Below are 57,671 nucleotides of genomic sequence, written 5' to 3' on the forward strand. Positions count from 1 at the left end.
CGCCTAAAAAGTTATATAGAACAACTGCTGCCTCTTCTTCCCATTAAGCATATCTCCCAGTTAACGAGCGTACATTGGCACACCATTAAAGAGATAGATAAACGCCGACTTCGACAAGTGGTACCGTCAGTGAAATGGGAGGGGCTAAGGCAACTCGTCATGGACGAGTTCGCTATCTTTAAAGGACATCGGTATGCCACGGTCATTGCTGACGCTAAGACTCACCAAGTCATTTGGATAGGGTTAGGCCGTAGCCGCAAGGACATACGACCGTTCTTCGAGCTGTTAGGCAAGCATGGCAATAATATCGAAGCGGTCGCGATGGACATGAATACGGCTTTTGACCTTGAAGTTCAAGCGCACTGCCCGAACGCAAAAATCGTTTACGACTTATTCCATGTTGTCGCTAAGTTCGGTCGTGAGGTCATGGATAGAGTCAGAGTCGACCAAGCCAACAAGCTCAAGCAAGATAAAAAAGCGAGGCAATGGGTCAAGCGCTCACGCTGGGTGTTGTTGAAAAATAGAGGCAACTTAAATCCACGGCAAGACAGCTATCTTACAGAAATATTGAATATCAATAAGGACTTAATGACCACTTATATACTCGGGGCACAACTCAAAGAGCTTTGGTATTGTGAATCAGAAGCACATGCTAAAGGGCTCTGGGAGGCGTGGTGGGCACAAGTACAAGAGAGTGGAATTAAGCCATTGAAAGAGTTCGCACGAAAACTGAGTCCTTATCTTCACGGTATTATCGCATCGGCAAGTTATCCGCTAAACACCTGCACCCTAGAAGGGATAAACAACAAGATAAAGCTAATCAAGCGAATGGGGTATGGGTATCGAGATACCGACTACTTCTTGGAAAGCCGCGATGAACCACAAATAAGCGGCTCTTTTTTAGCCCAACTTTCTGCTCTTAAACCTTATCGACTGTATCCGCCCCATGAACCCACGGGACGATATTGTTAATACGTGAGCGCCGCAATCACACTGTTAGCGCTAAGGAACCTTTGAAACCGTCATCAAAGCTCACTCATAATAAGCTATTATTTACAGTAGATTTCGGTTAATTTTCCAAAGGCCATTATGAAAAACAAACTGAGTTTAGCAATTCAAGCATACTGCAACTGGATTGATTCAAACATTATTGAAATTGCTTATGTCGGTTCCATTCTAGTTGTGATTCTAACGCTCATCATCAATCTTATTTAGGCTTCCATTTCCTAAATATTAGTTTCCTTTACTCATTAACGAGCTTTTCTAAAAGCCTCAGAGTTAAATCAATCACCTCATGGATTTGGAGTTTTACGCCTTCAAATAGCTGCGTGAGCGGATCTATTTTTGAGGTTGCAGCTTCAACAATGACTGATTTACCTCAACGATAAACTGATAACCTCTCATTCAATGAATCCTATCTTTTTAACCATTGCCTTGTTCGTTTGTAGGGGCCCGTCCTCTATACACGACTATTGGTTACGCTTGAATGAGGATACTATTGAATTAGAATGCCCCTCAAACATATATCGCCTTGGTGATTGAGAAACAAACAGAATGAAACAAACAAATCATATCGAACAATGCCAGCAAGAAATTTTGAGCTTTTCGGACCGATTACATCAATCTGGTTGTGCGCCTTACTCGGTAGCTCAATACACTCAAGCTTATGCAAAACGCCAGAACATTGATGTCTCTATTGATGTGACCCCGACAAAAGTCATCACTATTTTTGAGCAACCCACGCAAAAAGTCGTGATGGAAAACAAAAAACCACCCTCGGTTAACTTACGTGATTTAGTCGCAACGCTTAAAGGGTTTTCGACTCATTCCCATTACGAAGGTTCAGAAACCTACTCGAATCGTACCTTGTGCTTTGCCAATTTATTGCTTCCGCCATGTTATTTAATGTTAGTTGGCAGTACTTATCTGGCGGTCGGTTTATCCATTATTCTGGGCGCTATAGCCTGGCTAGCACAAATTTTCCTGACTGGGCCAAGAAGCATTCTTGTCGAGTTCTTTGTCGCCTTAGTAGCCAGTTTTTTAACCGGTATGATAGCGGCACAGGTTCCCGGCTTACCAACATTGGCACTGTGCATTTCTTCCATTGTCCTTTTTATTCCTGGGTTAACCGTCACCAACGGCTTAGCCAGTCTTGCTCTCAATGACTTTCGGTCAGGTATCGAACTGCTTGCACAAAGCGCACTCATAGTAATGAAAATATTCATCGGCATTGTTATGGGGTTAGGCTTAGCCAACATAATCAATCAACCATTATCGGTACCGGTATTTATTGATGAAATCCCATTCGTTCTTCATGTCACCGCACTGATCGGGATTTCTGTCGCTATTGGCCTTATTTTCAACGCAAGTATGACAGAAATTCTCTTAGGCCTTCCTGTCGCGGCAATTGGCATGTGGGGGCCACATTGGTTTACTTCCGATTGGGTTGTAGGTACATGGGTAAGCACAATACTCATTACGCTTTACGGGTTGGGGATGGGAAAATTGCGTCACGTTCCACCACTCATATACATTATTCAAGGGATCATCATTCTTGTCCCCGGTAGTCGAATCATTGTCGGAGCAAGTGAGTCCTTCTTTGCGACCTCCATTTTACCCATTCCGAATATTGGTCTGTCCGCCTTGCTGATGTTTGGCGCGATTATGGCGGGACAAATCATGGTTTATTCTATATTTAGTCGTCATTTTGATTCCATCATTGAGGACTAACCATCGAGCTAACAATCGCTGATCAACACGCCCCAATAACCCACGATTGAGTCTTTATCTGCTTTTTGACGTTAACCGATTCTGAGAAGGTACTGATGAACAGAGTCTCGAAAATCGATAAGACTATTTTGTTTCAGATGGCGAGGGGAATGAGCAATATGGATTTGGAAAAACCGAATAGAATCGAAAGTAGCCAATAATTCAATAAGATAAGGATGCTTAGGATGAGTCAATGCAAAGTAGGCAGAGGTAAGCTAGGTATAGGCAAGCGCTAGGTTGATAGGCTTGCCATCTACTCCATTTCCGTTCTAACTACGCCACCAGTGCGTTCAGTTTTTTACGCATACTCTCTTTATCAAGGCCACCTTTAGGTCCAATGAAGACTAACCGTGACGAACGAGATTCATCATCTTCCCATGCATCTCCAACCGTCACATTGGCTCGCTGGCCCGTGCACTGAAATACACAGCGATGATCAGGACGATCGGTTAAATTTAAAATACCTTTCATGCGATAAGCATCAATTGAAAACTGTTGCAGTAGAGGATACAAACTTTGTAGATTAAGTGGTTGATCAGTTTCAAAGCTGAATGTTTCGAAATCATGGTTCACGTGATGACAGTGCTCATCATGACAATCATGGTGCTGGCATTCCTTTTGATCAGCCGCTATTTTGTTAGTGACAAAGCGCGTACTTTCAGGGGCATCAAATAAGATAGGTAAATCCACTTCACCGAATGAAATATCAATCAATTTAGCAAACGGAGCTTGTACTCGGCACCATGCTTTGACTTGCTCTAGTTTATCAGCATCGACTAGGTCAACTTTATTAACCAGAACAATGTCAGCCACTTGAATTTGCTGCTTCGACAACGTCTCCATTGGGCCTTCTAGCCCTAAAATGTTTTCCGCATCGATCGTCGTCACGATTGCATTTAAAGGTGCGTGTGCTTGCAGTTCCGGATCTTCAAATTGAAGTGCCACTTCTTTAGGTTCTGCGATACCTGAAGTTTCAACAATAATATGGTCTGGGCGTTCCTCTAATGCGAGTAAACGCATTACCGAAACGACTAGTCCTTCTGCAAGGTTACAACAGATACAGCCATTCTCTAGGCTGATCATATTTTCACTTTCAGATTTAACTAACTCCGCATCAACATTGATTGATCCAAAATCATTGACGATCACAGCCATGCGCATTCCATTTGCATTGGTTAATATATGGTTTAGTAGGGTCGTTTTCCCTGCTCCTAAAAATCCGGCTAAAATTGTTACTGGAATAGGCTTCTTGCTCATAGCATGCTCTCTTTCGATTTTCGTTGTCTATATTTACTCGGTAAGCAATAAAAAAGGTTGAGCTAATGCCCAACCTTTTAAGTCAGGATAACTTAGCCCGTAACTTTGTTGCGAACCGCTTCACCTGGGTTTGAATCTAACAACATTTCACCAGCTTCAATGATAGGTGTCCCGTTTACAAGTACGTATTTCATGCCTGTAGAAAGGGCATTTGGTTTATCAAATGTTGCAACGGCTTTTACTTCATCAAGTTTGAAAATAGCTAAATCAGCATCTTTACCTACTTGAATACGACCTTTATTTGCCATTTGTGGAACAGCATCCTCAAGAATACGACATGCGTTTAAGCTAGTTCTTTCCATCGCTTCTACTAGTGTTACCGCTTTGTATTCCTCGACATATTTTTCAATAAAACGAGAGAAACAAGCAAGTGAGCGAGGGTGAGCTATTGCGTTGCTTGGAAGTGGCCATACATCACCTTCAATTAATACGCCTTTATCATCCATCCAAGGCATTGCATCTGAAGCGATAGCTGCACCTGGGAACAATACTGAACGGTCCATTTTAGCGCGATCTTCTTTGTTCTCATCGGGTTTTAAGAAGTGCATGACAACCACGGTACCGGGCGCTGATGCTTGTAGTTCAGTGACTTTTTCTTGGTTTAGTGCTTTACCATTCGCTTCCATGTAGCTAGCGCTTGGTACACCCCAACGTTGTAACCAATCGTCACCACGGAAAACTTCTGCGCCAATAACGGAAGAGCCAGCACCATAAGGATAAGCTTCAGTAGTAACGGCTAAACCTTGATCAATGGCGGATTGAACTAAATCGGCACAATCTTCGATATCTTGTACTGACGTGCTGTTGAGGTGACAAATGTGCATGTGTGCACCCGTTGTCGCCGACAGGCTAATGAGTTCTTGGTATGCTTCAAAGCTTGATTGTGGCTCTGCGCTGTTTAGGTAACGAACGTGAGTGTAAGTTGGTACTTCATAGCGTTTTGCTAGTTTAGCAAGATCATAGTACTCTTTGTGGCCATAACCTGGTGCGTAACCCGCGTTAATACCAATGCCTAAGCCCCCCTCTTTAAGACCTTGCTCAACCGAGCCCAGAATTTGTTTTAATTCATCTGGGGTTGCTAGGGTATTTTGCCAATTGTTTTTAGAAAAAGCTTTCTGGAACCAAACAATCGTACCATCAGGAGCAGGCATCGTAGGTTCTTTTGCTTGAATACGAGCGTAAGTCCATGCTACAGAAGCGCCGTAATTAATCGGGCGACCTTCAGCAGCAGTAATATCGTAGTACGTTCCGATTGGGAATAGACCAGATTCCATCTCAAGAGCGGTGGTTACGCCATCGAATGCTTGAGCACGGGCAGCAGGAAGTTGTTGTCCGTGAGCGTGCATATCGATAAAGCCAGGTGCAACCACGAGACCTTCAGCATCGATGATTGTTTTGCCTTGCAGCTTTTTGTCTGAGATTGCAGCAATACGCTTACCTTTAATACCGACGTGACGAATTGCGTCGAGTCCAGTTTCAGGATCAACAACACGGCCATTTTCGATAACGATATCAAATGGCCCTTTCTCGTTAGGCATCAGTTTGATGTTTTGGCCAACCAGTTTTTCAGGGGCTGCATGTAAAACAGAGGCAAAAGGCAGTGCCGCAGCCCCAACCGCTAACTTAGTCAAAGTCGAACGTTTATCTGTATCGACACCATCAAGTAATACTTGCGTAGCGTCCAATTCATTTGGGTCGTAATTTTTCATATTGATACCTGTTATGTTTGTTGTAAAAAAATACTAGTTCATGATTGCTATGAAAACTATGCTGCATGTAGAAAAATCAATCGATTGACTAACACCCACCTTTCCATCATTAGAATCCACTGCCAACCGTTATATAAAACGCGCTGTCAACGTCACTAAAAGCGAGGTCTACCCCCATGTGTAACCCATATCGGCAAGCTATCTGATAGCGAAATCCAGCACCATACGCATCGACACTTTCATCGTCTGACAAACTGCCCTCTACTGTCGCTTTACCCAGGCCATAAAACGCAGAAACGGTCCAACGATTATCAATCGCATTATCGTATTCCGCGACAACACCCAGCCCAGAGGTCACCGAGCTTTCGCCCATAAAATATTGAATAACGCCATTGATAGCGTTATTCACATCTTCATTACTGGTCTCAAACTCTACCGAGCTCTGGCCAATAATCTGTTTCACACCCAGCATCAATGGTGTGTTTGCCACTCGAAACTGGAGCTGCTGAAGCGCAGCGACTCCCGAGTTTTTTGTGCCGAATTGAATCGTTTTGTTGTACGACGCACCTATACTGAACTCTTTGAAAATATCGAGGTTCGCCTTTCCAGCGCCAACGCCACCCGTATATCGAATGGTATCTTTTAGCCACGACGGTATCACCGTTAATGTCGGTATCAGAACCTGCGCCATATTCAAAGTCCCCACCATGAATAAAGACATACACGGGTAATGACTCTGAACCATTGATCTCCGAAGGACGCCAAATATTAAGATTCAAGCAATCTTCAGATTGCTCTTGCTGGGTTATTTTAAGCTGTGGGCACACGGCGCTAAATTGTGTCGCATCTATAGCGCTATCAGAATTGTCTTCTAATTGACGGAGTGACTGTGCTGAAAACGTTGTTGATCGGCGTAAGTGATTCCTTTAAACGCTTCAATGGATACGCGTTGCTCGTCACCTGCTAAGGTATTGATCACAACAGACTCTCTATTTGCGAAAAGAGTCGCGTCCCCGATGGATACTGAAACCTGCTCTGTTGGTAATGTCTGAAGCGGTTCTGGCTTAATAGGACGTGAGCTGGTTTCATCACTACCCCACGCAGAAAGAGCAACAGTGATAGCGATAACCATGAGTGAGCGATGCGTTAAATTCATGGTTGTACCCATAAATGTGTTCGGCCATCTGACCTGATATTGGTATCATCAAACCTGAGAATCCCTATGCTCAGCCATGCTCATTTCTGGAGTATTTGAAGTATTTTTTCTTTATGGTGCGATATTAATTCACTCTTTAAATTTGAATAAATCGCTTATGCAGGACGTGACCCTACATATATTCACTACCGTGAGTGGATGTCGCTTTTTATTTATCACAAAGACTTCTTGTTGTACCTTATTTGGCTGACTATCTAGGGTTGATAAAATTTCAACGGGTTCTTGAAACAGCTCTATAGGGGGTTGCTGTGACTCTCCTTCTGAAGCTTCAAACTCATCAAAGAACCCAAATATGTTATTAGAGTCTGATGGCATAGCTAGCACCAAACGTAAGTTTCGAGGCCAAAGCCAATATTGTTGAGGTCTGTTTTGACTTGACCCGAAGAGGTCCAAGGTAGAAGTGCGTCGATATCAGGCTCTGCTTTCGCCAGCTCTTTCATGCACTTGACCATGTAGTCTTAGAGGATAAGACCGTTGGCTTTCGCGGTCTCGATGATGCTGTAAAGCATCGCGCTCGCCTCAGCACCGTTTGGTGTGTTGGAGAATAGCCAATTTTTCCTGCCAATAACCAGCGGTTTAATTGCGCGTTCAGCGCGATTATTATCGATAGATAAGTGACCATCGTCGATATAACGAATGAGTTTAGGCCATTGCCCGAGCTAGTACTTTATTGCTTTGCCTAGTGGGCTAGAGCCTATCACCTTCTGGGTTGTCATCCATTGGTAAAGCTCATCCAGTATCGGCTTGGCATACGCTTAACGCTCTGCTTTGCGTTCTTCGGCAGGCGCACCTTTTAAGCGTGATTCTATCCCGTAGAGCTTTTGGGGTTTAGCCAGCACTTTATCAGCCTTGCCCGATTTACCTTCCCCTTGAAGCTTCTTCGCGTCCATGAACTTGCGTTAAGCACCCCACATTAGTGACGTGATGCAGACCATGATAAGCCGTGTAGCCATCGGTTTGTAGATAACCGTTGTAGTCACCTAAAAAGTCCACGGGGCACACCCTCGCGCGACTGTTTTGATAGTCGTACAAGGCGATTTTTTCACATTCGGCAGTGCCGCTTCGGGCGAGTCAGCGCCTGAGCAGTAAAGCCACATATAACACTGCTTCTCTTCTTTGAGCACATTGAGCGGCGTTTCATCCGCCTGAACCACCACTTGTTGAAGTAGGTTCTCCTTCAAGGCCACATACAGCGGGGCGAACTTCTCACTGACTTGGATAACCCACCTTGCCATGGTGGCGCGTGATAGCTCGATACCCGACTGGGTAAACAGCGATCATCAATCAATGCATTGGGTGCTAACTCTTGTCCTCCACCCGCTAAGCGACCATTACAAAAAGCACCAACAAGGATCTCGCCGGTAAAGCTGCCTTTGTCTATGGGCAACGTGCCACTGTAGGGCTTAAAGCCAAGTGCTTTCACCACACCTGTTAGTGTATACGCACCGCCACCGAGAAAATCTTTAAGCTCGACTGGCGTTTCAGCTGTGACTTCAGCACCAAAACCCGCCGCAGCGACATTCATAAAATAGCGGTCATTCGCACGCGCGCTATCCACCGCAAACGCCTTGCCTTCCAGCGCTAGTTCAAAAGCACCCGAAATATCGTTAGGTATTCCCGTTGCGGTAGCAAAATCATTCGCAGTGCCCATTGGGACAAGCGCCAGTTGTGGTCTTTCACTGGCACGGAACAGGTTGAGCGCGTTAACGGCTTCATTCACCGTTCCATCGCCACCGACAACAATCAGACGCTTAACACCATCGCATATTGCCTCGCTTACCAAACGAAACATGTCCGACGATTCCCAAGTCCCTCTAACTTGCAGGTCAATATCATTGTCCCTCGCCGCAAAGGTGGCTTGCCTTAATTCCGGGATATTGGCTTTCTTTCCGTTTAAAATCACGCGAATGCTGTCCATGGCTATGTCCTTGTATAGGCTAACTTGATAACTCTTTTGCTGCCGCTTTGATCTTAGCTCGTAACCACTTATGGCTTGGTTCATTAGTACGGCTTGGATGCCAAATCATACACATATCGAGGTCTTCCAACTCGAAGGGTAATGGTAGTGTTTTTACCGCGTACTTTTCAGCAAAACAACGCACTGATGAAATAGGCATCACTCCGATGTACTCAGAGCCTTCGATAACAGGAAGCATCTCTACAACGCCCGCTGCGCGATACACGATTCTACGTTTCTCAAGGTCACTATAGTGCTCAGAGCTTAATAAGCTTTTGCGCGCATGCCACCTAGAGACCACCACATGCTCGAGTGCTAAGAACTGTTCCATATCGATGGTATCGCCAACCGTAGGATGATCACTACTACACACCACCACCAGCTCTTCTGTAGAAATCACCTCGTGCTTAAGCATGGTTCTTCCTTTAGGCGTCATATCAACAATCACGTCGTGTCTTTGCAGCCTTAAATCAGACTCATAGTCTTCGGTAAACAGAGGATGAACCTCTAACGCGATACCTGGTGCGACTTGGCTGATTAACCGCATGACTTTTGGCATCATTTCGTAGCTCGCCGCCGAGACGCAGGCAATGGAAAACACGCGGCCTGAGGTTTTAGGATCGAAGTCTCTTGATGCGGATAAGGTAGAAGTAAAGTTTTTAAGTGCAGCGGCCATTGCAGGATAGATATCAATAGCGAATGTGGTTGGCTCTACGCCTGATGTGGTGCGATGAAACAGTGGCTCATCATAGATATCTCTCAACCTTGCAAGTGCTTTACTCACTGCTGGTTGGCTTATATCCATGCGATTAGCAGCTCTAGATAAGTTCTGCTCTTCATAAATAGCGACAAATATAGGAATTAGATTTAGTTCGGTACTTTTCATACAGTTCCATATTAAAGAAGCAGGTTCTCCATAGTAGAGAACCTGTCGATTATGTTCGATGCGAATGACTAAAGTTTACTACTTAGTTCTATCTTTTAAGTCTGGCAAGGCTTTAGGGATTTTCAAGCGAGCAGCAATTGAACGAGAATTGCTTGAGTTTGATGTGTCACTGGGCAAGTTACGTAACCCTTTCCATAAACGAGTGAATACGTTTTTATCTTCACATCCTTGTTGAAGGGCTTCGCTATCTTCTAGCCAACGCTTTTGTCCATTTGATTTACCATGTTGCGCTTTATCCAGTTGCACTTTATTCAGTTCTAACTGAGAGGTTTGGTTTCGCAATTGACGGTAGATAAAGGTTCTTAATGCAGCCCAATTACCTTGCTTAACTAAACGACGTAGTACCAGCCAACTCGGTGTTGGGCGGTTTGCGTAGTAACGCTTAACCGAAACAATCAACGCAATGCAGACTAACAACACCAAACCAACACTAATAAACACCGACATGTAGGCTTTGATGAAAGATTGGACTGTGTGTTTGGCTTCAAACACTTCGCCTTTTATCACCACGTTTTCAAGGCGTTGATTTTTGCTGTCCCACCACTGAAATGAAAACTCTGGCAGCGTAAACTCACCACCCTGCTGAATCACATATACAGTCTGTTCAACTCGGCTTGAGCGATAATCACCACGTTCTTGAGTGTCATCCAAACGGTTGGGCTGTGGGTAAGCTTGGAACTGCTTAGTGGACTTATTGGTTAGCACATCTGGCAGCAACACAGAAAAGCTGTCTTTTGCCTTAATCGTGATAGTTCGAGTAATAGCATCGCCAACTTTTAGCTCTTCACTTGAGCGTTGCCATTGCTGCTCTATATCTACTTCTGTCGCAGAAAACCAAGGCGTTTCATTATCGAGTAAACCTGAAGGCAACGAAGCTTCAAACTTAATCGGCTGCGTGTAAAGCGTACCGCCCACGTTTGAACCATCAGGAGCAGAAACTTGGATACGAACCGGCACGGTTGGAATGACAAACTCGCCAGAAGTCATCGGATAAAGTGTCACTTCCCATCGTTGACGCGACCATGTAGTGCCATTGACCCGTTCCGTGTAATTAGTCGCGAGTTGGTTACGTTGCTTAGCGATCACGTTAGGGATTTCGATACTGCCGATTCGAGTCCCTCCCGTTAACCAACGCGGCGTCGCCACCTCAATGTTCAGAATTACCTGCTCATTAACGCTCACTTTAGTCTGCGTTATCTTATCGCCTGACTTTGGCTTTTCCCCTACCCAAGCGATAAGCTCAACGTCACCACTTTTTTGGAGGTCGAAGATATCTGTAGCAGAAGCAACAAAAGGAAAAAACCAACTCAATATAAGAATCATCGACAGTAGCCACTTATGGGATCTGAATCGCACTCTCTTTGATTGAATCGCTTCAAGAGCTAAATCATATCGACTCATTGCGTTTGCTCCTGTTTTGACGCTTGTTCGATGGAAGGCGCAGGATCTCTTAACTGAATTTGGAATTTGGATTTCAAGAAGAACTTAGGATCGGCTTCTACTCGCTTTAACCACTTGTCGGCAAGCTCTTGGCTGCCCAAAATCTCATTCGCGTTAAGTGTTTCCTTAAGCATCAATTCCGCTACCGTTTCTTCTTCAGCGCCATCACCCGTTCGCGGCTGATCGTCTTCGAGTTCTAAAGATTCTTCAGGGCCATCTGTGGTTCCAGACTGGCTTTCACTGGTTCGGTTTACCTCTTCGACAATTCCACTAAGCACAGCAAGATTGTTCTCCACATCCGTTCTTAGTTCTGGTGACAGATCCTCTTTCTCACTTAATGATTTCAAGAGGTCTCGTGCGGCAAGGTATTCACGCTGCCTAGCTAACGCACTCGCTGCATTGTACAAACCAAGGTCAGTTTTGGTTTGCAAAAACGCACTGTGAGCGAGCTTAAAATCACGAGCATAGTAATAAGCCGCGCCCTTTCGCATTGGGTCAGTAAAATGTTTGGCAGCTTGAAGATATTCTTTCTGATTCAACAGGCGTTGACCTTGCTGATCGGGCGTTAACCATAAGTCCCACCACCATTGAGCTGTTTTGTCCCAAGCCGTAACCGACTCCACCACAACCGGTTTATCAGCGGTTAAGTTGACCGTTTTCGCCAAAGTGCTTGGTGAATAGATGCTGCCCGAAATCACTAGACCAACGACACACCACTGCACCAACCATCCTTTTCTGAACCACAACAACATGATAATCGCCATTGGGATAAGCAAGCCATAGCCCATGTCTTTCCAAGGCATTGAAGATTCGCCGTTGAGCTGCATGTTTCTTTCAACCGCTCTGTTCAGTTGTTGGATATCCGAATCATCAACGGTCACCTCAACCACTCGTCCACCCGTCTTACTCGCTAAGTTACGCAATGAATCTAGGTCGACAGGGTTATCGCTCACCACATCGCTATTTCCGGCAGCCAAAATCAGCAGCTGATATGGGTTTTCGTTAAAGAAAGTTTCAAAAGCTCGTGTGGTACTTGGATTCACACCATCTGATACCAACAACACTGACGAACCTAACTCACCAGACAATTGCTGATTGATGAGCGGCAACGCTTCCTCTGCTGACTTACCTGAAACAGGCATGATATCGGGTGTGATAGCCGCTAGAAACGGTTCAAACACCTTGCTGTCTTGCGTGACGGGCATCGCCACGTGTGCGCTGCCTGCATAAACCACTAAGCCCGTATTACCGCCTTTGCGAGCTGCCAATAAGTCTCTAATTTTCTGCTTAGATCGTTCCAAGCGACTTGGAGGCAAATCTTTAGCAAGCATAGATTCACTATTATCAAGCACAACCAACATCGACGCTTTGTCTTCACCAAAAGGCGAAGCCTCACGCTGCCATGTTGGGCCAGAACAGATAATGATGGCGATAGTCACAATCACCACCAATAGCTTCAACGGCAGTTGCTTGCGCCAGCCTGTTTCGCCAATCGTCAATGCATCACGTAAATGTGTAGGTAAAATGTCTTTCCACGTTGGTTTGGTCTCTTCTCTCCAACGAACCCATAACAGGAAGAACATCGGAATAAAGGCCAACAACCACAAAGGTCGGATAAAATGAAACTGGGTAAAAAACTGTTGTATCGTGAGAGAATCAGGCATCACTCTCTCCTTTCAAATTCTTAACAGAAGAAGCGAGCAGCGATCTTCGGCGTATCGTTGCTAAGCTGAATGCGGTCAAATACATCACTACAACAATCGCCATCAAATAGTGGTGCAGCCCCTGTTTAGGGCGATAAGTGGTACTTTCATATAACTGAGGTTCAAGCTCACCAATCTGAGCATAGGCTTTGGTCAGTTCGTCGCGGTTAAGTGCTTCAAAGGCTTCGCCACCTGACTCTTGAGCGACACGCTTGATGGTTTCCATATCCAGAGCAACCTCTCCAACGGTTTGCGGATCGCCCATCGCAATAACGTGAATTCGAACGCCTTTAGCCTTGGCGACTTTTGCGGCATCGATAGGCTCAACAAAACTTCCTGTATCATTACCGTCTGTTAATACGATCACGACTTTCTCTTTTTCGTTGGTGTCGACGTTTGAATCTTGAACGGCAGCACTTTGCTTTTCACTTTGTTCAAACACCTTGATCGCCAAGCCAATTGCATTGCCCAAGTGCGTACTTTGCCCTGCCATCGCGACATCGGTTTGATTAAGCAGTTCAAGCCATACATCTTGGTCCGCGGTAAATGGCGTTTGTACAAACGCTGCATCACCAAACAAGATCAAACCGAGTCGGTCACCTTTTCTGGTTTTCGCAAAATCAGCCAGCACCTCTTTGGTCGCATCTAAACGAGAGATTTTATCGCCTTGTTTAGAAGTGAAATCTTGCTCCGCCATTGAGCCAGACAAATCGACCACCACCATCACATCACGACCCAATTGTTCGCGAACCTGTGGCTCACCAAGAATGGTTGGTTTCGCTAACGCACACACGACCAATACCCAAGTAATAATGAGCGTGGTTCGTTGCCACCAGCTTGGAGTTAACTGGCTTGCACCTTCTGACGGTGCTTCCCCAATCGCTTCTACCAATTCTCGAAAAAATGGCACCTTAATCGCCATTTGCTTAGTTCGATAAGCTGGCACCGCAAAGTAGACCAACAACGGTAAAGGCAGCGCAATAAACCACAGCGGATGTGCAAATTCAAAACTGGCAGATAAAACATCAAACATTGTCTTGCCCCTCAACCGTTACCTGTACATTCGGCTTGTGAAGTTTTAGCCACATCATCGCGGTTTGAATTACCTCTAAACGCTGTTCAAAGCTCAAACGCACATTAGAGTCAATTAGGCTTTGCATCCATAATTCCGAAACTTCATCGGCAAAGAACGCATTGCTGTTTTCACTCGTGTTGGCGCTAACAGGCAGATAAGCGTTCAAACGGTTCACATAAGCTTGGCCAAACAACTTGGCATTACTGCTGTCTAGGTAACGAAGCACCACTTTGAGGACTTTAAAGGTTCGTTCGGTTGAGTTCTTATCTCTTGCATCCAGTACCATGAGTTCTTGAAGCGCTTCTTTGCGATAACGGTTATTCCACCACCTTAACGCCAAGCGATAAGCCAGATAGATAGCGACTAATAACAGAATAACGCCAAGGATCTTCCAGCCGATCGTTTGAGGAGCCCAGCTCACACTGTCAGGAATCGCTACATCGTGCAGTTCGCGGAGGATATAGGTACTTGGGGGAGTATGTTCAACAGCCATTTAGCGCCCTCCCACTAGTTTCTGCAGCTGTGATATGTGATTGCCCGACGTGTCTAATTCTATATAAGGGAGGTTTTTCATCGCCATCAATTTAGCAAGGGACAGTTTCTGAAGTGCCGCTTTTTGGGCAAGGCTTTCACTTGCGAGGTTAACCTTAGATTGGCTATCCAGATTAAGTTGAAAGCGACCATCACCCACCACCCAGTTTGCGCTTGCAAGATCTTGAGGCAATGACTGTTCTAATGAATCGGTGACCATAATGGCTAAGATGTCGTTGTGTTGTTGCAGTTGCTTTAGTCGGTCAAGATGTTGCTCTTGGCAATCTCGCCAATCACTAATAAAGATTAAGGTCGATTGCTTTAATCTCATTCGTTTTATCAGTTCAATCCACTGGCTAAATCCAACACCTTCGCTATCGCTCACACTGACACCTAAGCTTTGATTAGCCTTGGTAAGATGTTTTAACTGAGCCAATAAGTCCGATTGAGAACGCTGCGCTTTGGTATGAAAGAGCTTTTGGTGCGACGCCAAAACGAAACCAACTCGATCACCATCTTTCAGCACTCGCCATCCACACAATGCCGCCACTTCGGCAGCCACAACAGATTTCATGGTGTTTTGAGACGCAAAGAACATCGAACTGCGCTGATCGACACAGATCATCACATTACGGTCTTTCTCTTCGGTATAGCTACGAACATGAGGCTTACCCGTTCGCATCGTAACTTTCCAATCGAGATTACGGATATCATCACCCAATTGGTAATGACGTAATTCTTCGAAGTTCAAACCACGACCACGGAACAAAGAGTTATGTCTGCCTGAAAGTACGCTGCCCGCTTTTAAATGAGGTAACAGTGAAAACGACTCACCTTGAGCCTGAATTCGCACTAACCTTGAATAATCACAATACAGTCGTGGATCAAGGCCTTGCGATTTGGGAGCTTGTGTTGGCTTCGCCATGACGCCCCCCTAGTTATCCAATCTCAACATTATCGAGCAGTTCTTCAACCACTCTTTGATGGTCAACACCATCGGCCAATGCGTCGTAAGACAACGAGAATCGGTGACCTAATACGGTTGGTAACATGGCACGCACATCGTCCAACGTGACATGGTCACGTCCTTGCAACCATGCATAAGCGCGAGCACATTTATCCAACGCGATGGAAGCACGCGGACTTGAACCAATCTCAATCCATTTAGACAAGTTTGATTCTGGGTAACGCTCTGGCTTACGAGTTGCCATCACCAAGGCCACAATGTAGTTCTCAACTAAATCAGAAACGGCAATGTCTGGAAGTTGGCGCCGAGCTTCAAGTACCAACTCAGGTTCAATATGTTGTGGCGTGACTAATTCTGAACTGGTCTCACTACCGAGTTCCTCACTGCGCACAAGTCGAATGATGTCGCGTTCAGCTTCATCTTCTGGATAGTCGACTGTCACTTTCATAATGAAACGGTCCATTTGTGCTTCAGGCAGTGGATACGTACCTTCTTGCTCAACTGGGTTTTGTGTGGCTAGCACCATGAACAAATCTGGCAGGATGTGAGTTTGACCACCCACCGTAATCGTCCCTTCCGCCATCGCTTCAAGCAGAGCAGCCTGTACTTTTGCAGGCGCACGGTTCACTTCATCGGCTAATACAATGCTGTTGAAAATAGGACCCGGTTGGAAATGCAACTGAGGCTTTCCATCAAGCTCTTGATACACCTCCGTGCCCGTCACATCAGATGGCAGCAGGTCTGGCGTAAATTGAATTCGACCAAAACTGGTGTTCAGTAGATTCGCCAGCGATTTTACTGAGCGAGTTTTCGCTGTACCGGGAAGTCCCTCTAAAAGCACATGGCCATTAGTCAATAACCCTATCACCAGAGCCCGAACGACGTGGCTCTGACCGATAACACTTTTCTCTGTTTGTTCAATCAGTTGGTTTATTGCTTGTTGCGCATGGTTCATAGGTCTTCCCTTAATTCAATCTGGCTGCGTACATCCTACTCACAAGCTCCATAACTATTAGTTATAAACGCGATAATTGGTTACAAGCGGAATAAGCAGCAAGCTCGATAGCCAAGCTCACCTCATCGCTTTATTTAAACCTAGCTTTCAATTGGTTAATGGCTTCCGGCGGTGCCACTTTGCTCAATGATGAAATACATTGCTCAAACGCCTTTGGTACGCCCGGTATATGACTGTTTCGCGCCAACACTTCACACTGGGCATACAGGTGCTGTGGGTTGCGGCTAAATTGGTAAGCCTTATGCAGTGATTGACTTGCCGCAAGCACATCCGATTTTTCCAAAGCCAATCCGTACACATACCAATATTGAGGGTCGGTTTGCGCAGTTTCAGCGGCTTGTTTAAGGTAGTCCGTTGCTTGTTCGTAATCTTTCACACGAAGCAGAGACAATCCTGTGCTGTATGGCAAAACACTCGATTTAGGCTGAGCTTCAATACCTTGCTTCAAGGTCGACAACGCTTTTGCCTCGTTACCTTGCGCTCGATACAAATCCGCTAAATTGGCGTAGCTGTTTTCGAAATAAGGCTCAATCTCGATAGCGCCTAGATAAAACTCAATCGCTTTGTCGTGCTGGCCTAAATCTCGGTAAACGTTGCCTAGGTTAGTACGTCCAAATCCTCTGTCGGCATTAAATTGCTGTATTTCTATGTACTCTTCTAATGCAGGCTTGATTTGGTCTTTCTGCAGAGGGTTCATTTCTCCCCAATAACGCACTAATGCGCCTGCGGTTTCTGAACGAATCGACAATACAGGGTCTTTCAGTAGCGGCTCTAGAATTTGCCAACGGTCAGTGAATGGGAAACCAGACGAGCCTTGTACCACACCCAAACGGATCATTTCATCATCATGTTTCACCGCTCTTGCCAGCGAAATAAGCGTATTCTTACCCGTATTACCGCCCAAACGTTCTAAGCTCGATGCACGAATGATATTGCTTAAGCTAGAGTCCTGAGCCGAGTATGCCAACGCATCCTCTGCACCTCTGTGCCCTATCGAGTCAGCATAAAAGGCAACGGCAAAGTGCTGCTGATTACGATACTTAGAATCTGGGAACCACTCACCGATTTGCTTATCTGCCCACTGGTCGGTTTGATCTGCATGACAGCTAGTGCACACGTTCGGCGTTTTAATGTGTTGGCTAATATCAGGACGTGGGATATGCCAACTGTGGTCACGCCTTGGGTCGACCTCCATGTAAGTCGTCTCTGGCATGTGACAAGTCGTGCATTGTGAAGCTTCAGTATTCGCTTCGTGGAATGTGTGCTTTTCAGGCGTGTATTCTGATGCAATATGACATTGGCTACACACGGCTTCTTCCGCAATTTTTAGTTCAGCGGTATGAGGATCGTGGCAGTTAGTACATGTGACGCCTTTTTCAGCCATCACGGATTGAAGGAAAGATCCGTAAACGTAATCTTCATCGTAGATTTGACCATCGTTGTGGTAAAGCTCTGGGGTAATCAAGCTCAAGCGATACTTATCAAAGAAAGACCCGTTAACGTGATCACCCGTTTCATTTAACTGAGTACGACGGCTGTGGCATTGAGCACAGGTTTGAACTTGATTGGTATGGATGATGTCTTTTGGTTGCAGGGTTGAATTACCCTCTTGATAGATCCACTCTTTGACCGACTTCGACAAGTCGCGGTCAAAACCATAATGCGCCGAGACTGGAGCATCCTTTCCACCGTTAGCTTTTGCTAGCTGAGCCTTTTCAACGTGCTCACTCGCAGGGCCATGACACGCTTCACAACCGACATTAATCTCAGACCAAGTAGTGTTGTAGGTATTACTCGCGCTGTCGTAGTTTTTCTCTAGGTTCGTTGAATGGCAATCAGCACACATGAAGTTCCAGTTTTGACCGCTATTGGTCCAGTAGAATTCATCGGTGTTGGTGGTATCAGGATAGAGGTGAAACCAGCGTTGACCGCCTTCGCCCTCAGTGCGAGAATCCCAAGCGAAAGGAATCAACTGTACACGGCCGTCTTCAAATTCAACCATGTATTGTTGTAGTGGTTCAAAGGCAAAGGTATAGCTGATTTTGTAATCTTTAAAGTGGCCGTCTTGCCCTTCAATATTGACCCAGAACTCTTCGCCCTTGCGGAAAAATCGGTTGGGTTTACCGTCATGAGTGAATGTTTGATCGTTGAAATCGCCTAATACAGATTCGTCTGTAGCGTGCTTCATCGCCATATCATGATGAGAGCCCTCCCACGCTGCGACTTCTTCACTATGACAATCAACACATGCTTCCGAACCGGCATAGCTGGCTTTAGAACCGATAGGTAAAGCGTCAGAGCTAACGGGTGACGCTACAGAGTTGGCCTTTGAAATATCAGAGTTGATATTAGGATCTTGCTCGTTGGCATAGGCGTTCAGACTGAACAGCGACAACATCAGTGAAGACAAGATTGCGGATAATACTGCGACTCGCTGGTGTTTCAATCCGTTTACCAGTGAGCACAACCATGCAGACATAACATTCCTTGTTTTTATACATCCTTATGCTTAATAAGGTAGACGTAAAAACAACGAATTTACAATTATTTAGTCGCAATGAGCTCGATTGTTGTGATTCGTATTCACGACCGGGATTTACTCATCGATATGCGCATAAAAAAAGAGCTCCTAAGAGCTCTTCAATCTGTTCAGTTTCACTCAAACAATCACTTACTTGTTATGAGATTCCTGCAGTTTTTCCATTACCTGATCCAAGCTAAAGCTCGCAGCTTTTTGACGTGGCGGATATTCAGCAAAGGTTTCTAGGAACTTGCCCACATACGCTTGTGCTGGAACGAACATATAAGCATGGTCTAACAACCAGTCGTAATATGTGTTCGATGTAATGTCTGCGTTTTCGTATGGGTCCATACGGAGGTTAAACAGCTTAGGAAGACGTAACGTCACGAACGGTTCAGCCCAAATTTGCATAGTACCCGTTGCGCGCTGCTCCATAAACACCGCTTTCCATTGGTTATAACGAAGTGCTGCTAGATCACCGTCATCGGTAAAGTAGAAGATCTCATGACGACGACCTTTTTCTTCTTCGCCAGTTAAGTATGGAAGGAAGTTATAGCCATCTAAGTGAAGCTTGAACGTTTTATCACCAGCGGTGTGGCCTTTAAGTAGCTTCTCTTTGATTTGGTCATCGCCTGCTGCTGCAAGGAAGGTTGGCATCCAGTCCATATGGTGCATGATTTCGTTAGAAACGGTTCCTGGCTCAATTTACCCGGCCAACGAACCATAGCAGGTACACGGTAAGCACCTTCCCAGTTAGTATTTTTCTCACCACGGAACGGCGTTGTACCCGCATCAGGCCAAGAGTTCATGTGAGGGCCGTTATCCGTTGAGTAGAAAACAATCGTGTTGTCTTTGATACCCAACTCATCCACTTGCTTCAATAGTTGCCCAACGTGTCGATCGTGCTCAACCATACCATCAGCGTAGTTACCGACACCGGTTACGCCTTTACTGTCGGCTTTCACGTGCGTTCTAAAGTGCATACGTGTCGCGTTCCATCACACGAAGAATGGTTTGTCCGCTTTCACTGCGCGATCCATAAAATCAAGTGCCGCGTCTAGTGTTTCTTCATCAACCGTTTCCATACGCTTACGCGTCAGTGGACCGGTATCTTCAATCTTGCCATCAGCGAATGACTTAATGACACCACGAGGGCCAAATTTCTTACGAAACTCAGGATCGGTTGGGTAATCTTCATTCTCTGGTTCTTCTTCAGCATTTAGGTGGTAAAGGTTGCCAAAAAATTCGTCAAACCCGTGTGCTGTTGGAAGGAATTCATCTTTATCGCCAAGGTGGTTTTTACCAAATTGACCTGTCATGTAACCCATAGGTTTCAGCATTTCTGCGATTGTCGCGTCTTCTGCTTGTAAGCCAATGTCTGCGCCCGGCAAACCTACTTTACTCAAACCCGTTCGTAATACACTTTGTCCCGTGATAAAGGTAGAGCGACCCGCAGTACAAGATTGCTCTGCGTAATAGTCCGTAAACATCATCCCTTCTTTCGCGATGCTATCAATATTCGGGGTTTTGTAACCCATGAGACCGAAGGTGTATGCACTCACATTGGATTGACCAATATCGTCCCCCCAAATAACCAATATATTTGGCTTTTCAGCCGCAAAAGTGGCGCTGGACGCGGCCATCATCGCTGTACCCAAAATCGCTAATCGACGTTTAGCGCCATATTTCGCTGTCATAGAAACCTCTTCGTAAGTTATTTGCATCCTGCCCTACAACGTATAGTCCATTTTTTACACATGCGCGAGATACCCTAAGCTATTAATCTTTTTGTCATTTTTATTGAGATACGGATACAGAAATCATCGATAAGGTTTACGCCAACAAACATGATAAGGATCACACATACAAACTAAGGCTTTATTCTACGTACCCACTGGAGCTGATATTAATCAATAGGTTACCTAAGCATCATAACGATTGGTTATAAGCACTATAAAAGGACGTAACGGAATTTTGAGAATAACATTTGCTCATCGATGCGTTGTTCTAACGCATTAATCTTAAAAGTGAATCGGAGTCCTTATGGGTACTAAAATTAATAAACTAGCATTAGGTGTTGGCTTATTAGCAGCTTCTTCAGCGGCAACAGCAGCAGAAAAACCAAACATTCTTGCTATCTGGGGTGATGACATTGGTGTATTCAACATCAGTGCATACAACAACGGTATGATGGGTTACGAAACACCTAACATCGACCGTATTGCTAACGAAGGCGCACTATTTACTGACCACTACGGTCAACAATCGTGTACTGCTGGTCGTGCTGCATTCCTAACAGGTCAAGAACCTTTCCGTACTGGTCTATTGACTATCGGCATGCCAGGTTCGGACCACGGTATCCCTGATTGGGCTCCAACGATCGCAGACCTTCTTAAAGAACAAGGCTACATGACAGCTCAGTTCGGTAAGAACCACATGGGTGACCAAGACAAACACCTTCCAACGAACCACGGTTTTGACCAGTTCTTCGGTAACCTGTACCACCTAAACGCCGAAGAAGAGCCAGAAACATATTACTACCCTAAAGACCCAGAGTTCCGTAAGAACTACGGCCCTCGTGGTGTAATCAAGTCTACTGCTGACGGTAAGATTGAAGATACTGGCCCAATGACGCGTAAGCGTATGGAGCATGCGGATGAAGAGTTCCTAGAAGAATCTCTAGCATTCATGGAAAAAGCGGTAAAAGCTGACAAACCATTCTTCATCTGGCACAACACCACTCGTATGCACGTGTGGACTCGCCTACAAGAGAAATACCAAGGTAAGTCAGGTATCAGTATTTATGCTGATGGTATGTTAGAGCATGATGACCATGTTGGTGTGCTTCTAGACAAGCTGGATGAACTAAAAATCGCTGACAACACTATCGTAATTTACTCTACCGATAACGGTGCTGAAACGGTTTCTTGGCCTGATGGCGGCGCAACTTACTTCCACGGTGAGAAAGGTACAACTTACGAAGGTGGTATGCGTGTGCCTCAGCTAGTTCGCTGGCCTGGGACTATCAAACCTGGAACTAAAATCAACGATATCATGGGCCACCAAGACTGGATTCCTACTCTACTAGCAGCCGCTGGTGATGATAAAGTGGTTGAGAAGCTAGCATCTGACAAAGGTGCAACTTACAACGGTAAAAACTGGCGCGTACACCTAGATGGTTACAACTTCCTGCCTTACTTCCAAGGTAAAGAAGAGAAAGGCCCTCGTGACAGCATGCTTTACTTCTCTGCTAACGCTGAGCTAAACGCAGTACGTTGGAATGACTTCAAGATTTCGTTTGCTGTGATGGATGGTAACATTGTGGATGCAGTTCGTTTCCAACCAAACTGGCCTCAAGTTGTTCACCTACGTGCTGACCCATTCGAGAAAGCACCGCACGAGTCTGGTATGTACCTACGCTGGATGGCAGACAACATGTGGTTATTCGTTCCAGTAGGAAATCAGGTTCAAGAGTTTATGACGACGCTACCAGATTACCCTATGCAGAATAGCCAAGTACTGAACCCAGGTAACTTCAACCAGAATGCATACATGCTTCAAGGTAAACTTAAGCAACTAGAAGCAGCCGCAGCACAAGCTAAATAAGCTACTCTAGATTAAAAATGTAATAACGAAGCCGTGGTGACTGAATGCAGTGACCGCGGCTTTTTAGTATCCAATACAAATAACATAAGACGCGAACCGCCAACTAGTACAATTCACACCCAACCTACCCTCTCATTTTTCAAAAATAAAAACTCACACTAGTCAATGTGAACCTTAATATATGACCGTTGCGTTAAGATTTCGCAAATTTTTTCAAATCCTTATGACATGACTTGAATTGGAGTTCTTACCATGCGATTGTAGTTCAACTGCCCATAAACAACTGTATGACTATGAAAACATTACAATCCATTGCGCTGCTTTCGACAATTATCGCAGCGCCACAAGTGTTAGCTGACGTAACAATTGAAGTTCCTTCTAGCGCAGATGCTTTAGTCGAAGTCTTAGCTGTAAATGAAGCTAAACCCGATCTTGACGGTGGTTTCTTCTCTTCGAGCAAAACGATCACCGTTCCAGATGGCGTAAACCAAATCGTTTTCAAATATCAAGTTGCTTTCAGCCAAGGCAACGACCGTGAGTTTGTCGACAGCGATACCATTATTGCTACTTTTGATGCGACAGACACAGCATTGACGTTTGACATGCCTAAGTTCCGTAACACCAACGAAGCGAAAAAAGGCCTTCAAAACTTAGATTGGAAACTGGTTGATGAAAACCAAAATGCAATCAGTGTTAAGCAAGACAAACTTATCAAAGATGGCATGCAGATTGGTCGTAAGTACCCGCAAGAAGCGAAGGAGTACAACCAGAAAGGCGGCATCGCTGCACTTACAGTAGGTTCTAGCGCGGGCGTAGCAGCTGCTGTCGCACAACCGGTAACGCTTCCAACAAAGATTGACGGAAATGCAGCAAATACAGCTGAAGAGATGCTCTATTTCTGGTACGAAAAAGCGGATGCTGAAACCAAGCAGAAATTCAAAGACTACGTGAACAAGTAGCTCAATGAGCTTAATTTAAAAATGAAAGAAGCTGGCAAACTGCCAGCTTCTTTTTTGTCTTCATCTAGATGATTTAGGCTTATAGAGATTAAGCAGACTCAGTCGATAACACTTTACCATCCACTTTAGTTGGCCATCCTAGCGCTTTATACTCAGCTGCTAGTAAATGGGCACAGCGGCTAGAAATTCTGGTCAAAATCAGCTTTAGCTAAGTAACCTTGAACAAGCTCTCGATATTGCTGCTTCAATGGCGCTTCAATAAAGCTCGCGTCTATCGCATTCAAACTAAACAGCGCTAACTCCTGATGCGTCATCTCATGAGCTTTGCTCACCGCATTAAAGTTATCCGACATGTAACCACCAAAATAAGCAGGGTCATCCGAGTTAATCGTTACAGCCACACCCTTTCTGAGCAGTTCGACAATGTTGTGGTCTTCCATCACATCGAATACACGCAATTTAATATTCGACAGTGGGCACACCGTCAGTGGCATTTTGGTTTCAATCAGCTCTTCGATTAGAGCTTCGTCTGTCATGCACTGGACACCATGATCCACTCGACTCACGCTGAGCATTTCAATCGCATCGACAATGTTTTGAGCCGGCCCTTCTTCTCCTGCATGCGCCACCGTCAAGAAGCCCGCTTGTTTTGCTTGTTGGAATACACGCTTGAACTTCTCTGGTGGGTGTCCTAATTCAGAAGAGTCCAGTCCAACCCCGACGATCTTATCTTGATGCTTCAATACCTCTGCGAACGTTTGAATGGCGCTCTCTTCAGATAAATGGCGCAGAAAACATGCGATGATTTGAGAGGTAATGCCCAACTCTTTATGACCCTGTTCAAGCGCACGATGAATGCCGTTAATAGCGGTGTCGAATGCAATGCCACGATCGGTATGTGTCTGAGGATCAAAGAAAATCTCAGTATGGATAACATTGTCGGCTTTACAGCGTTCTAGATAAGCCCATGTTAAGTCGTAGAAATCCTGTTCTGTGCGCAGTGCATCAGCACCTTGATAATAGATATCCAGAAATGACTGTAAATCATCAAATTCGTATGCGCGTCTTAGTTGCTCTGGGGATGAATAAGGCAGCTCAATGCCATTGCGTTGAGCAAGCTGGAAAAGTAACTCAGGTTCGAGCGAACCTTCAATGTGTAAATGCAACTCTACTTTTGGGAGCCCTTGAATAAATGCGTTCATATTTCACCTACTATGGATTTTAGGTGTGCACTTACTCTGAATAATAGACAGGAGGTTTTCTTGAACGCCATTACAAAGAGTAAGAACACAATTGTGATCTAAACCCTTCGTAATCAGCACTTTGCGGGAGCTGGTAGAGACCCCCAAACCATATCATTGGGGTTATACGAAGCAAACGGTTGCTACTATACAGAGTTTAATGGGAATTTCACTAATAAATTGCTCATTAACCGATTTCTAAAGCAGGAACCTGTTTGGTTCGATCTCAACGGTAATCTGGTCGTATTCTCGACATCAGCAACATATCGATGTACTTACCCGCTTTGAACGTACTGAGTCTTTTTGTGCCTTCTAACTGAAAGCCTACACGTTCATACAAAGCAATAGCGGCGTGGTTATCGGCATGAACCTCTAACTCAAGACGCACGAGATTAAGCCAGTTATCCGCCTGATTGATCGCTTCTTGCATTAACGCCTTACCGACCCCTTTACCATGCATATCTGGGTGAATAGCAATACCAAGACCAGCGCAGTGCCTGTCTCTTACCTTGGTGGTCATGAATAAAGTAATGTGACCCACTACTTTGCCGGAGACTTCCGCAACCAGAGTGAAATGGTCTGAATGGCCAAACAGTCGCTCCACTTGTTCAGAACTAAGATAAGGCTTTTGTGAGGTGTTTTCTGAAACTGAAGGGCGGCGATAAATATCAAAAATATCTTGGTTATCGGTGGGTTCAAGATGTCTAATTTGTATTTCCAAAGCGCTTCCTTATTATATTATTTTTGTCCATAAGCTAATTTTCATATTACGGATAGCAACGAGCACCTACAACCTTTGAAGGTGTAAGTGCTCGAAATAATTACACAAATAGAAAGGCTGCTCTTAAGCTTCTGCTTTGATTAGTTTTGTTGACGTAGTGTGAATATTAGAATTTGTAGTCAACACCAACACTAGCTAATGCTTGTTCAGAGCTGTAAAAGTCAATCTTAGAGTCAATCGACCTTACACCGAGTAATGAAATAAACGACCAATCTTCATAACCCATTAAGCCACCGAACTCATAAGCTAAAAATGCACCGTATTCATTTTCTTCACGTACTTGCCCGTAAATTGGATTCGACTCATCATATTCACGGTCACTTGCATCTAGGGTAACAACAAAACCGTGGCGACCGACTCTCTTCGCGTAGTTTAATTCAATTCCATAACTATCGAAGCTGAGTGCTCCTCCTTCTGCGTCTGAGTGGAAATACACCATTGAAGGAACAAATAGACCTGCTTGGTTTGGCAAGATAAAGCGGTACCCTGCTTTGGCGTACACATAGGTTCTTTCCCTATCCAGCAGCACAGCATCTTCCGGAGATAAGACTTGGCTACCAGATAGCTCTTCATCAACATCAGATTGCCCAAATGCGAGATCCGTTCGAAAACCAGTTCCACCGATATTAGTGAGCTGCAGTCGTCCTACATTACCTTTCACATCCGTTTCATTTCGATTAACGCCAACAGCATACGGATCCGTCCAAGCCTTGCCCGAGATAAGCGTAGGAAGAACAGAAAAATCCAATATTGTGCCTCCAGATAGCTGATGTCGATAACCAATCTCAAAAGCAATGGTACCTGTTGCAATATCCTCTCGAGTGGTACCCGCATACACTTGATGAGTCAGTGACTCACCAAAGGTATATTGAACCGTACCCAAAAAACCGAGTAGCCCTTGATTTTCGCTGTCCCCCTCCTTGGTGTTAGTTGCTTGATTCGCGTCTTGCTCGGTGCTCAAGTTACTGCTGTCAGAAGATACACCCGTCAAGACACTGAAGTTACCACTGAAACCTTCCGTTGGTGCAAGGCCACTATAAGCAGGCATTGAAGCGAATGCCGAAAATACAACTGGTAAAACAAACCTCATATTCACATCCATTACTTGAATAATCACCAAATAACTATAAGCATCAAATAACTATAAGCATCAAAATGGAATTATAACAAGCATTTGACAACATAAATTTATTCGCTTGACGCTGTCGATATCGCTAACCATTCACTCAAAGACACAACAAATTGATCTATCACGATTGGGCTTTCGTAATACCTCTCGAAAATAACGGACAAAACTCAAAGGAAGACAATATGTTTAATAAATTAATCAAAACCATGTCAGTGCTAGTTGCGACGCTTCTTTTTACGGCTTTTGCTCACGCTGATCACCACGGAATGAAGAAAGATATCGTTGACGTGGCGGCTGAAAACGGCTCTTTCAACACCTTGGTAGCAGCGGTAAAAGCGGCAGGCTTAGTTGAAACATTGAAAGGTGACGGTCCCTTCACAGTGTTTGCGCCAACGGATGAAGCGTTCGCTGCGCTACCAGAAGGAACGGTTGATATGCTGTTGAAGCCAGAAAACAAAGACAAGCTGATTGCAGTACTGACCTATCATGTGGTGCCAGGGAAAATAATGGCGTCTGAAGTGATGAAACTTGATAGTGCCGTAACAGTGCAAGGCGAAGCGGTAATGGTAGGAATTGATCACGGCAACGTGATGGTCAACAAAGCGCAGGTCGTGATGGCAGATGTTGAAGCAAGCAATGGTGTTATCCATGTGATTGATGCTGTATTACTGCCTAAATAATAAAGATGAACACAAATCAAAGGTTCTTAGAGGGTGTGACAGGCTCACACCCTTTTGACGTTTAAATACCAAGTTAAGATCGGTATCAAACTAGCCGAACCTGCCTTTATATAAGCAAGAACCCGGATTACATAAACAAGCGCCCGAATATCAGAAAAGTCGCCATCGATACCACCTTCGTGAAGACCACTACCCAGATGCAGTCACCAATACTAGAGTGCGTCGCTTTCCCGAGTAGGAACACAAACAGAATCAACCCTAACACCCAACCTACTGTTGGAATCAATGACACCAGAGCAACGATAACAGCAATAGTAAGAAGGGATTTAAAATCTGCGACCACGAAAGACATTTTAGAGGCGATGTACATACAACATGCGGTGATTAATGCGTCCATCACAAACGCTAAAGCTTCAATACCCACTTTACTTCCTTCACTGATATTAGTTGAAGTGAATATTATCTCTAAAGAGATGATTTTTCTTGAATAAGAGAACAAAAAGCAGGTGAAAACTGTGTCAAAAATGAGATTACCGTTCGTCTGAAGGCATAGGTTTATTTGTTCGAGTCTTCTAAGCCTTTGACCAGTGCTCGCGACCGAGTCTGATTTGCTTTTTGATAGGCATCAAAGCCATCTTCGCGTTTACCTCCGAACAAACAAAGAAACGAGTTGATGACAAATGAAAAGAATGAGATGACGACAACAAAGAGAGGAAATAACCCCGACACCCCAGCATCTAAGGCAAGAACGCCAACAGCGAAGGACAACATCGACACCAATGTATATAGTTTAGATCTACTCACATGACTCATGAACAACACTCCTTGTATTCATTCAATGTTTAGATTAGACAAATTATCTTGCACACAATTTGAACTCATCGACAATATCAATAGATCAGGAAAAGTTATCCTTAATAAGGTTCATTAATATTTCAAACTCGGTTTCTGTATCCCTAAGAACACGAGTCCGCCTATTCAGCTGCCTTGTCCATCTTCAACTATCTTTTCCATCACGTAATTGGTCAGCTTTACGCCACGCATTTCGACTTCCTGTTCATTTACTACCTTAAAGCCAAGGTGCTCATAAAAAGGCCTTGCGGTAATACTTACTTCAGAGAAATATCTCGATACGCCACGAACTCGACCCACAGTGAAAACATGTTCCATCAACGCTTTCCCGACACCCTTCCCTTGATATTCGTGGTGACAGAAAAAGTGATCAATCAAGCCGTTAGGTTGCAGGTCAGTATAGCCAACAACGCAGCCATCGAGCTCAGCCACAAAGGGTTGTAACCCATTCATACGCTTTTGCCATAACGCAAAGTCAAAGCTACTGGGTGCCCAAGCTTCGACTTGCTGTTGAGAATAATCTCGAACATTCACGTTACGTACGGTATGAAAGAAGATCTCCCACAGTGCTTTGTCATCACTCGCTTGATAGTTTCGAATTCTAACCACAACATACTCCTTTTTGTCTTAAGTCCTTTCTGAGGTGCAAATAAACAGCTGAATCAGCAAGCTTTATAACCTAACAGCCTCAGCTTTAGAGCAAGATATCAACGATAAAACACAGCGAGCCAGATCGTCACCGTATCTTTATCTGTGCCAATAACCTTGTGCTTTTCTCTCGCAGCAATATTGGTGTAATCCCCTTTAGACAAGGTAACAACGCGTCCATCTTCAAACTCGATGACGCCTTGACCTTCTATCACCATCACCCATTCATTCTCATCTTGATCATACCAACCCTCTTCCGGGGAGCTGTGTCCATGCGACAATATTCTTTCAATTCGAACACTGTCGTTGGCAATCAGGTCATTGAATATTTCATTGGGTATTGATGAAGGAACATCATTGTAAATGTTTGGCATCAAGCTCTCCTAGCTAGTATTGAATTGATTAATAATTTGGGCCTTAGCTTCAGTTGTAAACCTAAGCAGTGGCACTCTTTCTGAAGTAAAAACGGTAATAGCCCACCAAGTTACTGCAGATAAACAGCGCCTCCATAACAACCGCTGTTGGCGAACCAACTAAATAATTGTGAACCAACCAAAAGCTGGTTCCGATGATCATCAATTCTCTTAATCGACGGTCATCTTTATTGAAGGCAGCAAAGGTCTGAAATACGGAGGCAAAGCAACTCAATATGCTGGTCAGCCCTGAGTAAGTCACTGCGGTTGCGACCACCGACATCGAAGAAAACAAATATTTAAACTTAGACGAGGTAGAAAATACGCTCGTCAAATAGCGAATCGTGGCAATCGTCATTAAGCTCGCCGCTGTCCATTGTTCAAGAAGGATAAAGTGACTCGAAATAAGAACGCCAGCAAAGAACAGACAAGTGACGATTTTCTTCCTTTCCTTGAATTGGAATGACAGAAGATCAAAACAAATGGCTATCGCGACTAATACTTGGGAAAGATAAAAGGCAGACACGGTGATTCCTTCAATAATAACATTCCGCCCTAGCCGCTTCTTTCACGGTGAATAATCGAATAAAACATACTAGGCGGTTACAACAAAACAGAGCAAACAGCGCTCTAAAGCTTCTATAAAAATCTAAAGCTTCAACACACCACTAATCACAGTGGTCGCAGAGCCGATTAACTTTATTCGCCCATTAGCCAATAATTCAGTCGACATATAGCCACCACGACGAGACGCCTGATAAGCACTGAAACTGCTTTTGTTGAGCTTTTCTGCCCAGTGTTGCGTCAATGCGCAATGTGCCGAGCCAGTCACAGGATCTTCATTAACCCCAACCCAAGGTGCAAAGTAGCGAGAAACAAAATCAAGTTCCGTATTTGCTGCCAATGCTGTCACCACTACACCTCGCCCTTGAATACCTTTTAACGCATCAAAGTTTGGTGAAAGCTCCAATAACACTTGTTCGTTGGAAACTTCGATTAACTGCTTAGAGTCAAATTCTCTGAATGAAACTACTTGATGCGGATCTAAACCTAGGTGTTCAAGCAGCGTGAGGTTGGGTTCAGAACGCAATGATAGCTGTGTACTAGGAAAATCAAGCTCGATAGACGATTCACAAACGGCGGCAGATAATTCCCCAGATAAGGTGTTAAACACGACCTTATCACCTGTCTCAAGCAGTCCTTGTTCTTTCATCACATGAACCGTTGCCAGTGTGCCATGTCCACACAGCTTCACTTCGACTTCGGGAGTGAACCATTTAAGCGTCATAGTGTTAAGCGCGAGAAAAGCCGTTTCAGATACCGCCATCTCTTCAGCGATTGAAAACATTAACGACTCATCCAACGGCTCTTTGGAGATACAGACCCCGGCAGGGTTCCCTTTAAACGCTTGAGTTGTAAACGAATCTACTTGATATATCTCTAAATCCACAATGGCTCCTAAATGCACAACATTTCCCAAACCGGCAATCATGGCTCGTTGGGACATAACCTAGATATTGCTGCCCACAATAAGCACAATCACCTTGTGCTACAAGTCTTTAGCAACAACTTTATCGATACTTATTGAGAAACGAAACAAATGATAAACAAACGTTATAGAAGTGTTTTTAGGGATAAAAGAACATTGAACATAAGAGTAAATCGCGATGGCAAAACAAAGGAATAACGACGATTAATACGAGCGAAAACCCGAAAAAGGTAATCACCGCATCATTATTTAATGCTTAATAACTTGTAAGAATGGATATTATGATGAATATTAATTTAAATAATCCATTCACGGACAATAAACTGGAATACGTACTTGTGTTGAATACGATACGACGGAGTCATCCTTGCCTCACACGATAAAGGTTCGGTATCAAGTAGGAGTAGCAAGTTGCTATTTGCATGAAATGCATGAAGTTGAAGTTAAATTAAGTGCCTAAATTTGAATCATGTCGCAAATTTTGGGCTACGATTTAGTTATCACGTACGAAAGGGAATCCGTCAGTGAAAGCGTTTTGCGTATCAATACTTGCGTCAACATCCTTTTTGGCTAGCCCTGTATTTGGCCAGCAGCATGATATTTATCTCTACAATTGGGATGAATTTTTATCTGACAGCGTCGTTACCCAGTTGAGTGATACCTACGGCATCTCACTAAAGCAGCAATATTTTTCTGACGAGTCCATTCGTGATGAAGTGCTATTGAGTGAACGACGAGGTGCGTTTGAATTGGTTGTCATTGAAAGTATTAAACTGAAAGCGCTGGCTAAACAGAACTTATTCCACAACCTGAGCGACTTGCAGCAATCCCTTTCAAGCAACTTTGACTCAAGATGGGTGGATGGGTGTGGCGAATATGGAATCCCCTACGCTTGGGGGACATCCGGCATCTTATACCGAAGCGGAAAAGTTGAGACTCCCAAGTCTTGGGGCGCTCTTCTAGACCCTGAAACCAAAACCAGCGGCCGAATCAGCATGTATTATGAGCCTACGGATTTGGTGAGTGCTGCGCTTCTGATGAATCAATTTGAGCCGTTTACCAACAACGAACAAGAACTTCGAGTCGCTTACAAAACGCTACAAGCACAGAAGCCTCACCTTGAAAGTAATGAATACGTTGTCGATTATATTCGTCATCCCGAACACTTAGCCAACATCGACCTCGCCTACGGATACTCAGGTGACAGCTATGTGCTTAATGATACCGAACCTGAGGCATCTTGGGCCTACACAGTGCCTCTAGAAGGAACAACCTTATGGTTAGAGTGTATGGCTGCAATTAACAACGGAGAGCGATCTCCACAGGCAACCACGATTCTCTCCTTCTTATCGCAACCCGAAATCGCCGCTCAAAACGCAATGGATTCATGGTTTGCAACGCCAAGTTCAAAAGCAAAAGCACTCACTTCTCAGGAGTATCAAAACGATCCCGAGCTTTTCCCGAATAAAGAAGTATTAGATCGCAGCTACCTTTATCAGCCGTTAGAACCGAGTAGCATTCAAATTCGCAATCGTATTGTCGACAGTTTGAGATAACTCATGCCAGTATTGAAGAAGCTCTATTTTGTACTTTTACCAACGCTGACATTTGTGCTCCTGATAGCAGGAATCGTGATGTACAACTTCGCATCAAATCATGCTAAGCACATGTATTTGGACAAGGTGCAATCTGATGTGAACACCGCTTTAGTCGCGGCGGAATACGAGCAGCTCGGCTTGTCCTTACTAGTTAAAGATATCGGTTCTTCGTTGCAGTTCCTCCGCTACATTCAAAATCCTGGCGACTACACGACTCTATCGCTATTGGAAAAACGAGTACTCCGAGTATTAAGCCAGAATCACGTCAATCAATTTGGGCAACGCAATGTTTATATCGTGGACCCTAAGTTCAAATTAACGCTTTCGACTCTCAGAGCCGATCCTTTCGAGGGGCTAAAAATCCCTGACAAGATTTATGAAAGAGTCTTCGACATATACACCTCGTTAATCAGCAAGAAGGAACTCTCCTACGAAGGCTTCTCTTATGTCTCGATTAGTGGCGAGCTCAGATATTCGTATGTTGCGGCAATTGACCCTTACCTCCTCCCTCAAGATAAACGTGCAAGTAGCAGTTTAAATCGCTACATTTTGATTGCTGACGGACCTCTGATACAACTCTCTAGCTTATTAATCAAATACAATGACGATGACAATATTCAGTTCTTAATCGAGCCATCCTCAGACGCTGCCAACATTGAAAATACCCAATTCGTTATCAAATCAATTGAGCAAACCCAAGATAAAATCAATGTGCAGATGACCAGCCGACATCTCATCGCGCAAGTAAATATTCGAGAACAAAAGTTCAACCATGAGAAAGCCATCATCGCTAAACAAACCTTGTTAGGTGGCTTTGGTACTCTCTTTACGATCATGTTGATCGTACATTTAGTGGTACGTTACCAACTCGTGCGACCGCTTAAAGACTTACTGCAAGAGATATCGATCGGCGGGCTCAAACTTAGATACTTCAAACGCTCATCAGGGCAAAGTGAAATTGATGGTTTAAAGAACGCGTACATAGACTCATTAACAGAGTTGAAGTTCGAAGCCGAATTCGACCAACTCACCAAGCTAGCTAACCGACGCTCTTTCATCAGACACCTTGATGTACGACTAAAAAGCTCGATGAGCCCACACTGCTATGTGGTTTGTTGGGACATCATCGATTTTCGTAAAATCAACGATCTCTACGGGGCAAAAGTTGGTGATAATGTACTGATAAGCTTAGCTAAAGCACTGAAAGAGACACTACAAAACCAACAAGCCTCTTTGGGCTTTAGTTGCAGTGATTACTCTTTAGCCAGACTGGGAGGGAATCAGTTTATCGCGATCTTGGAGATGGGTAAGAACCAAGTGATAAACGAAGAAATTGAGAACATCAACAATACGCTGACCGGCACCACCTTCCTTGACTACTATGGGTTTCGATTATCACTCGCAACAGGTGTTTTACCGCTCGACACGCCAAAGTTCGATGAGATTTGGCACCGATGCATCGATGAAATGTTAGCTAATGCGAAGTCTCATAGTGATGGCGAAAGTCGTATTGTTTATGGCGAAGAGTTGTTACATACCTTGGAACGCCATGACGTTGTAGAGAAAAGACTCTTAGAGTGCTGCGAAAGTGACAACTTTGAACTTCGCTTTATGCCTATTTTTAACGCCAAGACACTTCAGATAGATGGCGCGGAGTGCCTGATTCGTTGCCCAGCCTTATTTGATATCGATGCGGGACCAGAAGAATTTATCCCAGTTGCAGAAAAGAGTAACCTTATTGCCAGGCTCGACATGTGGGTCATTGGCACCGCGATCAAAAGCTATAAAGAGCTTTCAGAACTTCATAAATACAAGGGCACTCTGTCAATTAATATCTCGGCGATGGAGCTCTACAACCGTAATTTTGCCGACAACATCCGTAAAGTACTCGAACGTTATCAAGTGCCACCTGGCAACATTATTATAGAGATTACCGAGACCAGTTACGTGAAAAGTACCAAGCTTACGGTGCAGACTATCGAGAGCCTCAGAAGCTTAGGTTTAAAGGTCTCCCTTGACGATTTTGGTACGGGCTACACAGCGTTTAACCAACTTCTCCACTACCCTGTGGATGAGCTCAAAATTGATAAGAGCTTTATCGATAACATGGTAGACGACAAGGCCGCCCGCAAGATGGTCGAATCTATGGTTAACTTAGGCCACTCTTGTGACACGCTAGTCGTCGGAGAAGGTGTTGAGTCGATAGAACAGTATCATTACCTCAGAAAAGCCAACTGTAACCTAATACAAGGCTACTTCTTCAGTCAGCCACTCACTTATCTGGAATTCATCGAGTTTGTTCGAAACCATAACCCGCAAGCAATTTTAAACCCGCAGTCTGTTAGCAGTTCGAGATCTAACGAGCGAATCGTTGCACTCACTCAAAAGCAGTAACCTCAAACCTAAACCTAAACCTAAACCTAAACCTCAAAGCCTCTCTTCCTATTCAAGCGCGGAAAGCCACTATAGCTATAACTAGTAGTAGAACTATCTTCATCAGAGCAGGAGCTCTCTATTGGCTGCACATTGAATGAGGAGGCAAATAAAGAATGGCAAAAGCCATGATAGTGAAGCGGGAGAATGGTGAGCGTACAGTCAACAAAACCTAATGATCTAACTTATCGCTGATGCGGGGATTAACTCTGCATTGTCGTTAGTAGCTCCATCATATCTTTAGAGCTGATGTTCTTCTTATGCCTGACTACAGCGTCAATCATCAATTCTAAATTCCCCGCCGAGATATAATCCTTGAGCACGTCATTAAATTTTTCTTGTATTTCATCACTCGTGTACAAGTGCTCAGGAATAAAAAATAAAAATTGGCTGCCACTACTACGAAACGAGATAGTACTTTCTGGAACCTTTGCCGTCAGAGACTTAGCCGCTGAACTCACCACCAAGTCTCCATATTCAAGCCCATACTTTTGGTTAATCTCATTGAGGTTTCTGATTCGTACAAAGTAAAGGTCGAAATTACCGTTTGTTGGATAGCTGTTCTTAACAAACTGCATGAGCGAGACTCGATTGCGAAAGCCTGTAATAAAGTCCGTAGAATGAAGTTTTCGTTTGATGGAAAAATCGATATAGAAAATGATGCCCGTCATCAACAAAATCAAGACAAGAAAGGCGCTGCTGATTTGGTGAACAACAACAAACTTGCCTACCATGGACGTATTTTCTTCAATAACTGGGCTTTGTAATCGAAACTTTTCGTTAATGAATTCGACTAAGGTGGTGTAGCAAATATCGACTTTCTTCTGCAGCGATTCTTTGGGTAGCTGACCTTGGCTGACCAATTTGATTGACGATTCTAGCGACTTAAATTTTTCAAACTCTGCGGTAAAGTAAGGCTTAAAGTTTGCTGAGCGAATAAAATTAGACGATTCAGTGCTGTTGAACAGAATATCAAAACGACTCCAAGTAATGTCATATGCCAACCAAAGTTCATCATAATCAATCGTCTTTGCATGGCTAACCATCAAGAAGTTTGCATACTCTTTGACAAGTTGAAAAACAAACCATGTTGCCTCATTTTGGCGATTAGAAAAGCTCTTGTTGATGTCATTAATTCGAGTAACGCTGTAGATATTGACGGATAGAACAACCACGGCCAAAGACAAAACAACGACTTTGATTGCGGCCATAGACAACAGCTTCTTCATAATTAGCCTCTACAGGTGAATATCACGAATCTGCCAAATCATCTTGGCATGGAAATCAGGGGTATTAGTCTCAGGATTCGCAGAGAGTGGGTAAATCAACCAAAACGGGCCTTTCTCTCTCACAGACATAAACTCCCCATTCTTTTTAATCGCAATGATGGGTTCATAGGTATCAAAATCTTCTTTGGGCACCGCAATTTTATAGTCATTCAATGCTACGAAAGTGACTTGTGATGATATCGGTAGATCCATATTTTCAAGCACCGTTTGTAACGTCACACCACTATAAACGGTCAGACCCTCGACCCAAGGCAAGGTGGTAGTAATTTCTGTCTGAGGAAGTGACAGGAGTTGCTCTCTACTAAAACCATGCTTTTGCCCAGAGTGGTCGAAAACCGTTAACTCTGAGGCTGCAAAAATCGAAAACGAGCAAAGCCAAAGCATCAACAAGAATACAGTTCTCATTCTAAACTCCATTTAAAAGGTCACTAAATTGAGTCTAGTATAAATTGACCATTTAACTTGTACCGATACCACTCAGATTGATTGGTATCACTTTATTCCGAATGCTCCTACACCTCGCTGTTTTTCAATAACTTCGCCGTTTCTCTGTCTCTTCCATCACCGCTCTCGTTCAGCGCTCCCTACCCGCTTGACGTATTTCTTCTCGACTGGTTAGTAAGAAAAACTCGTATTTTACTCTGCGTAAGTAAACCAATCAGCCTTATGAATACGTATCAAACAACAAAATTAACAATAAATATGAGTAAGTAAGTAGCGAGAATGCTGGTTGCTGCATAACCTTTAATCGAACGTAAGCAGCTTTAAGAGACCTAATAACGAGTTCCAGTCGTTTCTTCTCCACCAATTGATCTCGTGTATTGACCTTAGAAAGCTTACTCATTTCATAATCAAGGGAATCGAGAATGAGTTTGAATATAAAAAAATTTAACCCCATGGCGACACTTTCTACCCTAGTAATGACGCTGGTCATGTTTCCTGTTTCTGCTGAAGTTAATCAAGAACAATTCGAATTAGGTAAACAAAAAGCCAAAGTGTGTATGACCTGTCATGGCGCTGATGGCATCTCAACACAAGATCCCTACCCGAACCTTCGCGGTCAAAAAGTGGGTTATCTCATCTCTTCATTGAAAGATTATCAGACTCGAGAAAGAACCAGTGGTTTAGCGATTCTCATGCAGCAACAAGCCGACACGCTCTCAGACCAAGACATCCGTGACATTTCCTATTTCTATTCTGTGCTCGGCAACGAAGCAGGCTCGCTCAGCGATTCAAATTAAGTCAGCGATTCAAAACCTCTAGGCAAGGAGCCTTGTTATGGAACAAGTGACAACGCAATACAGCATTAAGGTCGTGAAGTACTTCATCATTGCATCCTTAGTGTGGGCGATTGTTGGTATGATCATCGGCGTGATTCTCGCCGCGCAATTATATTGGCCAGTCTTAAACTTTGATTCTCAGTATTTCCAATTTGGTCGACTGCGTCCGCTACATACCTCTGGAGTAATTTACGGCTTCGTCGTGAATATCTTGATGGGGACGTCTTTATACATTGCCCAGCGAACAGGCCATTGTGACTTGTTCAACAAAAGCCTTTCATGGATGGTATTTTGGGGCTGGCAATTCATCCTGTTACTTGCGGTCATTTCCTTACCCGCAGGCCACACTACCTCAAAAGAGTATGCGGAGCTTGAATGGCCAATCGACTTGATGATTGTGTTGGTTTGGGTGCTGTACGCGGTGTTGTTCTTTGGCACCCTTGCTAAACGAAAGGTCAGCCATATCTTTGTGGCTAACTGGTTCTTTGCTGCATTCATTATCGTCGTTGCAATGATTTTCATCGTGAACAACCTCGCGATGCCTGTGTTGGCGATGAAGTCCTACTCTGTGTTTGCAGGCGCTCAAGATGCGATTGTTCAATGGTGGTGGGGACATAATGCCGTCGGTTTCTTGCTGACCGCTGGTGTGATTGGTATGAACTACTATTTCATACCCAAAGCGGCGGATCGACCTATCTACTCGTACCGTTTGTCTGTGATCCATTTCTGGGGCTTGGTCGGCTTTTACACGTGGGCCGGAACGCACCATTTGGTTTATTCTTCTGTTCCCATCTGGATTCAGAACATCGGCATCGTTATGTCTTTGATCCTGTGGCTCCCTTCTTGGGCAGGCGCGTTCAATAGCGCAATGACCCTCCTACAAAATAAAGAAAAGCTGAAGTCCGACTACATTCTTTTATTCTTTTTCTCAGCGATTCTTTACTACTGCTTGGCAACATTCGAAGGTCCGCTACTCGCTATTCGCTGGTTCAACATGGTGGCACACAACACCGAATGGATCATCGGGCACGTACATTCCGCAGCTCTCGGATGGGTTGGGATGTCAGGGATAGCGGTTTTTTACTACTTCATTCCACGCTTATGGGGCCAAACCGATCTATGGTCACGACGACTGATTAAATGGCACTTTTGGCTTGCTCATGCTGGCGTCGCCATCTATGCAATAGCACTTTGGATCGCAGGCATCGGCGAGGGATATATGTGGCTCGCTCAAAATGAAAATGGCGAACTGATTTACAGTTTTGTAGAAGCTATGGACTTTAAAGCACCTTGGCTATTCATGCGTTTCTTTGGTGGCGCGCTGTTTGTACTTGGATTGTTCTTAATGGCTTTCAACTTGTACAAAACGGTTCGTATGCCCGTAACAAATGATGCTAAACACACTGTTAATGAAGGAGCTTAAATGATGAGTAAAGACTTTACACATTCAATCGTCATTTTAATTTTGACCACTGTTGTCGTGGCCTCCTTCTCTTTATTGGTCTGGGTAGTGCCAAGCATTGTCCGTGGCGATGATATTGCCAAAGGCAGCTTAGCGATGCCTCTCACACCGATTGAGTTAGCAGGCCGAGACATATACATCAGTGAAGGCTGCCATGTTTGTCACACACAAATGGTTCGCCCTCTAGAGCCAGAAGTGAAGCGTAATGGTCGCCCGAACCAAGAAGCAGACGATATCTATGAGTTTCCTAACTTGTGGGGCTCTAAACGTACTGGTCCTGACCTCACTAACTTAGGTAGAAAGTATTCTGACCAATGGCATGCTATTCACTTAATTGACCCTCGAAAAGTCGTACCGACCTCGATCATGCCCTCTTACCCGTGGCTATTTGAGCAGACTCTGACTGGCGATGATATTAGCGCCAAAATGGAAGTGTTACGTACCTTAGGTGTGCCTTATACCGATCAAGAAATTGGTGATGCCCGTTTGCAAGTAAGAGGCAAAACCAAAGGTGAAGCTCTGATTCGCTATTTACAAAGCCTGGGTAAAGATACGTCACAGGAGGTATCACAATGAGCACATTCTGGAATCTATGGGCGGTACTCTTAACCTTAATATTCTTTGTTCTGATGGTGTCTGTTGTCGTTAAATACTGGCGTAGCAATCACAAGGCCGATCACGACCACACCATTGGCACCTTTGATGGTATTGAAGAGAAAGATGCGCCTCCACCTAAGCTGTTATTTATCAGTTATGCAGTGGCATTTCTTTTGTCTGCGGGTTATTTGGTGCTCTACCCCGGGCTCGGCGAATGGGAAGGCTTAGTCGATTGGGAACAAAGCGACGATAAGCTCAGTTCACCATCCACCACTCTCAATGAGCAATTTGCACAAACCAGCGAAACCACGTTAGAGGGATTAGCTGCTGTCCCAGAGATCGTGAACAGCGGTAGGATTCTATTCCAAACTCACTGTGCCGCTTGTCACCGAGATAATGCACAAGGTCAGAAACACTTCCCTAATCTTATCGACCAAGAATGGTTATACGGCGGCAGTGATGAAGCTGTGATCCATTCGATTGCCAAAGGGCGAAATGGAGCGATGCCGGGTTGGAGTGAAATCATGCGCCCAGACGAGGTGGCAAAAGTCTCCTACTATCTAGCCTCCCTCAACCAACGTCATACCGATGTGCCGAAGATTAAAGTCGAGCTCGGTAAAACCTTGTTCGTCCAATACTGTTCGTCTTGTCATGCCGATGGTGCTGTCGCTAACCCAGCGATTGGCGTACCTGATCTTTCCGATGATATCTGGCTTCACGGAGGGAGTATTGAAGAGATTCAGCACACCATCAATTACGGTTTGAACAACCTAATGCCTGCGTTTGATGAGCAGCTCAGTGAGAACGAGATACTCGCGCTTGGGGCTTATATCCGACACGCTGGTGAAGTTGAGCAACAAAGGCTCGCGAGTTTGAAAGCGTCATCTGTTGAGCGCGGAGAATATCTCGCTTATGCCGGTGACTGTGTGGCTTGTCATAGTGCAGAAGGTGGCGAACCCTTTGCTGGAGGCCTACCGTTTGTGACCCCTTTCGGTACCGTGTATTCAACCAACATAACGCCACACACCACCGAAGGGATCGGGACTTATGACTTCGACGATTTCCGAGCTGCGTTAGTTGCAGGTAAAGGTAAGAATGGTTACCTGTACCCTGCAATGCCCTACACCTCTTATCAATACCTCACCGACCAAGACATGGTCGATTTGTGGGAATACATGCAGTCAATCACTGCCGTGCCACGACGCAATGATGACAACAGCATGATGTTTCCATCCAATATTCGCTTAGGTTTGCTTGGCTGGAACATCGTATTTATGGATACAGACCCTATTGATTATGAAGTACCAGAAGAGCTCAAAGGAGAAATTGAGGATGTCGATAAGTGGCAACAAGGCAAATATTGGGTCGCAGGACTTGGTCACTGTTCGGAGTGCCATACACCTCGAAATATTGCCCAAGCACTGATACCAGAACGTATTTTCCAAGGTAACTTGATCGACGGTTGGAACGCGCCTGATATTACAGCCAATGAGCTCTATATCGATGGTTGGGATGAAGCAACACTCACAGACTTTTTACACACAGGACATTCAGACAAAGGCACCGCTTTTGCGGGTATGGCTGATGTAGTGAAAAACAGCCTAAGCTTGATGACGCGTGAAGATATTGAGTCGATGTCCTATTACCTACTCAGTGGGGACATCAACAACACCATTGCCAGTGATGCCGTTCAGTTACAGCCTAAAGGGTTTGATGAAGCTGCGTATGCCAGTGAAATCTACACCACGTATCGTCAAACCTGTGGGGCCTGTCATGGTGACGATGGTAAAGGTCGCGATCCAATCGCCCCTACTCTGTTGAACAACGGTATTATCATGCACAGCGACCCATTCAATACCATTGCGGTAACGGTGCGCGGCTTGCAACCCACCTATCTCGACAAAGACAGAAATTTCATGCCAATGGCAAGTTTTGAGGATGTACTGTCGGATCAACGCTTAGCTGAGTTAATCACGTTTGTGCGTTTAAACCTTGGCGACAGAAATGAACCGGTCACGGCTGAGCATGTTCGAGAGGTAAGAGAAACACTTGAAGCAGCAGGCTATGCAGGTGGATTACACACCACACCTGAAATGTACGAAAATCGAGATAAGAACATTAACATACGATAGGCGCTGTAGCTGTGCGTAGCCGATTGGCCCAACAAGCAGCGAACAGCACGTAACTTTTATGTTTGCCTAACAAGCCAAAAGGAGACCACTGTGTCTCCTTTTCTTTTGCCCAAACCCAAGTTTTCGATACTTTGCCGTACAACACAATTGTAACTAACTGATTACACAATTAAGCAGAGCTGCACATAATGCGATCAATCTCGCAGAACAAAGATGACACCAAGTGCATAATATGCAAAATTTTCTAAAGATGTACTAAGGACAGTTATGGATACAACTACACTCATCTACGATACGTTGGAAGGCCTGTCGAGCGCAAAGCCTCAGCAACACGCTCAAATCCGCCAAAATCTATATAACCAATTAGATTTATCATTTGAGAAGCAGTTGGCTTTGTATTCATCAGTTCTTGGTCCAGCAAGTGCTGGTAGATTGACCGATTTGGATAGTGCAGTGATGTCTGCACGCAAGATTGTTGGCTTAGAAAACAGCTAAGCAATCTTCAACCTATCTCAACTTTAACGCTGCCATTGTGCAGCGTTTTTTTATGGACGCTATTTACGATAAGTAAGGTTGGTTACGATAAATGCTGTTAGTTGCGATAAATACGGTTAGTTGCGATAAACGCGGTTAAGAAGATAAGTGCAGTTAGGTCTGTTTTTCAAGTTACACGTATTCTCATTTGGTTAATCTTATGTTCCATTTTTAACAGGTGTGTAACCACAATAATGGCGCTAATGTTAGTAGCACGTTAACCACACATCGGATGAAAGAATCATGAGAGTACTTATTGAATATACACAAACAGGCAAATACCGTGATCATGCGTGGGAAGCATTAACGATTCGTTCAAAAGGCGAAATTCAAGCTGTAACTCCCTCTTATGCGGCTCAGCTTATCGAACAGAACCGCGCCAGCTTATCGACCACTGAAAATCAAGATATCGTCATCCAACCTTAATGGCTTCAAGGGCTACCCCTCCTAGTTCCTTAAATCGAATAGTTCGATGACATAAAAAAACGCTGCATGGGTGCAGCGTTTTCTTGTTTCTGGCGTATCGTATTTCTAACGTAGATAGTTTCTAAAGTAGAAAGCTTCTAACGCATCTTGTTTCTAGTGCAAATAGCTTGATTACTTTGGCAGATTTTCTAACGCTTCAACCATCGTCATCAATTTATCGACAATCCTTTCGCCGTCTACTCGCAAGCCATTGTGTTCATATTCATTGGTGATCCACGCTTTCGAGTTAGGAATGTTCGCCAATGTTTCACGGCTGTAATCCAACTCAACGTACATGTCATCGGCGTAAACGGCACACGCCATTGGCACTGTATTCTTGCTCAACTGCTCTGCGTTGTACAAAGTGCCCCAGTCCGACTTTTCAGCCAACATGTTCGCGGCTTCACGCAGTGGCTTCAGCGTTTCAAGTTGGTCGAACATCCATGGGTACACCATTTCACCAGTAAACCAGAACTCACTGCCCGATTGGTAGTTGAAGTGTGGGTACTGCTCACGAACACGATGTGCAGACCAGTTAGACGCTGTACCTTGACAGTAAATCGATTCATGCAAGATTGCGTAAATTGGGTTAGTTAAGTAACCCTGCTCTTGCTGCATTTGATTTAGGAAGCTGTAGCTCAGCTGTCTGTTACCGTTCACTTCAACAAACGCACTCTCCAGTGTGAAATACATTGGAAGGTTTGCTTCGCCGCCACCAAGATTAATACCTATTAGCTGGAACTGTTCAACTGTGAACACCTGACCGTTTGGCAGTCTCACATCGTTGTTGAGCAGGTAATCAGAGATCTCGCGACACATAGCTTGTGCTTGTGGGAACTGAGCAAAGAAAGCTCTGTTTTTGTCTTCTACACGCTTGTAAGTCGCACGATAAACATCGTCAGCTTCTCGTTCAATAGAAGGAATGCCGCCCGTCACATAACAACGCTGCAAGCTCTGTGGGAACAGTGACAAATAGCTCAGTGTACAGAAGCCACCAAAGCTTTGACCAATCGTCGACCATTGCTTAATACCAAACTGTTCACGAATCGCTTCAGCGTCACGAACGATGTTATCCGCTCTGAAATGCGTTAAGTATTCGACTTGTTGTTCTGGAGACAAATGCGCCAAAGTTTCATGGCTGATAACCGTGCTGTTGCCAGTACCACGTTGGTCTAGAAGCAGAACACGGTAGTTTTGTAATGCACGCTTTAGCCAACCCGATTGACCACTCACCCGTGGAGAAGGAAAACCTGGGCCGCCTTGAAAGTAGATCAACCACGGCAGCTCTTGCTCATCTTTAGCGAGATCAACCAGCTCACGTGCGAAGACTTGGATCTGTTGTCCATCTTTGGCTTGATAATCAAGTGGCAACTCGAAAGAGTGCTGACGGTACAGGGTGGTTCCATCAATAAAGTTAGCTTGCACGCTTCATTCCTTTTTATCTGATTCTAAAGTCATTGGTACGAATAAAAATGGCACCCTTTGGCACCGTAGTTAGCAAGATACGCATACTAGCTTGTAAATGAAACCGTTTGTTGAACCTGAATGTGAAGGTACTTCATTAAATCGCCAAATTAGCTTTATACGCGTAACAACTTGTGTCAAAACAGAGAGTTTAAGATGTGATCTATTGAGAAGAAGAACAAAAGTGGGACACAAATAAAAAGAGCTTAACGAGGTGAGGATACGTTAAGCTCTTTGGTTTTATCTGTTGTAAATGAGGTTTTTAGGTTGAACAAGCTCAGGCTTTATAGGTTTAGTTTCTATAAGCCAAAGATCTATAAACTGAGCTTCTGTAACTTATAGCTCTATAAAACAAAGCTAAGAAGCCTCGAGCTCACCTGCACCTTGAATTGAACGTTGGCTGTTTTCAACAAGGATAGCCGTCGCCGTTTCTTTCAACGCGCCCCACTCTCCATCGTCAACTTCAATGCCCTCGTTCCACGCCTTCTCTTGAGTTTTAAAAAGCGCTTCCGATTCAATGTGTGTTTGGTAGCCATCTGACAAACGTTCGATATCGAAATCCTGGACGGAAAGCTCGATGGTCATATTGTGGATATGATCGTCCGATGCCAGAGGCAAATCTGATAAAAACAGTTCTGGTGCAACGCAACCACGGTTAAGCACATACAAGGTGCTCTTAGGATTTGAGCCATTATCCCAACGTGCGGTACATGCGATGCCTTTCGCTGCCAGTTTTACAAGCTCACTGTACGCTAACCAACGGTTATGACAGTTGTTTAGCTCGATTTTCAGCGTCTTTTTACCGACCATTTTTTCAATGGCGTAATCCATCACCACAGGAAGATGACACGCTAAGCTCGCCTTGTGCAGGTCCACTTCAACTGTGTTGTCGCTTGTCACTTGGATGTCTACAGGGCAATCGTCTTCTAGCCCCATAAAGTTGCTCGCATTGTTAAAATGACGAACACCATCCAAGCCAACCATTTGTAAATCTGCCACCATGTTCGCTATCACATCGGCTTCACCACATGTACGACGCATACCCAGAAAGGCTTTATTAACGGCCGCTACCAGTTCATTGTGAGAAACGATCATAACGATTTACCTCCATGTTGAGCGTTGATATGTGTAGGAACTTTATTTGAGTCAGCGATCTCCGCTTCACTTGGTAAGATTGGGAACACCCATTCGTCCTGATGAATTTCATCAAGCAACGGTGCACCTTGGAAAAACGTCACTCGTACCCAACGGTCTGAGCGAGGATCAAACTTAGTCGCTCCAAACATCGCTAGCTTACAACGCAGCAAATGCATTGGTGGCGAGTCTTGGTGCAGCACGTTCATTTGAATGTCGCCCATCGCCTTGTTACCTAACGTCCACACACGGCGCGCAATGGCACGATGCTGCGGTTGTTTAACAAGGAATTCAGCCAATGAAAGCTCTGGCGCGAATTGCAATAAAGCATGGTACAGACGGTAAGCTTGACGGCCGATATCCAACGGCAGTTCGCGCTCTTCGCCGAGTTCCTCGCCTCGAACACCGAGCCTTGGCTCTTCTTTGTCCTGAGAGCGATACCAGAACCAGTAGTTATTTTCTGCTTTCGTAAAGTCAGTCGTGATCGCCCAACGGTACTTTTCTTCTAACACAACCAATAGGTCTTGGATCTTTTTGCCACTAGGAAGCGAGAGTGTTTCGCTACAATTCATTTGCTCTTGATGGGCGTCCACTAATTCTGGGTACAATTCCATCAAGCATGAGATAAGGATTTCTTGGGCTTCCATACTCATGTGCTTAGATTGTTCAACTAACTGCGCCCATGTATCGCAATGGTTTACAGAAGCTTCTAGTGACTGTTCTGCGTGTTTCAACTCATCAACAGCGGTTTTGTTCAACTCTTGCTGATTTTCATTGATGGTAACAACTTGTTCTAAATGACAAATCGCTTTTTTAACTAATGTACGTAGGGGCTCAATCAATGCCGTATCCGTGTGATTAGCTAACACGTCAGCTAATGCATGCTCACGGGTTGTCATCCATTGATCGACAATACTTGGGTGGTTAATCAGATATGGCGCCATACCTAAACCTGTGGCATTACCCACACCTAGGTAGCGTTGTAAGCCTCTGTGCAAGGTAATCGCTTGTTCACCGCCTTGTTGCTCCGCTAGGTAATGAACCCAATCTAGGCTGAACTCACGCAGCATATAAACAGCACACATTTGAGCACTGAACGATTGATTAAAATCTGGATTCTTTTCCAAGATTTTAAAGTCAGCAATACCAAACTTACCATTACCATAAACCGCTGTGGTTCGTAGGATGTAGCCAACTTCCGCTAGCTCTTTTGGCGTTGGTTGAACACCTTTAGCCAAGTGACTAACAATATGTTCAAACACTCGTACACTTTTGTTGGCACGCGCTAAAACAAGCACATTGTTAGGGTTACGGCCTGCTTCTTGTAGCGGTACATTCGCACGAAGTCTCTCAAGTAGGGTGACATCAACATCACCAAGAACCAGAGCAAACGTTACGTCCCACTTTTCAGCAATTACACGGTCATTTCGTTCGTCGTCTGCAATCTCATCGCAGAAAACAACCAAATGATAAACATGATTTGGCGTCTCTAGCTTATAGATAACATGACCAAAACCTCGAGCCTCTAGTTGCCACTCATGCTTAGTCACTTTCCATTGCTGTTGCGCCATTTTACGAATCAGAGTTCTTACGAAGCTGATGCGTGTTTGGTGCATAGCACCCAGTCTTTCCGGTGCCATGACGACCGTTGCGTCACGTAGTGCTGATTCAGTGTAGGTAGAACGATGTGCATCCATTTTGCTCACCACCTTAATAGTTATAGGATTTTGCTAGCCATTCAGAACCGATCGTTGCTGTCTTTTGAAGCATATATAGCGACAGTATGTTGGTTAGCTTTCACGTTTTTAATCGTTATTGATATTATCGAGGCAAGCGAACTCGCCACTTATTATTTGTCCTGACTAGATCGATTGACCTAAATACGTGCCGCCCGGTGTATCTTCACCAGTACGGTTTTTATCTTCCTTCCGGAATCTTGTATCAGCCTTCTTTCAAAGGCTCACACCTTGTTTATCTTCAGTTTTTAGAGAGCTTTATCTCTACATTTTCTTCTTTATACCGGCATTGATGTTTTATAAGCCTTGATCTTTCGCCATCTTGATTGCGATTTGAGGCGCATTCCAAAGTGATGGCAGCAAGATTAAGGACACCGGTACCGCTGTGATAACTATGAATGATTGCAGCGCTGAAATACCGCCGGAACCTAGGGAAATCAGAATCAATGCTGTTACCCCCATCATCACACCCCAGAAAGTACGAATAATTGCGTTAGGCTCTGTCTCACCGCTGACTACCACACTGATGGTGTAAGTCATTGAGTCACCTGTCGTTACGATGAAGATCGTCGTCAAGATCAAGAACAGAATAGAGATAAGCATTGGCATTGGTAGTTGCTGAGTTACTGCCAGTAGCGCGCCAGGTAAATTAAAGCCTTCGAACGCTTTACTTACGCTGCCTGGGTCTGCAATTTCAAACGCAAGGCCAGAACCGCCAACAATGGTGAACCAGAAACATGTTACGAACGGTGCAATAAGACTGATGGTTGATACCAATTGGCGAATACTACGACCGCGTGAAATACGTGCGATGAAGATTGCCATCATTGGGCCGTAACCTAAGAACCAACCCCAGAAGAATACTGTCCACCAGCTCAACCAACCTTCGTCACCACGGTATGTTGCCATTGGGATGAAGTTGTCTATCATGCTGCCTACACCTTGGATGTAGCCATTGAAAATGAAGTTTGTTGGGCCGAAGATCAGAATGTAGACCATCAATGACATTGCTAAAATTACGTTGTAACGGCTTAGCATTTGCATTCCGCGGTTAAGACCACTTAATGCCGACAATGTGTATAGAACGATAGCGAACAGGATGATGATAAGCTGCGTCGTGAAGCCATCAGGAATATCAAACAGTGCGTTCAGTGCGTAGCTCACTTGCAAGCCTAAGAAGCCGATAGGACCAATGGTGCCCGCCGCTACTGCGACAATACAACATGCATCAATCAATGCGCCGGTGTGACCTTTCAATGCTCGCTCGCCTAAAACTGGGTAAAGCAAAATACGAGGTTTAAGCGGTAAGCCTTTGTCGTAGTGAAGGTGCATCACCACAATAGACGTTAAGCTACCGACAATGGCCCATGCTAGAAAACCCCAGTGCATGAAGGATTGCGATAAAGCATTCACCGCGCCTTGCTGTGCGTTTTCTTGTGCGCCGTACAATGGTGGTGGGCTAACGTAGTGAGCGATAGGCTCTGCTGCTGCCCAAAATACACCGCCACCTGCCAGTAGCGTACAGAAGATGATCGCCATCCAACGGAAGCCGTCCATTTCAGGTTTAGCGATGCCGCCTAGGATAACCTTGCCTGTTCGCCCTGCCGCCAGGCCAAGACCAATAAGAAAAGTCAGAAGAAGAAGCATTTGCCAGTAAGGACCGAATACTTTTACAGACCATGCAAAGCCCGTATTTACTAGGCTTGATAACAGCTCGCCATCAAATAGAGCAAGTGCCACGAACAGAGCGATAAAACCGCCGCTGTACCAAAGTGCTGGGTTGGATAGGCCTAATTTGTCTGACGTAGACTCAGACTCGTTTGTGTTGCTTTTTGCATTAATTGTTGTGTGTGCTTGACCCGCATTTAAGCTTGAAGATTTCACGCTATTGGTTAAATCAGACATACTCTGACTCCAGAGGTTTCTTTGCAGCTGTCATTTGAATGATGACTACAAGGGTGTATTTAACACCTGCCCTATTGTTTTTTGTGTTGGGCAGGCTAATCCATGTTTGGGTTACCGCGTTGCGAAATAGACCGTTGTTCCTTTTGAATAGTGAAATTGGTTTAAGCAGCACTTGCTTATTGAACGTTTGTTAGAAGGCTGCTAATTCGATGATGGCTCGCGAGAAACCGTTAACCCTTGCTTTGAGGCTCTAAGCCATCTTTCAAGAAGTTAAACCAGTTTTCTCCCAAGACTTGCCCAGCTTCAGACTCGCTGAAACCATGACGCATCAATCCGTTATATATGTTTTCCATACCCGCACTACCACAGAACCAAGGCAACGCATCTGGCCAACCTGAGTTGTTCGCAGAGCCTTCGCCGTAGTCCATTGCTTTAGACCAACGACCATTTCTCATCCATTCAAGAACGGCTTGAGGTTGGTTTAAGCATAGGTCACTGCCAATACCGAGGTGCTCTACGCCGACCATGTCAGCCGTAGTCGCAACCATCTGGCAGAAATCTTCCAAGGTACATTGGCTGCCGTTTGGTAGGTGGAATGGGTACAAGCTGAATCCGATTAAGCCGCCGCGTGCGGTTAGAGCTTTAATTACATCGTTTGATTTATTTCGTAGTGCATCATGAGCAAACGTCGGGTTCGCATGGCTGATACAAATAGGACGAGAAGACAAGTCGATAGCTTCAAGTGTTGAGCGCTCTGCACTGTGAGACATATCTATGATCATGCCCACTCGGTTCATCTCTTCGATGGCTTGTTTACCAAAGCGAGTAATACCTGTGTCGTTCTTCTCGTAGCAACCCGTCGCCAATAAGCTCTGGTTGTTGTACGTCAGTTGCATGATCAAAAGACCTTGCTTACGCATCACTTCGATAAGACCGATCTCATCGTCGATTGGAGAACAGTTTTGAGCACCAAGGAAAATGCCGACTTTGCCAGTCGCTTTTGCAGTCTCGACATCAGCCATTGAGTGAATCGGCATGATAAGGTCTGCGTTCTGCTCGAATCTTAAATTCCATTCTGCAAAGCGAGATAAGGTTTCACGAGCCGTCTCGTGGTAAACCGCGGTAGCGTGAACTGCTGTAATGCCGCTCGCCTTTAGTGTTTGGAAATATTCTCTGTTCCAATTGCAGTATTGCAATCCATCTATAACAATCCGTTGCTGGTACATAACCACTCCTATTGAAAGCTCAGTGTTCTAGCTCGGTTTTGAAAACACGCTCAAATAACATGTTTTCAAAAATGGGTTAAATCACTTGTCTAAGTTCGTTTGCTGCTTTGGTTTGAATGTTGGCCTGACTCTGTGAATCAGGCCAATTCGATAGCTGGATAGCTAGGAAGTTAATTCAGCTATCCAATTCTTATTTAGAAAGTGGATTAGTAAGGACGTTGGTAAGCCGTCTTAACCACTGTGTAGAACTCTTTCGCGTATTGACCTTGCTCACGAGGACCGAAGCTAGACTCTTTACGACCACCAAACGGTACGTGGTAATCCGTGCCTGCTGTTGGTAGGTTGACCATCACACAACCGGTCTGCGCTTGTTGCTTGAACATTGCGCTAGTACGTAGGCTCTGAGTAATGATGCCGCCTGTTAGACCGAAGCGAGTGTCGTTGGTTGTCGCAATCGCTTCTTCTAGGTCAGCGACACGAATCACACTTGCCATTGGTGCGAACACTTCTTCTTGGTTCACTTCCCAATCGTTCTTAGTGTTCAAGAACAGCGTTGGAGACATGTAGAAACCTTCGTGCTTCATACTCAAGCGTTCGCCACCAAATGCCAGCTCACCGCCGCTTTGACGTGCTTTCTCAACCCAACCTAGGTTTGCTTCAAGTTGGTTGCCATCAACGACAGGGCCCATGAACACACCCTCTTCCAGTGCGTGACCCACTTTCAGCTCGCTCATACGTTTAATCAGTGCTTCAACGTATTGGTCGTGAATGCTATCCATAACCACAAGGCGAGAAGACGCGGTACATTTTTGGCCTGCGCCAGAGAAAGAACCTGCAATCGTTGCATCAACCGCAGTTTGGATATCAGCATCGTCAGCAATAACAAGTGCGTTCTTACTGCCCATTTCTAGTTGGCATCGAACGAAGTTTGGCGCTGTAGCCGCTGCCACTTTACGACCCGTATCAACAGAACCGGTAAAGCTCACACCGTTCACTTCTTTAGAGTTGATCAGTGCATCACCTACTGTTGAACCGCTACCCAGTACAAGGTTAAACGTACCTGCAGGGATACCTTGGCGGTGGATGATCTCTGTAAGCGCGACCGCACTTGCTGGTGTTAGGTTTGCTGGTTTCCAAATAACGCTGTTACCGAAAGCCAATGCTGGAGCAATTTTCCAAGCTGCTGTTGCTGTCGGGAAGTTCCAAGGAGAGATAATGCCGATAACGCCCACCGCTTCGCGAGTCACTTCAACAGAAACACCCGGGCGTACAGAATCTGCGTTGTCACCAATTTGGCGAAGCACTTCAGCCGCAAAGTATTGGAAGAACTGACCTGCACGGTAAATCTCACCGCGACCTTCAGCAAAAGGCTTACCTTCTTCACGAGATAGCAAAATGCCCAGCTCATCACAACGGGCAATCAGCTCATCACCAATCGCTTGAAGTACTGCTTGCTTACGTTCAATCGGCGTTTTTTCCCACTCTGGTTGAGCGTGCTTCGCCGCTGAAATCGCCTGTTGAACTTGTTCAGCACTTGCTTGTGCAAAGTTGCCAATATTTTCAGAAATATCTGATGGGTTAATGTTCGCTACGGTGCTTACACCCGCTTGCCATTCGCCGCCAATGTAAAGTGCGTTTTCTGCTTGAACATTCTGTAAGTGAGTCATCATTCTGTCCTTGTAACGTTAGGTTGCGGTTGAGTCTGGCAACCATCGGATTAATTAATAAATTGTTAATTCATATAGAGAATAAGTATTAATTTTGTATCTAGACGTAAAACTATTCGCTTGTATTAGTAAAGATCTGCGTAGACAAACAGCTTTGATTGGCAAATTGCCTCAGTTCACAGTCCATTTATTCAGGTTGAGACGCCGATGCATAAACCACGAACTCAACCAACATCTCTTCTCTAGCTAGCCCTGCAACAACGACTGCTGCACGATTTGGATAAGGTGCGTTGAAGTATTCTCCGTATACGCTGTTTACCGTTTTCAGGTATTCACGGTCAGTCACGTAAATCAGAACCTGCAGCACAGAATCCATCGATTCGCCTGCACACTCCAAGGTATGAACAAGGTTGTTAAAAGTCTGACGCGTTTGCGCTTCAATACCGCCTTCTACTACTGCGCCCGTTTCATCGATTGGAATCTGCGCAGTGTATAGAGTGCCGTTATTAACGATTGCCCACTCTAGTGGTGCTTTTGAAGCAAAAAGAGAGGTTTTTACTGGGTGTTTTTTAGTTTGTGCGTTCACGATTTCATCCAACTTTGTAACAACTATGTTTCAAGATGGTTAAATACTGCACCTTGACGCCTGATAAATCTAACGGTAAATTTTGTGCATTTGATAAATAAAATCTATCACCTTTCAAAAAGTAAGGTATAGCAAGGGCTAGAGAAGGATCGGAGTCATGAGTATTAAGCTACAACAGTTAAAACATTTTGTTTTAGTGGTCGAAGAAGGTGGATTTCGTGCCGCCTCTCACCGAGCAAATCGCTCTCAAGCGGCACTGTCTACTTCAATAAAAGAGCTTGAGAAAATACTTGGTCAGCCACTGTTTGAAACAGGCAACAAATCTACACTGACACCTTTTGGTGAAATATGCCTACCGAAAATCATTCAATTCTTGAATGTTTACAAAGCATTAGACAATGACTTACGCGCAGCGGCAGCAGGACAACAAGGAAGAGTTCGAATAGCGAGCGTGCCTTCGGTGGCAGCCAAATTGATCCCTAGCGTGTTAGGGGCCTTTTGTGAGCAATACCCGAATGTAGAAGTGAGTTTGATTGATGATAATGCGGCAGGTGTAGAAGCACGATTACTCTCTGGAGAAGTAGATGTCGCCCTAGGCAACACCTCCCATTTAGAAGAAGAGAGTATCGACTTCACCCCACTTCTTTCCGATCCTATCGGTGTGGTCTGCTTAAAGGACAACCCTATCGCCGCTCAACCTGAAGGGATCGAATGGCAAACTCTGTTAAAACAGCCCTTCATTCGTAACGGGACTTGCACCCTACTCGATCCAACACCTGCACGTATGCTCAGCGAACAAGCCCTGTATTCCGTAGAGAACATTACTTCTCTGTTTTCTGTGTTGGAATTAGGCATTGGGGTAACCACGCTGCCTAAACTGGCCTTCCCTACCAATGAAACGCGTTTAGTGTGGATTCCTTTGATCGACCCGCCATTACAGAGACAAATTGGCATATTCCGACTGTCTGACCGTACTATCTCACCCCAAGCGCAAGCTTTTCATGACTTGTGTATTCAATATCTGAGCTATGAAGCTTCATAAACAAGGTTTAGCAAATGGCAGTGCTACACTGCCATTTGTTGCTTCAAAATACGCTTTATCTGGCCGCATCAACCACTATCAACAAGCTCTTAAGTGTAGTTTGAACTTCATAAAAACGGTTTTAACACTCTCAATTCTTCCCCTTACCATCCAATCTAACCGCCCATAAATACCTCGATGAGTAACAAAAATGCGGATAACCATTGATGTGGCACAGTTTTTCCACGCTTCATGAGTAATAGATAAAAAATATATATTCCCGCGTTAATAAGCGCACGCTGCTCGCTATAAATAACCAAATAGTGATGAATTAACACATCTAGAGTCCGACTCTACCTCTGATGAAAAGTTAATTTAAGTGTCTGAAAAATATAAATTGATTGCCTTCAACACACTTGGCTTGACCCTGATTTATTCGAGCAGTTATCAATACTTAAAGTTATCAGTAAATCATCTGAAATATTCATGATTATAGTGACAGAATTATTACTTTCATAAATGGAAAACACCCATTTCAAAAATGGAATTATTGATGTCGATATTTGTCGTTTTGATCACATAATTTTAGGCGTAGTTTATATTTTGTCGAAACGAGAGCGAATTAGTTTATATCGTTCTATTTCGTCAGGAGATATAAAACCAGCAAGATTATCTCTTTGTTAACAAGCAAAGTTTTATTAACAAGTAAATGCGAGTAGCAAGACATATTCAAACTGTGTTTTATATGAGCTTACACTGTTAAATATAAGGTTTTATTATGAGGCTTAACGGAATAAGTGGTGACATTCTTGTCGCTGCTAAAAGAGTTGTTCTCTGCCAAGTAGTATTAGCCGTCGGTGTAGTTTTATATGAAGTGTTTTTTGGTAATAAAGTAGATATGGAATCGTCGGCTTTGGGTATCGTTATTGCGATGCTACCTCCGCTGTTTGGTTTTATATATGCAAGCCTAAAGGTGCGCAAGAACCCTAATTATAGTTTACGTGACTTAATGCAAATGAGTCGTGTCGTGAAAATAACTTATACGTTCTTAATGTTTATCTTGGCGTTCCAGTTTTTCAAATTGGATAACCCAGTAATATTGTACGCATATATTCTCACTATGGTTGGGTACTTCTTAACACCATTTATTACTGCCTCTACAAGATCGGAGTACGTGTAGTATGGATCAAGTAACTACCGCTCACGAATACATAGAGCATCACTTAACCTTCTTAACTACAGGTGATGGTTTCTGGGCGTTCAATATCGACTCGATGTTGGTATCTTGGATTACGGGTTTACTGTTTATTGGAGCTTTTCGATACGTAGTGACTAAGGGCACCAGCGGTGTTCCAGGTCGATTTCAATGTTTTATCGAACTGATATTTGATTTTGTAAACAACCTAGTAAAAGAGATTTTTCAAGCGGAGGATAAATTAATAGGGCCACTGGCATTAACCACTTTTGTTTGGGTGTTGTTAATGAACGCGGTCGATTTATTACCAATAGATTTCATACCAGCATTAAGTCGTGCAATGGGTCTAGAACACTTTAGAGATCTACCAACGGCGGACGTAAATATTCCAATGTCGATGGCACTCGGTGTATTTATCTTACTGTTGACTTATACATTTAAAAATAAAGGATTGAAAGGCTTTATCAAAGAGCTTACTACGCAGCCATTTGATAACCCTCTTTTATACCCTGTTAACTTAGTTCTTGAATTAATAACATTAATTTCAAAACCTATATCACTAGGCTTACGATTATTTGGAAACATGTATGCAGGTGAGATGATATTTATTCTGATCGCATTAATGCCATGGTGGATGCAATGGGCACTGAGTGTTCCTTGGGCACTATTCCACATATTAATCGTATTCTTGCAAGCATTTATATTTATGGTACTGACCGTTGTTTATTTAGGTATGGCAACAGAAGAACACCACTAATTAATAACTAAAAAATTTAACTAACAAATTATTTATCGGAGATACAAATGGATATCGTAAGCGCAGTTTTATATGTAGCAGGTGCATTACTGATCGGTTTAGGTGCAGCAGGTGCAGCATCTGGTATTGGTAACTTAGCAGGTAAATACCTTGAAGGTGTTGCGCGTCAACCAGACCTTACTCCAATGCTTCGTACTCAATTCTTCATCATGATGGGTCTTGTGGATGCAGTACCGATGATCGGTGTTGGTATCGGTCTATACATCATCTTCGCCGTGGCTTAATCAAACCGCTTTGAAAGATCGATTTGTAAATAATCAAGATTTAGTGAGGAAGGTATGAACTTAAATGCAAGCATGTTTGGACAAGCAATCTCATTCGTGATTTTTGTTTGGCTCTGCATGAAATATGTATGGCCCCCTCTCACCGCGATGTTAGACGAGCGCCAAAAAGAAATCGCTGATGGTTTACGCCACTCAGAGAACGCTGCGAAAGAGCTAGAACTAGCAAAATCAAATGGCGCGCAACTCATCGAAGATGCAAGAAAAGATGTGACTGAACTGGTTGAACAGGGCCGAAAACGCCGCAATGAAATCATCAGCTTAGCGCAACAAGAAGCCGAGCAAGAAAAGGCACGCATCTTAGAACAAGGTAGAGCTGAGCTAGAAGGCGAACGCCAAAAGATACGCCGTGAACTTCAGGCAGATATGGCAGACGCAGTAATTCAAAGTGCACAGAAACTGATTAGCAAAAACCTAGATTCCGCAACGAACCGAGCGCTAGTTGACCAAATGATTAGCGAACTCTAAGGAGAGGCAATATGTCAGATTACACCAATATTGCTCATCCCTACGCCAAAGCATCGTTTGAATTTGCTTTAGGTGAAAACCAGTTACAAGAGTGGCACTCAATGCTGTCCATTCTTGTGGCTGTCGCGGAAGAAGAAACGATCGCTAGTCAGATTTCTTCAGCAGAAGGTGCTTCTACACACCAAACAGAAGAGCTGGCAAACCTCATCATTCATATTTGCCAAGGACTCGTTGATGACCACGTCATTAATCTTATTCGAGTCTTGGCCGAGAACGGCCGCCTTTCTGTTGTAAGAGACCTATTTGAATTGTACTGCGAGCTAAAGGACGAACATGAACGTGTAGTGCCTGTCACTGTCACCAGTTCAGAAATGCTGACACAGGATCAAGTTACGTCACTAACAGCTGCACTTGAGAAGAAATTAGAGCGTCAGGTTGAAATGAAGCAGGTTATTGATGACACGTTAGTGGGTGGAATGGTCATCAAAGCGGGTGAAACCGTTATCGATGGTTCTTTAAACACATCAATTGACCGATTGGCTCATCAACTTCACGCGAGATAGGTAACAATTATGCAATTAAATTCAAATGAAATCAGCGATCTAATCAAAGAACGCATCTCGAAATTTAATGTGAGCACCGAGGCTCGCAATGAAGGCACTATCGTATCGGTTCGTGATGGCATCATCACAATCAATGGCCTTGCTGATGTTATGCAAGGCGAGATGATTGAGCTACCAGGTGGCAAATACGCACTCGCACTTAACCTCGATACCCACTCAGTAGGTGCGGTGGTTATGGGCCCCTACACTGACCTCTCTGAAGGTATGAAAGTGAAAGGTACAGGTCGTATCTTAGAAGTACCTGTAGGTAACGGACTTCTTGGTCGTGTAGTCAACACATTAGGCGAGCCAATCGATGGCAAAGGCCCAGTGAGTTGTGACCGACTCGACCCTGTAGAAGTGATTGCACCGGGTGTAATCGAACGTAAGTCTGTTGATCAACCTATTCAAACTGGTTATAAAGCGGTTGATACCATGGTGCCAATCGGTCGTGGTCAACGTGAACTTATCATCGGTGACCGTCAGACGGGTAAAACAGCGTTAGCTATCGATGCGATCATCAATCAGAAAGATTCTGGCATCAAATGTGTGTATGTAGCGATTGGCCAAAAAGCCTCCACTATCGCTAACGTGGTTCGTAAACTCGAAGACCACGATGCGCTTAAAAACACCATCGTAGTCGTGGCATCAGCATCAGAGTCTGCAGCGCTTCAATACCTAGCCCCTTATGCGGGTTGCACCATGGGTGAATACTTCCGTGACCGCGGTGAAGATGCACTGATCATCTATGATGACCTATCAAAACAAGCCGTTGCTTACCGTCAAATCTCGTTGCTATTGAAACGCCCACCGGG

General features: G+C 44.4%; 50 protein-coding genes, 4 pseudogenes and 1 riboswitch (1 of these 55 running past the window's edge). Of the genes and pseudogenes, 20 read left to right on the plus strand and 34 right to left on the minus strand.

Features of this window, described 5'->3' with window-relative positions:
- The coding region (locus tag AB4623_RS14480) for an ISL3 family transposase (RefSeq protein ID WP_372146721.1) at positions 1–972 on the plus strand (972 nt) is incomplete at its 5' end.
- A gap of 582 nt (positions 973–1,554) precedes the next feature.
- Positions 1,555–2,730 (plus strand): threonine/serine exporter family protein, encoded by a 1,176-nt coding sequence (locus tag AB4623_RS14485; protein WP_017064690.1) that lies wholly within the window; start codon positions 1,555–1,557, stop codon positions 2,728–2,730.
- Between the two features lie 312 nt (positions 2,731–3,042).
- Here AB4623_RS14485 and AB4623_RS14490 read toward each other — a convergent pair whose 3' ends face one another.
- The 16 genes and pseudogenes from AB4623_RS14490 to AB4623_RS14565 form a co-directional block, all read right to left on the minus strand.
- Positions 3,043–4,026 carry a GTP-binding protein gene (locus AB4623_RS14490; RefSeq protein WP_065584640.1) on the minus strand — a complete coding sequence of 328 codons (984 nt, stop codon included), beginning with the start codon at positions 4,024–4,026 and terminating at the stop codon, positions 3,043–3,045.
- 92 nt (positions 4,027–4,118) lie between these two features.
- Complete coding sequence (locus AB4623_RS14495; RefSeq protein WP_017062008.1) at positions 4,119–5,795, minus strand: amidohydrolase family protein; 1,677 nt, start codon at positions 5,793–5,795, stop codon at positions 4,119–4,121.
- A gap of 109 nt (positions 5,796–5,904) precedes the next feature.
- Positions 5,905–6,540 carry a hypothetical protein gene (locus AB4623_RS14500; RefSeq protein ID WP_017064692.1) on the minus strand — a complete coding sequence of 212 codons (636 nt, stop codon included), beginning with the start codon at positions 6,538–6,540 and terminating at the stop codon, positions 5,905–5,907.
- Positions 6,500–6,622: pseudogene (locus AB4623_RS14505) on the minus strand (carboxylesterase family protein); the annotation flags it as partial. The gene AB4623_RS14500 and the pseudogene AB4623_RS14505, both read right to left, overlap by 41 nt.
- 44 nt (positions 6,623–6,666) lie before the next feature.
- Entirely contained in the window at positions 6,667–6,951 is a 285-nt protein-coding gene (locus tag AB4623_RS14510) for a hypothetical protein (protein ID WP_017062010.1), read from the minus strand.
- Between the two features lie 377 nt (positions 6,952–7,328).
- A pseudogene (gene tnpC / locus AB4623_RS14515) lies at positions 7,329–8,288 on the minus strand (IS66 family transposase); the annotation flags it as partial.
- Positions 8,189–8,929, minus strand: a complete 741-nt coding sequence (locus tag AB4623_RS14520; protein ID WP_372146722.1) for a YegS/Rv2252/BmrU family lipid kinase — start codon at positions 8,927–8,929, stop codon at positions 8,189–8,191. The pseudogene tnpC and the gene AB4623_RS14520, both read right to left, overlap by 100 nt.
- A gap of 19 nt (positions 8,930–8,948) precedes the next feature.
- Complete coding sequence (locus tag AB4623_RS14525) at positions 8,949–9,854, minus strand: LysR family transcriptional regulator (protein WP_017064697.1); 906 nt, start codon at positions 9,852–9,854, stop codon at positions 8,949–8,951.
- A gap of 78 nt (positions 9,855–9,932) precedes the next feature.
- Positions 9,933–11,315, minus strand: a complete 1,383-nt coding sequence (locus tag AB4623_RS14530; protein WP_372146724.1) for a BatD family protein — start codon at positions 11,313–11,315, stop codon at positions 9,933–9,935.
- A complete protein-coding gene (locus AB4623_RS14535) occupies positions 11,312–13,018 on the minus strand; it encodes a VWA domain-containing protein (RefSeq protein WP_372146726.1) in 1,707 nt (568 codons plus the stop codon). Before AB4623_RS14535 ends, AB4623_RS14530 begins: the two co-directional genes overlap by 4 nt.
- The gene (locus AB4623_RS14540; RefSeq protein WP_372146728.1) at positions 13,011–14,090 is read right to left on the minus strand and encodes a VWA domain-containing protein; all 1,080 of its coding nucleotides are present in this window, start codon (positions 14,088–14,090) and stop codon (positions 13,011–13,013) included. Before AB4623_RS14540 ends, AB4623_RS14535 begins: the two co-directional genes overlap by 8 nt.
- Positions 14,083–14,625, minus strand: a complete 543-nt coding sequence (locus AB4623_RS14545; protein ID WP_136974456.1) for a DUF4381 domain-containing protein — start codon at positions 14,623–14,625, stop codon at positions 14,083–14,085. Before AB4623_RS14545 ends, AB4623_RS14540 begins: the two co-directional genes overlap by 8 nt.
- Entirely contained in the window at positions 14,626–15,588 is a 963-nt protein-coding gene (locus tag AB4623_RS14550; protein ID WP_372146730.1) for a DUF58 domain-containing protein, read from the minus strand. It abuts the gene before it with no gap.
- Positions 15,589–15,601: 13 nt separating this feature from the next.
- Positions 15,602–16,585, minus strand: coding sequence for a MoxR family ATPase (locus AB4623_RS14555; RefSeq protein ID WP_017060007.1), 984 nt, complete (start codon positions 16,583–16,585; stop codon positions 15,602–15,604).
- Positions 16,586–16,715: 130 nt separating this feature from the next.
- Positions 16,716–19,124, minus strand: a complete 2,409-nt coding sequence (locus AB4623_RS14560; protein WP_372146732.1) for a tetratricopeptide repeat protein — start codon at positions 19,122–19,124, stop codon at positions 16,716–16,718.
- Between the two features lie 192 nt (positions 19,125–19,316).
- A pseudogene (locus AB4623_RS14565) lies at positions 19,317–20,863 on the minus strand (arylsulfatase).
- 346 nt (positions 20,864–21,209) lie between these two features.
- Between AB4623_RS14565 and AB4623_RS14570 the strand changes: the two are divergent.
- Positions 21,210–22,772 (plus strand): arylsulfatase, encoded by a 1,563-nt coding sequence (locus AB4623_RS14570; RefSeq protein ID WP_017064704.1) that lies wholly within the window; start codon positions 21,210–21,212, stop codon positions 22,770–22,772.
- 293 nt (positions 22,773–23,065) lie between these two features.
- Positions 23,066–23,731: a DUF2057 family protein gene (locus tag AB4623_RS14575; RefSeq protein ID WP_372100647.1), complete on the plus strand. Its 666-nt coding sequence runs from the start codon at positions 23,066–23,068 to the stop codon at positions 23,729–23,731.
- A 179-nt stretch (positions 23,732–23,910) separates the two neighbouring features.
- Here the strand turns inward: AB4623_RS14575 and AB4623_RS14580 are convergent, their stop codons facing one another.
- From AB4623_RS14580 to AB4623_RS14590, 3 genes are all read right to left on the minus strand, one after another.
- Positions 23,911–24,933 carry an adenosine deaminase gene (locus AB4623_RS14580; protein ID WP_136979512.1) on the minus strand — a complete coding sequence of 341 codons (1,023 nt, stop codon included), beginning with the start codon at positions 24,931–24,933 and terminating at the stop codon, positions 23,911–23,913.
- 90 nt (positions 24,934–25,023) lie between these two features.
- Positions 25,024–25,123, minus strand: a riboswitch (purine riboswitch).
- A 75-nt stretch (positions 25,124–25,198) separates the two neighbouring features.
- Complete coding sequence (locus tag AB4623_RS14585; protein WP_372100646.1) at positions 25,199–25,693, minus strand: GNAT family N-acetyltransferase; 495 nt, start codon at positions 25,691–25,693, stop codon at positions 25,199–25,201.
- Between the two features lie 166 nt (positions 25,694–25,859).
- Positions 25,860–26,843 carry a DUF2860 family protein gene (locus AB4623_RS14590; protein ID WP_102496056.1) on the minus strand — a complete coding sequence of 328 codons (984 nt, stop codon included), beginning with the start codon at positions 26,841–26,843 and terminating at the stop codon, positions 25,860–25,862.
- Positions 26,844–27,064: 221 nt separating this feature from the next.
- On the opposite strand from AB4623_RS14590, the gene AB4623_RS14595 reads away from it, so the two are divergent.
- Positions 27,065–27,562, plus strand: coding sequence for a fasciclin domain-containing protein (locus AB4623_RS14595; protein WP_017064709.1), 498 nt, complete (start codon positions 27,065–27,067; stop codon positions 27,560–27,562).
- A 127-nt stretch (positions 27,563–27,689) separates the two neighbouring features.
- Here the strand turns inward: AB4623_RS14595 and AB4623_RS14600 are convergent, their stop codons facing one another.
- The 6 genes from AB4623_RS14600 to AB4623_RS14625 all read right to left on the minus strand — a co-directional run bounded on the left by AB4623_RS14600 (position 27,690) and on the right by AB4623_RS14625 (position 30,925).
- Positions 27,690–27,986, minus strand: coding sequence for a hypothetical protein (locus AB4623_RS14600; protein ID WP_372118171.1), 297 nt, complete (start codon positions 27,984–27,986; stop codon positions 27,690–27,692).
- Between the two features lie 131 nt (positions 27,987–28,117).
- Complete coding sequence (locus tag AB4623_RS14605) at positions 28,118–28,375, minus strand: hypothetical protein (RefSeq protein ID WP_017060020.1); 258 nt, start codon at positions 28,373–28,375, stop codon at positions 28,118–28,120.
- 165 nt (positions 28,376–28,540) lie between these two features.
- Positions 28,541–29,023, minus strand: coding sequence for a GNAT family N-acetyltransferase (locus AB4623_RS14610; RefSeq protein ID WP_017064712.1), 483 nt, complete (start codon positions 29,021–29,023; stop codon positions 28,541–28,543).
- 98 nt (positions 29,024–29,121) lie between these two features.
- Positions 29,122–29,436, minus strand: a complete 315-nt coding sequence (locus tag AB4623_RS14615; protein WP_017060022.1) for a cupin domain-containing protein — start codon at positions 29,434–29,436, stop codon at positions 29,122–29,124.
- A gap of 61 nt (positions 29,437–29,497) precedes the next feature.
- Positions 29,498–30,001, minus strand: a complete 504-nt coding sequence (locus AB4623_RS14620; RefSeq protein WP_017071337.1) for a YgjV family protein — start codon at positions 29,999–30,001, stop codon at positions 29,498–29,500.
- A 123-nt stretch (positions 30,002–30,124) separates the two neighbouring features.
- The gene (locus tag AB4623_RS14625) at positions 30,125–30,925 is read right to left on the minus strand and encodes a PhzF family phenazine biosynthesis protein (RefSeq protein WP_065584627.1); all 801 of its coding nucleotides are present in this window, start codon (positions 30,923–30,925) and stop codon (positions 30,125–30,127) included.
- Positions 30,926–31,488: 563 nt separating this feature from the next.
- On the opposite strand from AB4623_RS14625, the gene AB4623_RS14630 reads away from it, so the two are divergent.
- Entirely contained in the window at positions 31,489–32,520 is a 1,032-nt protein-coding gene (locus AB4623_RS14630) for a PotD/PotF family extracellular solute-binding protein (RefSeq protein WP_372058252.1), read from the plus strand.
- Between the two features lie 3 nt (positions 32,521–32,523).
- Complete coding sequence (locus AB4623_RS14635) at positions 32,524–34,956, plus strand: putative bifunctional diguanylate cyclase/phosphodiesterase (protein WP_372058253.1); 2,433 nt, start codon at positions 32,524–32,526, stop codon at positions 34,954–34,956.
- 242 nt (positions 34,957–35,198) lie between these two features.
- On the opposite strand, the gene AB4623_RS14640 is transcribed toward AB4623_RS14635, so the two are convergent.
- The gene (locus AB4623_RS14640) at positions 35,199–36,224 is read right to left on the minus strand and encodes a GGDEF domain-containing protein (RefSeq protein WP_372058254.1); all 1,026 of its coding nucleotides are present in this window, start codon (positions 36,222–36,224) and stop codon (positions 35,199–35,201) included.
- Positions 36,225–36,233: 9 nt separating this feature from the next.
- The gene (locus AB4623_RS14645; protein WP_372058255.1) at positions 36,234–36,689 is read right to left on the minus strand and encodes a hypothetical protein; all 456 of its coding nucleotides are present in this window, start codon (positions 36,687–36,689) and stop codon (positions 36,234–36,236) included.
- A gap of 461 nt (positions 36,690–37,150) precedes the next feature.
- Between AB4623_RS14645 and AB4623_RS14650 the strand changes: the two genes are divergently transcribed.
- The 6 genes from AB4623_RS14650 (at position 37,151) to AB4623_RS14675 (ending at position 42,715) form a co-directional block, all read left to right on the plus strand.
- Positions 37,151–37,525, plus strand: coding sequence for a cytochrome c (locus tag AB4623_RS14650; RefSeq protein ID WP_029235248.1), 375 nt, complete (start codon positions 37,151–37,153; stop codon positions 37,523–37,525).
- A gap of 37 nt (positions 37,526–37,562) precedes the next feature.
- The gene (gene ccoN, locus AB4623_RS14655; protein ID WP_017069846.1) at positions 37,563–38,987 is read left to right on the plus strand and encodes a cytochrome-c oxidase, cbb3-type subunit I; all 1,425 of its coding nucleotides are present in this window, start codon (positions 37,563–37,565) and stop codon (positions 38,985–38,987) included.
- Entirely contained in the window at positions 38,988–39,602 is a 615-nt protein-coding gene (locus AB4623_RS14660; protein WP_017064719.1) for a cbb3-type cytochrome c oxidase subunit II, read from the plus strand.
- Positions 39,599–41,755 (plus strand): c-type cytochrome, encoded by a 2,157-nt coding sequence (locus AB4623_RS14665; RefSeq protein WP_372146734.1) that lies wholly within the window; start codon positions 39,599–39,601, stop codon positions 41,753–41,755. Before AB4623_RS14660 ends, AB4623_RS14665 begins: the two co-directional genes overlap by 4 nt.
- Before the next feature lie 267 nt (positions 41,756–42,022).
- Positions 42,023–42,250, plus strand: a complete 228-nt coding sequence (locus tag AB4623_RS14670) for a PAS factor family protein (RefSeq protein ID WP_004730426.1) — start codon at positions 42,023–42,025, stop codon at positions 42,248–42,250.
- A gap of 282 nt (positions 42,251–42,532) precedes the next feature.
- Positions 42,533–42,715, plus strand: coding sequence for a hypothetical protein (locus tag AB4623_RS14675; protein WP_004730424.1), 183 nt, complete (start codon positions 42,533–42,535; stop codon positions 42,713–42,715).
- A gap of 171 nt (positions 42,716–42,886) precedes the next feature.
- On the opposite strand, the gene AB4623_RS14680 is transcribed toward AB4623_RS14675, so the two are convergent.
- The 7 genes and pseudogenes from AB4623_RS14680 to AB4623_RS14710 form a co-directional block, all read right to left on the minus strand.
- Positions 42,887–44,179, minus strand: a complete 1,293-nt coding sequence (locus tag AB4623_RS14680; RefSeq protein WP_017064721.1) for an alpha/beta fold hydrolase — start codon at positions 44,177–44,179, stop codon at positions 42,887–42,889.
- A 396-nt stretch (positions 44,180–44,575) separates the two neighbouring features.
- The gene (locus tag AB4623_RS14685; protein ID WP_017064722.1) at positions 44,576–45,313 is read right to left on the minus strand and encodes a DUF3726 domain-containing protein; all 738 of its coding nucleotides are present in this window, start codon (positions 45,311–45,313) and stop codon (positions 44,576–44,578) included.
- A pseudogene (locus AB4623_RS14690) lies at positions 45,310–47,122 on the minus strand (hypothetical protein). Before AB4623_RS14690 ends, AB4623_RS14685 begins: the two are co-directional and overlap by 4 nt.
- Positions 47,123–47,385: 263 nt before the next feature.
- Positions 47,386–48,993: a BCCT family transporter gene (locus AB4623_RS14695; RefSeq protein WP_017066850.1), complete on the minus strand. Its 1,608-nt coding sequence runs from the start codon at positions 48,991–48,993 to the stop codon at positions 47,386–47,388.
- 230 nt (positions 48,994–49,223) lie between these two features.
- Positions 49,224–50,219, minus strand: coding sequence for a membrane dipeptidase (locus AB4623_RS14700; protein ID WP_017066849.1), 996 nt, complete (start codon positions 50,217–50,219; stop codon positions 49,224–49,226).
- Positions 50,220–50,425: 206 nt separating this feature from the next.
- On the minus strand, positions 50,426–51,886 hold the full coding sequence (locus AB4623_RS14705; RefSeq protein WP_372146736.1) for an aldehyde dehydrogenase family protein: 1,461 nt from the start codon (positions 51,884–51,886) through the stop codon (positions 50,426–50,428).
- Positions 51,887–52,073: 187 nt separating this feature from the next.
- Positions 52,074–52,472, minus strand: a complete 399-nt coding sequence (locus tag AB4623_RS14710; RefSeq protein WP_017060835.1) for a RidA family protein — start codon at positions 52,470–52,472, stop codon at positions 52,074–52,076.
- A gap of 157 nt (positions 52,473–52,629) precedes the next feature.
- Between AB4623_RS14710 and AB4623_RS14715 the strand changes: the two genes are divergently transcribed.
- The 7 genes from AB4623_RS14715 to atpA form a co-directional block, all read left to right on the plus strand.
- On the plus strand, positions 52,630–53,514 hold the full coding sequence (locus AB4623_RS14715; RefSeq protein WP_105058091.1) for a LysR family transcriptional regulator: 885 nt from the start codon (positions 52,630–52,632) through the stop codon (positions 53,512–53,514).
- A 757-nt stretch (positions 53,515–54,271) separates the two neighbouring features.
- A complete protein-coding gene (locus tag AB4623_RS14720) occupies positions 54,272–54,673 on the plus strand; it encodes a hypothetical protein (protein ID WP_061031080.1) in 402 nt (133 codons plus the stop codon).
- 1 nt (position 54,674) lies between these two features.
- Positions 54,675–55,445, plus strand: coding sequence for a F0F1 ATP synthase subunit A (gene atpB / locus AB4623_RS14725; RefSeq protein ID WP_017060838.1), 771 nt, complete (start codon positions 54,675–54,677; stop codon positions 55,443–55,445).
- 47 nt (positions 55,446–55,492) lie between these two features.
- Positions 55,493–55,729, plus strand: a complete 237-nt coding sequence (gene atpE, locus AB4623_RS14730) for a F0F1 ATP synthase subunit C (RefSeq protein ID WP_004730405.1) — start codon at positions 55,493–55,495, stop codon at positions 55,727–55,729.
- 54 nt (positions 55,730–55,783) lie between these two features.
- Entirely contained in the window at positions 55,784–56,254 is a 471-nt protein-coding gene (locus AB4623_RS14735; RefSeq protein ID WP_017060839.1) for a F0F1 ATP synthase subunit B, read from the plus strand.
- 11 nt (positions 56,255–56,265) lie between these two features.
- On the plus strand, positions 56,266–56,817 hold the full coding sequence (locus tag AB4623_RS14740) for a F0F1 ATP synthase subunit delta (protein ID WP_017060840.1): 552 nt from the start codon (positions 56,266–56,268) through the stop codon (positions 56,815–56,817).
- Positions 56,818–56,826: 9 nt separating this feature from the next.
- Positions 56,827–57,671, plus strand: partial view of a F0F1 ATP synthase subunit alpha gene (gene atpA, locus AB4623_RS14745; protein ID WP_017060841.1) — the 5' portion only. The gene runs 697 nt beyond the window's last position; only the first 845 of its 1,542 coding nucleotides appear in the window; it begins with the start codon at positions 56,827–56,829; the stop codon falls past the right edge of the window.

This window comes from Vibrio sp. 10N.222.52.C12 (assembly GCF_041474215.1).
GTDB lineage: Bacteria > Pseudomonadota > Gammaproteobacteria > Enterobacterales > Vibrionaceae > Vibrio > Vibrio crassostreae_C.

Bases quoted from the DNA above. Each gene is read 5' to 3' on its own strand.
- AB4623_RS14485 (WP_017064690.1), top strand. From the start codon at position 1,555: ATGAAACAAACAAATCATATCGAACAATGCCAGCAAGAAATTTTGAGC.
- AB4623_RS14490 (WP_065584640.1), bottom strand. From the start codon at position 4,026: ATGAGCAAGAAGCCTATTCCAGTAACAATTTTAGCCGGATTTTTAGGA.
- AB4623_RS14495 (WP_017062008.1), bottom strand. From the start codon at position 5,795: ATGAAAAATTACGACCCAAATGAATTGGACGCTACGCAAGTATTACTT.
- AB4623_RS14500 (WP_017064692.1), bottom strand. From the start codon at position 6,540: ATGGTTCAGAGTCATTACCCGTGTATGTCTTTATTCATGGTGGGGACT.
- AB4623_RS14510 (WP_017062010.1), bottom strand. From the start codon at position 6,951: ATGAATTTAACGCATCGCTCACTCATGGTTATCGCTATCACTGTTGCT.
- AB4623_RS14520 (WP_372146722.1), bottom strand. From the start codon at position 8,929: ATGGACAGCATTCGCGTGATTTTAAACGGAAAGAAAGCCAATATCCCG.
- AB4623_RS14525 (WP_017064697.1), bottom strand. From the start codon at position 9,854: ATGAAAAGTACCGAACTAAATCTAATTCCTATATTTGTCGCTATTTAT.
- AB4623_RS14530 (WP_372146724.1), bottom strand. From the start codon at position 11,315: ATGAGTCGATATGATTTAGCTCTTGAAGCGATTCAATCAAAGAGAGTG.
- AB4623_RS14535 (WP_372146726.1), bottom strand. From the start codon at position 13,018: ATGCCTGATTCTCTCACGATACAACAGTTTTTTACCCAGTTTCATTTT.
- AB4623_RS14540 (WP_372146728.1), bottom strand. From the start codon at position 14,090: ATGTTTGATGTTTTATCTGCCAGTTTTGAATTTGCACATCCGCTGTGG.
- AB4623_RS14545 (WP_136974456.1), bottom strand. From the start codon at position 14,625: ATGGCTGTTGAACATACTCCCCCAAGTACCTATATCCTCCGCGAACTG.
- AB4623_RS14550 (WP_372146730.1), bottom strand. From the start codon at position 15,588: ATGGCGAAGCCAACACAAGCTCCCAAATCGCAAGGCCTTGATCCACGA.
- AB4623_RS14555 (WP_017060007.1), bottom strand. From the start codon at position 16,585: ATGAACCATGCGCAACAAGCAATAAACCAACTGATTGAACAAACAGAG.
- AB4623_RS14560 (WP_372146732.1), bottom strand. From the start codon at position 19,124: ATGTCTGCATGGTTGTGCTCACTGGTAAACGGATTGAAACACCAGCGA.
- AB4623_RS14570 (WP_017064704.1), top strand. From the start codon at position 21,210: ATGGGTACTAAAATTAATAAACTAGCATTAGGTGTTGGCTTATTAGCA.
- AB4623_RS14575 (WP_372100647.1), top strand. From the start codon at position 23,066: ATGAAAACATTACAATCCATTGCGCTGCTTTCGACAATTATCGCAGCG.
- AB4623_RS14580 (WP_136979512.1), bottom strand. From the start codon at position 24,933: ATGAACGCATTTATTCAAGGGCTCCCAAAAGTAGAGTTGCATTTACAC.
- AB4623_RS14590 (WP_102496056.1), bottom strand. From the start codon at position 26,843: ATGAGGTTTGTTTTACCAGTTGTATTTTCGGCATTCGCTTCAATGCCT.
- AB4623_RS14595 (WP_017064709.1), top strand. From the start codon at position 27,065: ATGTTTAATAAATTAATCAAAACCATGTCAGTGCTAGTTGCGACGCTT.
- AB4623_RS14605 (WP_017060020.1), bottom strand. From the start codon at position 28,375: ATGAGTCATGTGAGTAGATCTAAACTATATACATTGGTGTCGATGTTG.
- AB4623_RS14615 (WP_017060022.1), bottom strand. From the start codon at position 29,436: ATGCCAAACATTTACAATGATGTTCCTTCATCAATACCCAATGAAATA.
- AB4623_RS14635 (WP_372058253.1), top strand. From the start codon at position 32,524: ATGCCAGTATTGAAGAAGCTCTATTTTGTACTTTTACCAACGCTGACA.
- AB4623_RS14640 (WP_372058254.1), bottom strand. From the start codon at position 36,224: ATGAAGAAGCTGTTGTCTATGGCCGCAATCAAAGTCGTTGTTTTGTCT.
- AB4623_RS14645 (WP_372058255.1), bottom strand. From the start codon at position 36,689: ATGAGAACTGTATTCTTGTTGATGCTTTGGCTTTGCTCGTTTTCGATT.
- AB4623_RS14650 (WP_029235248.1), top strand. From the start codon at position 37,151: ATGAGTTTGAATATAAAAAAATTTAACCCCATGGCGACACTTTCTACC.
- ccoN (WP_017069846.1), top strand. From the start codon at position 37,563: ATGGAACAAGTGACAACGCAATACAGCATTAAGGTCGTGAAGTACTTC.
- AB4623_RS14660 (WP_017064719.1), top strand. From the start codon at position 38,988: ATGATGAGTAAAGACTTTACACATTCAATCGTCATTTTAATTTTGACC.
- AB4623_RS14665 (WP_372146734.1), top strand. From the start codon at position 39,599: ATGAGCACATTCTGGAATCTATGGGCGGTACTCTTAACCTTAATATTC.
- AB4623_RS14670 (WP_004730426.1), top strand. From the start codon at position 42,023: ATGGATACAACTACACTCATCTACGATACGTTGGAAGGCCTGTCGAGC.
- AB4623_RS14675 (WP_004730424.1), top strand. From the start codon at position 42,533: ATGAGAGTACTTATTGAATATACACAAACAGGCAAATACCGTGATCAT.
- AB4623_RS14685 (WP_017064722.1), bottom strand. From the start codon at position 45,313: ATGATCGTTTCTCACAATGAACTGGTAGCGGCCGTTAATAAAGCCTTT.
- AB4623_RS14695 (WP_017066850.1), bottom strand. From the start codon at position 48,993: ATGTCTGATTTAACCAATAGCGTGAAATCTTCAAGCTTAAATGCGGGT.
- AB4623_RS14700 (WP_017066849.1), bottom strand. From the start codon at position 50,219: ATGTACCAGCAACGGATTGTTATAGATGGATTGCAATACTGCAATTGG.
- AB4623_RS14705 (WP_372146736.1), bottom strand. From the start codon at position 51,886: ATGACTCACTTACAGAATGTTCAAGCAGAAAACGCACTTTACATTGGC.
- AB4623_RS14715 (WP_105058091.1), top strand. From the start codon at position 52,630: ATGAGTATTAAGCTACAACAGTTAAAACATTTTGTTTTAGTGGTCGAA.
- AB4623_RS14720 (WP_061031080.1), top strand. From the start codon at position 54,272: ATGAGGCTTAACGGAATAAGTGGTGACATTCTTGTCGCTGCTAAAAGA.
- atpB (WP_017060838.1), top strand. From the start codon at position 54,675: ATGGATCAAGTAACTACCGCTCACGAATACATAGAGCATCACTTAACC.
- atpE (WP_004730405.1), top strand. From the start codon at position 55,493: ATGGATATCGTAAGCGCAGTTTTATATGTAGCAGGTGCATTACTGATC.
- AB4623_RS14735 (WP_017060839.1), top strand. From the start codon at position 55,784: ATGAACTTAAATGCAAGCATGTTTGGACAAGCAATCTCATTCGTGATT.
- AB4623_RS14740 (WP_017060840.1), top strand. From the start codon at position 56,266: ATGTCAGATTACACCAATATTGCTCATCCCTACGCCAAAGCATCGTTT.